The sequence below is a fragment of the Microcoleus sp. B4-D4 genome, from assembly GCF_036705185.1.
In the GTDB taxonomy this organism is placed as follows: domain Bacteria; phylum Cyanobacteriota; class Cyanobacteriia; order Cyanobacteriales; family Microcoleaceae; genus Microcoleus.
The window spans coordinates 1-57,671 of the sequence record NZ_JAUBTX010000039.1; the positions used below are offsets into that span (position 1 = coordinate 1).

Below are 57,671 nucleotides of genomic sequence, written 5' to 3' on the forward strand. Positions count from 1 at the left end.
AGTGGTCAAGATAGTGCAATTGTATCACTGATTCGCTATCGCTCAACTTGTTTCTGGTTCGTTTTCATCCCGTCACCTGAGTACAGGTAGGGTGCGGGACTTCCCACTCACATTCAGTTAAATTATTTAATTTTTAATCTAAAGTCTTAAATCTCAGACGGTATTAATCCGGCATTCTTGCCAGTGTCTGTTCCCAATGCACAAATATGGGCAGAAGTCAAACGCTTGTGGGTGACGGGAAATTAGTATTGGGCCGGGAAAACTCCTCCCGGCGCGCGGGAGTTGCTGTGCCGTTGGTTTTGGGTGAGGCAGGGTCTACTTGGTAAACTTGGATGCGATCGCGCCCAAGTCGTTTAGCTTCATATAGCGCTCGATCGGCTGCGGCAATCAGAATCGAGGCCCCCGATTCAAAGGCAGGAACCATACTCGCTACACCCAGACTGACGGTGACGTATTGGCTCACCTGAGAACCAGCATGAGGAAGCTGCAAAGCTGCGATTGTGAGCTGTATGTGTTCCGCTACTCGCACGGCTCCTTGAATCTCGGTATTTGGCAAAATTACGGCAAATTCTTCGCCTCCGTAGCGAGCTACTAAATCGGCGGGACGATCGACTGAACGGCCGATCGCGCTGGCGACTTGCCGCAAACATTCGTCTCCCCCTGGATGTCCGTAGGTATCGTTGTAACTTTTAAAAGAATCAATATCGCACAGAATCAGCGACAGAGGCGTTTGTTCCCTGGCTTGTCTGCGCCACTCAATGTCTAAATACTGATCGAACCGGCGGCGGTTTGCTAGCTGAGTGAGTGCGTCCAAAGTAGCCAAACGCTCTAACTTGAGGTTGGCTGCTTGCAATTGCTGGTAGAGTTCTGCTTGCTTGATCGCGATCGCCAACTGGGCGGCCAGATTCGACAGCAACTCCACCTCTAACTGCATCCACTGTCGGGGACGAGACTGGTGCGCCATCAGCAGCCCCCACAACTCCTCTCCTTGTACTAGCGGCACTACCAAATAAGCTTTCACGGCGAATTGTGCGAGCCAGTCAATTTGATATGGCGGCAAATCGGCCGCCGAGACATCGGCCACGGGTCGGATTGCTCGATGTTGGTACGCTTCGATATAGAACTCGTCAAAAGAGAAATTGTCTAGGGTTTCCCCCAGCATCGGCTTGCAGTTGGGAGCTACAGATTCTACTGTTACTGACCCCGTGGGTGCAGCGCAGAGATTGCCACTACAGGGGTGGAAGCGGACGATCATCACTCGATCGGCTTGAAGGAACTGGCGTACTTCGTTGACAGTCGTGCTGAGCACTTCGCCCAAATCCAGAGACTGGCGGATGTGCTGAGTAATTGTCGCCATCAGCAGTTCCCGTTCGTTTTGCTGCCGCAGCGCTTCTTCTGCCCGCTTGTACTCGGTAATATCTTGAGCGGTGCCGAAAATTTGTTCGGGTTCACCTGATGCTGTGCGGGCGAACACTTGATCGCGACAGCGGAACCAGCGCCATTCGCCCGATCGATGTTTCAGTCGGTACTCCAACTCAACAATGCTGCCGTCTTGAGCCTGGGGAAATTTTTGCAGGTGGGCCGCAACCTTCTCCAAATCTTCGGGGTACACCAAACTGGAAAACAAAGCCGTTTCCATCTGTAAAATTTCTTGGGGATGGTAGCCGAGCAATTTAAAAGCCTGACCGTTAACGTAGACGTTGCGCTGTTCGGTCAAATCGTAGATGTAGAGCAAATAAGGTGCCGCGTCTGCAATCTGCTGGATGAAATGTTGGCTCTCGCGCAATTCTTCCTCGATCCGCTGGCGCACTTGCACTTCTTCCAAAGCTTGATCCCGCATGGTGCGGTAAGCTTGGATGCGGTGAGTGAGGTCGGTCACGTCTTGAATCACCAACAGGGCGTAAAACGATTGGCCGTTCGATCCCAAAAAGTCGTAAGGCCAAATTGAACTCCCACTCTTTGAGGGCGCTGGAGAACCAACTGCTTCTGCTGGTGGTGCGATACCTTCTGGTTCCAACTCCACAGTCGATCGAACCAAGCCGATGACATCCAGTTCGGCAACGCCCGGTGGGAGTGCAGGGACAGCCGTCACAGTAGTTTGCTGGATGCGCTGCTGGCCGTCTTGCCAAGTTGCTGGAATCAGGTGCTTGTGAATTTGAGAAGAAAAAATTGTTGGCGGGCCTCCTGCAAAGATTTGCTCGAAGCGAGTTGCGTACTTTAGCTGGCTTAGGTGAGGAAAATGAGTTTTGATATTTGTTCCCAAGATTTGGTCGCGGGGAATTTTCGTCCAGTCTTCGAGACAGACATTCCAAAACAGCACCACAAAATCGTCTCGCAGCAAACACGCGCCGACTGGTACGCTGTCGAGAACTCCAAACTTTTCCTCAATAGTTTTGCTCTCTTGGATCATAGACCCCCGGCAAGTTGATTGATTGCAGTCAATAAGGTGTCAAAGGAATTGACATTGAAAATGAGGATGATATCTCCTTCAACGTGGAGTCTTTCAATAATGAAACGGGTCTGGGCTAATAAAACGACTGTATCAGTAGCCACACCGCCAGATGTCAACAAAGTAGCGATCGTCCCTTCCATGTAATTGGGAATTGAGTAATTCAGGCGTTGTTGAAGTACGTTGCTGATTGCACCCATTACCCCGTTAATGACAATATTTCCTACTTCACTCAGCGTACCAATTTTGACTGCATCTAGGTCGTGAGTTCCGGCTTCTTCCCCGGTCAGCATGGTGACTAGACTGGCTGCGCTGTTGGTAGGAAAGACTAGCTGAGCAATGCCTCCAAAGGAGCCTGTAAATTTGAGCTGGACGGCGGCGATTTGTTCGCCATTGAGGTGTCCCTCTAATTGTGCTTGTACATCGGCGGGACAAAGGATTTGGAGGGAGGGGATTTGCAAGCGAATGGGAGATTCGATCATATCGTTCAAAATCCCCGCAGCTTGACCGATACCGATGTTGACAAGTTCTTGCAAAGCATCGATCTGTCGATCGGTTAATTTCATTGGGTACTCTCCTCGCTGGGACTGAGAGCTTTTTTGATCCACCCGAGCAGTTCGTCTGAGTTGGGCATTTTGTGTATGACTGCTAGGGCTCCGAGATCGATACACTCGCAACGGGTGGTGGATTGAATGTCTGCGGTAATTACGATGACTGGAATTTTATATCCTCGATCGCGCATGGCTTGCAGGACTTCCCTACCTTCCATTTCCGGCATCAACAGATCCAAGAGCATACAGTTTGGGGTTTTAGTGGCCAGCAGTTCTAGAGCTTCCGGGCCGCTCGATGCTTCCCAAGTCTCGTATCCTTCTGCTCGCAGGATTTTGCAGATTACCCTGCGAGTCAACCACGAATCTTCGACAACGAGAATTGATGTCACTACGTTCTCCTCCTTCAATTGTTTAGGACTGACCGGCGTTGCAGGTACTGTTTTTATCTTGACAGTAGTTTAAACTGCACCGAGGGCGCGCGATCGAGCGATCGGTCGAATTGCTGTTCTTAAAAATTAACGCATTAATGTATTGAATAGTTGAGTATCTTTTTCTCTGAAAATAAAAAACCCGGTTTCTGAGAGAAACCAGGTTTGCGGGAACTGTATTGCTCCGTGCGAACCGGCGCTCAGTTATAGATTACCAAACGCTTTTTGAGGGACTCTACTCGTCCTTTAGCAGTGGCATTATCTGGATCGCAGGCGAGAGCTTGTTCGTACATTTCCAAGGCTTGAGATATTAATTTTTTGCGCTCGTAAGCGTGACCCAGATTATTGAGAGATGTAACGTATTCGGGATCCAACTTCAGGGCTTCTTTGTAATTGCGGATCGCGATGTCGTACTGTTCTTGGCCGAAGTGTGCAAAACCCAGAGCGTTGTAAATAAACGCTGGATTTTCATCGCCTTCTAATTCTTGGGCTTTCAGAGCTTTTTGAAACAGTACGGTAGCCTGCGAATAAAGCTTCTTATCTACATAGATACTTCCTAGTTGGTAGTATTCCTGTGCTGTGCCTTTTTCGGTGGTCAGCTTATTTTCTAAGCGTTCCAGAGACATTTCCAGCTTCCGAGTTTTGAGAATTTGGCGGACAATAAACCAGGAACTGCTGCCAAGTATAGCCAGCAGAACTGACAGGTAAACAATCAGCAAATTACTATCCATGTTTTTTTTAAATTAGGTAGGTCTGTGGAGGGTTTTATTTATTTTAATGCGCGAGCAATCTTGAAAATTTGCTGCAACTGTATAAAAAACACGTAGCGATCGAATAGGGCGATCGCGATTGCGGAAAAAGCAAGAATTCAGAAGTAAGAACAAAGAAGGAAAAGTTAGTCTCAACCTCCTAAATTTATCAGGAGTTTTCCTTCTCTGGCAGATAGCTAAATCTTTCCTACTTCTGCTTTTTTCCTGCTCAAAACCGATCGAGCTTTCAAGCAGCAGCTCGGTTGGCCATTTCTACCACTTTACCGAAAGTTGCCGGGTCAATGATTGCCATTTGTGCCAGCATTTTGCGGTTGATTTCGATATTAGCCTTCCTCATGTTGCCGATCAGCTTGCTGTAACTCGTACCGTGTAGGCGAGATGCGGCATTGATCCGAGCAATCCACAGGCGGCGGAAATCGCGCTTGCGTTTTTTGCGATCGCGATAACTGTTACGCAGGGCCTGCATCACCCGCTGGTTAGCTGTGCGGAACTGTTTCGACTGTGCGCCTCGGAAACCCTTGGCCAATTTGAGAATTTTTTTGCGGCGCGCTCTGGCGACATTACCGCGTTTTACCCGTGTCATTTTTAATTTCCGTTAAACTTTACAAGTATGGAAGCATTAACCGGACGTTAGCGTCGTTGGTCTCATCAATGACGACCAGCTTAGATAGACGGCTTTTGCGAGCTGAACTTTTGTGTTGCAGCAAGTGGCTTTTGTAGGCTTTGCGGCGCACAATTTTACCGGTGCCGGTCGCTCTAAAGCGCTTTGCGGCTGCTTTGCGAGTTTTGAGTTTTGGCATGAGCTGGTGTTATTTGGACACAAGCCTCAAAGGTATCACGTTTTTGGTACTTTCTGCAAGGGAGATTTGCGGCGATATGTCAGGATGGGCGATCGGCTAATCTTGCAGTTGTTGGTGGCAGTTGACACCGCGCAAACGAATGTGAGACCGCAGTAGCGGTATAATTAAGGGTTATACCCCTGGGTTATCCGCAGGGTTAATATTTGAAAGCTGCTGGTGAGGCACGATAATTAAATTGAAGATGCAACATTAATTATTGATTATGGCGCTTAGAGAGTCCCTTGAAAAAATCATGTTTGAATATCCAGTGGTCAGTAACGACAACTTCAAGGGACATTCATTTGCTCGTTATGTCAGAAATGTAGTGCCGAAATCAATAAGTGATTCGTTAAAATTACCAGAAATCTATAGGGTAAAAGCTTCTGCAGGTAATGGCTCTTGGGCTAAAGTTCCTTGGATAGCAATATTTAACAAGCTTGTGACTGAGAGTGTCATGTCGGGGTTTTACTGTGTTTATTTATTTCGCGCTGACTTCTCTGGCGTTTATCTTTCTCTCAATCAAGGAATAGCAGATAAAAGAGATCAGTTCGGACTTGGGGTGTCGAGAGAAATTTTAAGGGGTCAAGCAAAACTATTTAAAGATAAGCTTGGTTCTGACAAGCTCAGGGAATTTTCAGATCCTCTCGACGATCTTAAGCTTGATTCGATTCCAAAGACAACTACTGCTCGAAGGCTTGGAGTTGCGTATGAAGCAGGAAACATAGCATCGAAGTTTTATTCAAGGGAATCACTTCCTGACGATAAGAAGTTGGTAGGCGATGTTATGAAAATGCTTGAAATTTACTTCTCCCTGTTTGAGGAGGTTTCTTTGAAGGAGGAGGCTGATTCTGATTTGTTCCAGGAGGTTTCGTTGAAGAAGGAGGCTAAGAACAATGAAGCAGAAAGAGAATGGTTTGAAGATCCGACAAAGTATAGACTTCATCGAGTAACAGAACGAAATCAGACGTTATCTAGAAAAGTTAAAGAGTTGCAAGGATATGAGTGCAAAGCTTGCGGTTTTGATTTTGAGTCTCGATACGGAGAAATAGGCAGAGGATACATAGAAGCTCATCATAATGTTCCAATTTCCAACTTGAGCGGGGCAAAGATTCAACTAGATCCGCTTAATGATTTTACTGTGCTATGCTCAAATTGCCATAGTATGATTCATCGAATTAAACCAACGCCAACCGTAGAGGAGTTTAGGCAAAACTTGAAGATGTAGTATGAGTAAAGGCGTTTATATCAAAAAAAATAGGCTAGCCGTATTTCACAGCGCCTATCTCAATCAAAATTATAATGGCTCCCCGCAACGCCGTCTTACCTCAGCTTTTGACCTGGTATTTTACCAGGTGGGCACCGTTGGCTCGGACTTAAAGTTTCTGGGTACAAGCCCAGTTTACTGCTGTCCAAACATCTTGATTCCCGAGAGTTAAGAGTTATAGATCAAAAAAACATTATTGGCAGTCACCAACGTCGCAGTAGAACCTTTATTTAATATACAGCAACTAACCAGATTTTGGCAAGCTTTGAGCAATTTAAGCTGCATACCAGATGGATTCTACGGTTTGAGCGATCGCACTCGCGGACGTTTCCCCATTTTGCACCGATTCTGCGTCGAGTACAACTGTAACGTGACCGAGTTTGCGACCGGGACGCGATAGTTTCTTACCATACCAATGTACAAAAGCGCCACTAATTTGTGCCAGTTGTTTTCGTTTTTCTACATAATCGGACTCGGCAGACTCGTACCCGAGCAAATTTACCATCACAGCACCTGCACATTTCAAATCGCAATTGCCTAAAGGGAGTTGACAAACTGCGCGCAAATGCTGTTCAAATTGTGAAGTTTCGCAAGCATCGATGGTGAAATGTCCCGAGTTGTGGGTGCGGGGGGCAATTTCATTGACTAACAGCTTATTGTCGGCGGTTAAAAATAATTCTATGCCGAATACGCCGACAGCTCCCAAACTATTGAGGAGAGTGCGGGCGATCGCACCAGCTTCGGCTTTCACATCTAAACTAATATCGGCGGGCGCGATTACCACCCGACAAACCTGATTTTGCTGTTGGGTTTCGACAATCGGATAGATCGCTATTTCTCCAGCGGGCGATCGAGCAGCAATCACGGCCAACTCGCGATCGAACGGCACATACTCTTCTACCAGTAAAGACTGACCTTTAAGTTTAGCACTAATCGACTCAAAGCTCTCCCGATCCTTGACAATAAAAGTACCTTGGCCGTCATAACCGTGGCGGCGAACTTTGACGACAAAGGGAAAATCTCTCGCCCAAAAATCCGAGTCTCCTTGCGTCTGTGCGCTGTCGGAAACAGAAATTGCCAAATTGTCGATCGCCACTTCACTCAGGATGCGATCGTCCCCCGCACCCGTTTGCATCTGCTTCCCCTGCGATTTCCGCCCCAAATCTAGGTGCAAAGAAGCCAGATTATTGATCGCCATAAACCTCGGAATTGGCAAACCTAAATCTTTTAAATAACAGCGCTGCACGTACTTATCCAACAACGGAGACAGTGACGACAAACCAGGCAAGAATAACACACCTTGCTGTTCCAAAACACGCAAACCATCCAAATCTACAAACTCATTTTCAAAAGTAACAACATCACAGTCATCCGCCAAATGAGCCGTAGCCAAAACATCATCAACAGCCGCCAAAACAGCACCCGCAGCCACAGCCACAGCCGGGTCAGTAGCCTCGGGAGTTTGCACTACCAATTCCACGCCAAGCGCCCTAGCAGCATTCCCCATCATCGCAGCTAGCTGGCCGCCACCGACAACGCCCACCCGCTTAAATTTGGCAGGCGAACTTGCAGCGGTTAGATTTGATTTCATCTGAATAAAATTCCTTGTATCAACCTGACTATTTTATCCCAATTTGTCCTCGAATGAATTACATTAATTGAACATTTGATAGCTAGAAAATACTTTTATCTACTAGCTGTTTTAGAAGTTCTACCTCTAAAATATCTGCGGTGAAACTCTTTAAATATTGCACGAACCCAGCCGTTGGGAAACAGCGGTTGAGTCGCAGCATTGCAGGAAAGTGCCACATCTAGCAATTGCCTAGCGCCAAGCATGGCATAATTGAGGGCGCTGCAAAAAGCAGATAGACAGGTGCAAACACTGAAAATCAAACATTCAGAGAACAAAATTTATAGGTGAGGATGCTGTGAAAGTTTTGGTTGTGGGGAATGGAGGTCGCGAACACGCGATCGTAAAAAAACTGCTAGAATCTACGCGGATTAAACAAGTCTTCTGCGTACCTGGCAACGGTGGCACAGCTACCACCAAAGGCTGTCAAAATCTGTCGCTCAACATCGACGACTTCCAAGGCATCGAACGCTTTGTGATGGTCAACAACATCGGATTAGTGATCGTCGGGCCCGAATTGCCCCTATCGCTAGGCATCGTTGACTACTTCCAACAAAAAAAAGTGATGATTTTTGGCCCCACTAAAGCCGGTGCCCAAATAGAATCGAGCAAATCCTGGGCCAAACAATTGATGCTCGACGAAGGCATCCCCACACCCAAAGCTGCGGTATTTACAAACGCAGAAGCCGCCAAAGCCTACGTTGTGGAGCAAGGAATTCCCATAGTCATCAAAGCAGACGGACTCGCATCAGGCAAAGGAGTCACCGTTGCTACTACCATCAAAATGGCTCACAGTGCCATCCACACCATTTTCCGCGGCGAATTCGGCAGCGATAACATCCGAGTCGTTGTCGAAGAATTTTTAACAGGTCAAGAAGTCTCGATTCTCGCCCTCACCGACGGAATCGTAGTAGAACCCCTGCTGCCGGCCCAAGACCACAAAGCCATCGGCGAAGGCGACAAGGGAGCCAACACAGGCGGTATGGGAGCCTACGCCCCAGCCCCAATTGTCACCCCGGAACTGATGGAAAGGATTCAAACAGAAATTCTTGAACCTACCGTCGCAGCGCTGCAAAAACGCAATATCGACTACCGGGGCGTTCTCTACGCAGGTTTAATGATTACAGCGGAAGGAGAACCGAAAGTCTTAGAATTTAACTGCCGTTTCGGAGATCCCGAAACTCAAGCGGTTTTGTCCCTCTTGGAAACTCCCCTGGAAGATTTGGTGCTGGCTTGCTGTCAGCAGCGTCTCGGCGAATATCCCAACATTCGCTGGAAGTCGGGGGCTGCTGTGTGCGTAGTTTTGGCTTCGGGGGGCTATCCTGGAAGTTACCAAAAAGGCAAAGTTATTACAGGTATTGAGGAAGCTGAAGCCAAAGGTGCAGAGGTGTTTCACGCCGGTACTCAGTTGAAGCAGCAGTTAGTTACCGAGGGCGGCCGCGTTTTGGGCGTGACTGCGACGGGGGAAACTTTGGAACAAGCTATAAACAAAGCTTACACAGCGGTAGATTGCATCCAATTTGAAGGTGTCTACTGTCGCCGCGACATCGGCCGTCGAGCGCTGGGCGATCACAGCAATTAGGCATTGCGCGATCGACCGCCATCGGAAAGCCAAGCATTCTCAAAGTAGAAGTGTAACAATGAAGTTTGGCATCTCTGCGGTGGCGGTAGCGGACAAGTCGCTGCAGAAAATTCGATCGACCAAAAACTCTATTAAGCAAATTTACCTAATTAAACGTGAAATATCGATCGCTAAAAAGATTGCTGTGTATATCTTCTTCCCTTTTACCTTGTTGCCCGATCGCTAATGACCCATGACCCATGACCCATGACGAAAAGCGAGCGGGGACACTCGCACTACTGTTAACTGATGACTAATGACTACTGACTAATGACTACTGACTAATGACTACTGACTACTGACTACTGACTAATGACTTAATCTTGTTTTTAATATTGAACTGGTGAACTGGTAAAATGCTGGCCATACTAAACAAAATCGGAGAAATTATTGCCCGCTGGTGGTCTGATTTTACCCTCCAGACTCGCCTGATGGCTGCTGCTACCCTCGTAGTTTCGTTAATTATGAGCGGCTTGACTTTCTGGGCCGTTAATACTATCCAGGAAGATGCCCGACTTAACGATACCCGCTACGGCCGCGACCTCGGCTTGCTGTTATCGGCAAATGTGGCGCCAATGATTGCGAAGAACGATCGCTCCGAAGTCGCCCGCTTTTCCCGACAATTTTACAGCAGCACCTCCAGCGTCCGCTATATGCTGTACGCCGACGAAGGAGGAGATATTTTTCTGGGGATACCTTTCTCCGAATCCGAGGTGCGTACTTCCCTGACACTGCGCCGCCAAATTAAACTCCCGGATAATTTTATCGCCGACATTGAGGCGAGAAATTTGACTTCTGTGCCTTTGGTGCGGCAGCATTTGACGCCCGATGGAGAAGTTACCGACGTATTTGTGCCGCTAATTCACGAAGACAAATATTTGGGAGTTTTGGCGATCGGCATTAACCCCAATCCCGCAGCAGTTATCTCTTCAAATCTGACTAGGGATGTCACATTAGCAGTATTTGTCACGATTTGGGTGATGGTAATTTTGGGCGCTGTATTTAATGCCCTGACCATAACTCACCCGATCAAACAATTAGTTTTCGGAGTCAAAAATATCGCGGGCGGGAATTTTAAGCAGCGAGTTGACCTGCCTTTAGGAGGAGAATTGGGTGAGTTAATCGGCAGTTTTAACGAGATGGCTGAAAAACTCGAAAGTTATGAAGAACAAAATATTGAAGAGTTGACAGCGGAAAAAGCGAAGTTAGAAACTTTGGTTTCAACTATTGCTGACGGGGCGCTGTTGTTAGATGCGAATTTGCAGGTAATTTTAGTCAACCCAACGGGCCGGCGGATTTTTGGATGGGAAGGTAAAAATGCGATGGGAATTAATGTGCTGCAGATTTTACCAGCAGAAGTGCAGCGCGATTTGGCAAGACCCCTGCAGGAAATAGCTGCGGGCGATCGCGAAGGCGGCGAATTTCGGATTTCTCTAAAAGAACCAGTCAACCGTACAATTCGGATTCTGCTAACCACCGTAATTCTCCACAAAGCCCCTGGTGCAGAACCGCTGTGCAAAAGCTGCGTCCGCGACGAAGAAAATACCTGTACCGAGTCGCAACGCCCGATCGCAGTAGAGTGTACTTTCTACGAAGAAGCCTCCAAACATCAAGGTTCTGGACAGTACCGAGAAAGTCTAAAAGGCATCGCCATGACAGTGCAGGATATCACCCGCGAAGTAGAATTAAATGAGGCTAAAAGCAATTTTATTAGCAATATTTCTCACGAATTGAGAACGCCTTTATTTAATATCAAATCTTTTATTGAAACTCTCTACGAGTACGGAGAAGACCTGCAAGAAAGCGAGCGCCGGGAATTTCTAGAAATTGCCAATCGAGAAACCGATCGCCTCACCCGTTTAGTCAACGACGTGTTAGACTTGTCGCGCCTGGAATCCTGCCGAATCTATGAATTAGAGGCGGTTGACCTCCCGCAAGCAGTTGAACAAACCCTGCGGACTTATCAGTTAAATGCCAAGGATAAAGGCATCGAATTAGAGCAACAAGTTGACCCGTGTTTGCCGCCCGCTTTAGGTCATTACGATTTGCTGCTGCAAGTATTTGCAAATTTAGTAGGAAATGCCTTAAAGTTTACCGAGGCTGGCGGCAAGGTGGCAATTCGAGCGTATTTGATAGAGTCGGAGGAGACAACCCACAAAGACGACACATCCGGGAACCACAACTTATTACCTAATTCCATAGATTTTCCGGTAGTGCGGATAGAAATTTCTGATACTGGTATTGGTATAGATACCGCCGACCAAAAAGCAATTTTCGAGCGCTTTTTCCGGGTAGAAAACCGAGTTCACACTCTAGAAGGAACGGGATTAGGTCTTTCGATTGTCCGCAACATTATTGACAAGCACCACACTAAAATTAATTTAGTGAGCGAAGTTAATGTGGGTACGACTTTCTGGTTTGACTTAGCAGTTTATCAGCCAAAACAATCACTAGATATGGAAAATGCTTGGCCGGTGCAAGCACAAGTTGAGACTGAAACAACTTCGACGAGTCATGTTATATAGATTCCGGTTGCACCGTCAGGTGATTGTTGACTGTTGACTGTTGACTGTTGATTAGGAATCAAGAAGAAAGCAAATTAGTTAGATTGGGATTTTTTAACTGCAGATATCAGCCGATGAACACAGATGAACGCCGATGGGATTTTATCTGTGTTTATCGGCGTTGATCTGCGGTTAAACCCACATTTCTATAGTTTCCGGTAGATGGGGTTCTAATTATATCAAGACCTAAGAAAGAGTCTTTCTAGCACGTTCCGATCGCTCTTCTGCGGTATCCATCACATCAGCCATTTTATCCACCATTTCCCCTGGATAATTTTCCAGTACCCGAGTGGAAAGGGAAATCCGCCCGCGACCTTCGTCGAGGTCAACTACCAGCGCCTTTATAGGTTGACCGGGAGCAAAAACCTGTGCCAGGTTATCAATATATTTTTGGCTGATTTGCTTGATGTGGAGTAAACCGCTAACTCCTTCCAAGTCCACAAACACGCCAAAAGGCTTGATGCTGCTAACTTTTCCTTCCACTAACTGACCGATTTGCAACTGACTGAAGGCGCTCGATTGAGCGGCCATCCGCTGGGAAAGTACGAGTTTGTCTCGATCGCGATCCACTTCCAAAAAATTCACCGTCAAAGATTGACCAATTAGCGATTCTATGTTATCGCGTTGGGCTAAGTGCGATCGGGGAATAAAACCGCGCATTCCCTCAACGTCCACCGTCACGCCACCCTTATTCGCGCCAGAAACCCGCACCTGAAGCACTTTACCAGTTTCCTGCAATGCAACTAAATCTTCCCAAGCTTGCTGAATTTGTAACTGTTTCAGAGACAGAGTAACTTGCCCGTCTGCGTCTTGTTCGCGGATAATTAAAAAGTCCTGTTCCTCGTTTAGCGGAACCACTTCCGACAAATCCGTTACCGTTCTCAAAGCAGCCTCTGCGATCGGCAAAAAAGCCGAAGACTTGCCGCCGATATCAACATACGCACCGTTTGAGTCGTACTCGAACACTTTGCCGCGCACGACTTGTCCCTTTTGGAACTCGTAATTGTGCTGTTCGAGGGCTTTAGCAAAATCATCCATTGAAAAAGATGCTTTTGCGCTTTGAGAACCTGTAGATTTGGAATTCATGTCAGTTTATTTATCAGTTGTCAGTTGTCAGTTGTCAGTTGTCAGTTGACAGTTGTCAGTTGTCAGTTGTCAGTTGACAGTTGTCAGTTGTCAGTTGTCAGTTGTCAGTTGTCAGTTGTCATATATTGAAGGAAGAAGGAAGATGTTCCCCCACTCTCCCACTCTCCCACTCTCCCACTCTCCCCATCTCCCCATCTTCCACTCTCTAAGCTAGTTGAAGTTCGTGATGAAATAACTGCTTCACCTGCACCCACGACTCTGCTGCGGCGGTAGCGTCGAAACTGCCGCGATGGTCGCAGAAAAAGCCATGATCCGCATTGTACTGGAAAATTTGGTGAGGAATTCTGTGTTTTTCCAATTCGGCAGCGATTTGGTCAACTTGTTCTTTGGGAATGCTGGGGTCTTGAGTGCCAAAAAAGGCGTAGAGAGTGCCTTTAATGTCGGCTGTGCGGGCGATCGTCCGAGTATCGCCACCGGGGGTATTCGTAGCGATACCAGCGCCGTAGAAAGACGCTGTAGCCTTGATTTCGGGCAAAGTAGCGGCAAGGTAGGCTACGTGTCCGCCGAAGCAGAAACCGATGCAGCCAAAACCTTGTTGTTTGACGAATGGTAAAGTTTTGAGGTAATCGATGGTGGCTTGAATGTCACTGAGGAGTTCGGATGCGGTAGTTTGTTCTTTGTATTCTCGGCCGATTTTGATATCTTCCGGCGCGTAACCGGTTTCAAAGTTGGGGGCTTGGCGCTGGTAGATGGCCGGGGCGATCGCCACATATCCTTCCTTTGCTATTCTGTCAGTAACTTCGCGGATGTGCGAGTTAACACCAAAGATTTCTTGAATCACAATAACTGCGGGAAATTCGCCGGAGGTGGCGGGTTGGGCTAGGTAAGCGGCAATTTGTAAATCTTTGTTAGGAATTGTGACGTTAGCTGTGCGAATTTCTGGGTTAGTCATAGTGAGTTTGAGTGCAATTATATTTCATTTGTGAATGAGATTTTTTTTAACGAACCGCGAAGGCGCTAAGAACACGAAGGAAGAAAGAGAAGTTTTTTTGGGCGAAAGTCTTTTTTTTATTCTATTCGCGTCCTTTGCGTCTTCGCGGTTCGTTTCAAAAATCTATTTTACAACATCACATTCCCAGGAAATCTCTGTTTCAAAACTGGCATCACCGGACAAGGTTTTTGAGTTTGCAAATTCTCTGGTTTGTTCCAAGTAAAAGGCCCTTTATTCTCCGCCGCCATCCACAGCAAACTTTTGGCTCTGGTCATCGCTACGTAAAGCAATCTAAACTCTTCTGCTGTTTTCAAATAACCTGCTTGTTCCCACGCTTCACCGAGATTTGGTAAAGGATATTTTTCGTGCAAACTCGCTCTAATTTTTGCTCTCGCTACCTCTGCTAAAGTGAAATCTCCTAAAAATTTAGTTTGTGGCAAAACTCGCAAACTTCCGGGGATGGTTTGTTCGTGCAGAAACGGCAAAAATACGCAATCCCAATCTAAGCCTTTAGCTTTGTGCATGGTAATAATTGTGAGTTGACCTTTGCTGGTATAACGTTCTTCTATTTTGTCGTCTGCATCTACAGGTTCAAATCTTTCGGAACTGACAATTTCGCTCAGTACGTCTAAAATATTGTGCATTGAATTGTTGCCGGCGGTTTGGATTGCTACTCGTTCTGCTAATTTGTCGGCTGTGGCTAATTCTGTTTGGTCGTATTGCAGCGCTAAGGCTAAAAATGAGATAATTTGGTATGGTGGTAATTCTAAGCGTGCTTGCAGTAAACTGCAGCAAAAATAGCGACATTTCTGCACGGGATCTGACTGCTGCGGGTCTAGGGGGCCTGGGTAGAGGAATTGTTCGGGGCTGGTTGTAAAGGCATTGTAGTCTTGTTTGGGGATGAGTTGCCGATCGCTCAAAATCTTTAAGGCTGCTTTCAGGTAATCTGGTGAGTGCGGGCGATCGAGAAATTGCAGCAATGTTAAGATTTCCCAAGGTACTTGAGAATGTCTGTCGCGTTCTCCCACATCCTCAATTTTAATTCCGTATTTACGCAAATCAAAGGTTAATCCGTGTTTTTGCGGATTTTCTAGAACTTCTTTGATAAACTTGCCTTGTTTGTTTTCCCGCACCAAAACTGCCATTGATTTGAGATATTCTAAGGGCAATTTTTGGCTATTTTCTGCATCCCTTGCTTCACCGCCTGATTCGATATTTTGGTCAGGGTTTACCCATTCAAAATCCGCAGGCAAAAATTTCTCAACTAACTCAATTACCCGCTTACCAATTAACTCAACACTATGGTAAATATCCCTGGGATTACACAATTCTAAACCGCGCCCAATGGGATCGGGATTGGCATTTTGTTGGGGGTCATCGCTGGGAACTGTTTGAATAATTTGGTTGCGAAAGGGCTGTTCTGTTCCGGCTAATTCCGAGCGATTTACCCATTGCAACATAAAATTAGCTGCATCGATAATTACCTGGCTGCTGCGACCTGCGCCGTCCATTGTCGCTAACTTATTTTCAACTTCGCACTCGTCACAAAATTTGTTAAAATAAATCGGATCTGCGGGAGTGAATGTAGAATTTATCGCTTGATTTGGATCGCCAACTCTGATAAAATTTGGAGGTGAGTTACGATTGTCTGGATCTTGAGCTAATGTTTGCAAAAGTTCAGTTTGCAAAGGTGTTGAATCCTGGGCTTCGTCCTCGAAAACGGCAAATACTTGCTTTTGCTCGATCGCCTTTGCTCCCGGATTGTCCAACACCCGCAAAGCTGCTAAAATCATTTCGTCGTAATCGATAAATTCTCGACTCCTCAACAAAACCTGATATTTTTGATATAAACCGCCAGCTACGGCTAAAATTTCATAAGCGTCGTCTGAATCTAAAGCGCTCATTTCTAACAACTCTTGGGGAGACAAACCAGAAGATTTTGCCTCGTGAATCACAGTTTTAGCTAACTGCGGCAAAATCTCCGTTCGCAAAACCGATTGTCGCCGCAGCCTCTCCGTTTCCTCTCCATCAAATTGCTGTCCTTCTAGCAAAATTTGATATCGGCGGGGATTTTCTGCGATCCAAAGTTCTACACAAGTGCGAATTAAGCGGTGACTTTGAGTCGGAGTCACTAAGGTAGAATTTTCTAAATTTAAACCCGATAAATCGGGATGGCGCATGGCAATGTTTAAAGCTAAACCGTGCAATGTGTGTACTGCAAAACCGCCTTGAGATAAAGACAATTCTCCTAATCTTTGGCGAATTTTAGCTTTAATATTAGCAGCAGCCGATCGCGTAAATGTCACCACAATTAACTGGCGGCGGTTGTGAAGCCGATGGCGGGCGATCGCAATTGCGGACGCAGCGGCCATTCCCGTAGACTTCCCGGCCCCTGGAACGGCGGAAACGGCAAGGGGGCCGCCTGTCCAATCTGCCATCTCGTGCTGCCCCTTACGCAGGCTGTCACGAATTTTACCGCAAGCTGCAGCCAAAAAAGCCGCCGGCTCTAACTCGGAGAAAGCGCTGTCAGGGCGATCGAGCTCAGTAGTCGATCGGCTAAAATCAGAATCAAATTCATCAGTCATTATTACATCCGCGTTTATCTGCGTTCATCTGCGGTTAAAAATCTAAAAATCTTCAACCCCAACCGTTTCCATTTTTGTATCGGCTAAACTAACACCATCTATCCGAGCTTAAATTAAAACCAGCATAAAATTCAATACCGAAACCTGTTTACAGGAAAAACCCTAATGAAAACTCAACTCAAAACCAATTCCCGGCCGCACCAGCCCCACCCAAACCAACCCAACAACAGCACAACTCGTTTTGCTGTGGCGGCATTTTTAACTTTATCTTCAGCTATTGCTTTACCGAGTTGTGCCGCAAATTCGCCCTCCAGCGCTGGAGGTAGCGCGGATTCATCCAGCAGTCGCGAAAACCAAATTGTCGCATCTGCACCCCAACAGGCGCCCGCCCCAGTCACAAGACAAGGCGCACAGCCAAAAACTTCTGCTGTATCCAAAACAGCACCTCCAGAAACTCCAGCAACTACTCCCCAACTGATTAAAAAAGCCGAGCTCAGTGTCGTTGTCAAATCAATTGACACTAGCACTAAATCTGTTACCGAGATTGTGAAAAAGCAGCAAGGCGATATCTTGGGTTTCCAAAACCAAAAGCCACCGGATTCTAGTATCCGCCAAACCGCAACGTTGGAGATTCGAGTACCTCAAGCAAAGTTAGAAACTACTTTAGATGCTTTAGCAAAACTCGGAAGCGTACAGAATCGAGGGCTTACGGCTGAGGATGTTACTACTCAATTAGTTGATAATGACGCTAGGCTGCGGAATCTTCGCAAATCGGAAGAAGTTGTGTTAAAAATTATGGAGCGATCGGGTTCTGTGGGGGATGTGTTGAAAGCTGCTCAAGAGTTGAGCAATATTCGGGAGTCAATCGAGCGGATTGATGCTGAGTTAAAAAGTTTGCGGAATCAAGTAGCTTATTCGACAATTAGTTTAACTTTAGAAGCCGCAGTCTCGGCTCAGCAAGATCCCGAACCTTCTCTCGGTTTGCGGGCGCAGGAAACTTGGGGGAAAGCGACTCATTCTGTGGGTGAATTGACGCTCGGTTTGTTTGGTTTGGGTATTTGGATGTTGGCTTACAGTCCTTATTTTCTGCTAATTGCTGCTGCGGTTTACGGTGTTGTTCGATTTAAGAAACAGCATTCGGCTGCGAAGATTTCTGAAGGGAAACCGCCTACTGTAAATTAGTTATTTGTTATTTGTTATTTGTTATTTGTTAGTTGTTAGTTGTTATTTGTTAGTTGTCATTAGTCATTAGTGCTGTCGCCTCCGAGCTTTCCGTACAATGTCATCAGGAAGATGGAAGAAGTTTGTAGGGTGTGTCGTTTGCAGACCAGATTTGGAACAAATCGACAATCGGGTAGCGACGCACCAAACGCCGAAATATTGCGATAGATCGGACTTGATATCCTTCCTAATTTAAAATCGCCAATGGTAGAAGGTGCGTCGCGCGGAGATTGCCGATTGGCTCCAAATATCGTCTGCAAGCGACACACCCTACTGCTACTAATGACAACTAACAACTGAGGGCGGGCACGGGGCACCGCCCCTACCAACTAACAACTACCAACTACCAACTACCAACTAACAACTAACAACTAACAACTGACAACTAACAACTGACAACTGACAACTAACAACTGACTAATCGTCTATTTGCCATCCATCTTTGGTATAATCTTCATCCAGAATCTTCTTCGGTCTCATCACGAGCACGACTCGTCCCAAAATCGACAACTGCGGGGATGTTTCAAACCATTGCAATTCTAAATTGCCTGCGTTGTCGGTGAGGAAATAACTCTCAGCATCCCACTGTCTTTGGGCCCGATCGGCAATAATCAAAACTTCTTCAACTTTACCTTGCAGCGGTACCGGCAATCGATCGCTCATTTCCAAAATCGCCACTGGATCTTCGGCTTTCAAAATTACCTGCCATCCGGGAATCGCCACCCAAGCTCCGGCTCCGGCAAATTTTACCATTCGGAACGGCTCGATTTCCTCCGGTAAAGGCACTGCTATCAAATCTGACGCAGTAAGCGGCAATTTGCCGGCAACCGGGACAATCCGGGGTAGTTGTTCCTCAGAATCGACTCTGTAGGTGGGTAAGCGGGGCGCTTCGCGTCTCGGAACTACGGTAAAATCTACGAGCAATTGCTCGATTTGCCCCCTAGCTGTTTGGCTGCTAGCTAATTTTAAGCCGCGAGCAATTAAGCGCGATCGCTCTTGCAAATCGCTTTTCTGTCTCGCCAACTGCCAGCACTGGTAGGCTACAGCATCCCCTGGAGTGTCTGTGAACCCCTGCGGGAGACTCCCGAAGTGCGAAAACTCCTTCATGGCTTTGGCAACTTGACGAGCATCGTCAACATCCAAATTGTGGGCTAGGATCAAAGCTGCTGCTCCGGCTCGCTCTGTCTGAGACAAAATCCGAAATTCGTATAAAATATCACTTCCTTTGCGTAGAAAGTGTGATCGAACTTCTTCCGAACCGCCAGCGTTGACCATGCTGGTGTAAACTTGGGCTGCGACGCTGACTTGATTTTGCTGAATTGGCTCAAAACCAGTTGCTTCAAAAACCTTCTGAGAGCTCCAGCCTGCTTGCTGCAAGGCGGTGCAGGCTTGTCCCCACTCTACCCAAGTGCCTTCCTTGCGGCGGAGCGATCGAATTAACTTTTCGACATCCACAGCATTAGTGGAGGGTGCAGGTGCAGAAGGCAAGGAATCTTGAGGTGTATCAGTCATAATTTAATCAAAAACCAGTGCTAATTTATGTGTGATTCGATATCAGCAAGCATCGTGTCGCGGCAGAGCGATCGATTGATAGTAAGGGAAGTATGAGACTATTGTTACAGAATAGTTGCTCGCCTAAATTTACCAAGGGGAGTTTATCGTATTGTTATGGATAATGCCATTCCAGAGCTCGATCAAATTAAACGCCAGCTCATGACCCTACACCGACCGAAAAAACCCAAAATGTTGGTAGTAGACGATGAACCAGACAATCTGGATTTACTCTACCGCACTTTCCGACGAGATTTTAACGTACTCAAAGCTGATAGCGGGATTCGCGCCTTGGAAGTCCTCGGTATCGAGGGCGAGGTCGCCGTCATCATTTCCGACCAGCGGATGCCTGAAATGAAGGGAACAGAGTTTCTCAGCAAGACCGTACCCCAGTTTCCGAATACCGTCAGAATTATCTTGACGGGTTTTACGGACATTGAAGACTTAGTGGATGCAATTAACTCTGGACAGGTTTACAAGTATATCACCAAGCCTTGGGACCCTAACGAATTGAAAATGGTGGTGCAAAAAGCTGCCGAGACTTATGAAGTTCTCAAGCAGCGGACTGAGGAATTGCACCGCGCCCAAAATCAAATACAACTGTTAGCAACAATCATGCAGGCGGCTGTGGATTATCCGAATTTGGAACTTAGTTTAGAACCAATGGCTACTGCTGTTAGCGATAATTTTTTGGCGGATGTTTGCATTTTGCAAATGTTGGAAGAAAATGTTTTAATGCCAGTCCAAGGCACTCACACCAGTGGACAAACTGTGGAAAATTGGCTGGCTGATGACCCTCTGGTTGGAGAGGCAATTTCCTCTCAAACTATTCAGGGTGCTGTGAATATTGCCAGCGACGCAGCCCTAGCTAGTCTGCCGCACTATCAAAAATCTGGCGTTCAAGCTCACTTGATCGTGCCGGTGATTCACAAAGGTCGATCGCTCGCCCTGATGTCCCTCCAGTGGAAGCAACCTTGTTCCCTGCGTCCCGACGAACTCACAACAGTTCACCTCGCCGCTCAAGAAGTTGCTTTGGTACTGACGAGTTTTCAAGGTGGTTAGTCATTGGTCATTGGTTATTGGTTATTGGTTATTGGTTATTGGTTATTAGTCATTGAGTCATTAGTCATTAGTCATTAGTCATTAGTCATTAGTCATTGGAAATTGGGAATTGGTCATTAGTCATCAGTCATTAGTCATTGGTTATTGGTTAGTTGCTACCAATTACCACTTACTAATCACCAATTCCCAATTCCCAATTCCCAATTTCCAATTCCCAATTCCCAATTCCCAAGTAACAAACAACCAATAACAAACAACCAATAACAAACAACCAATAACAAACAACCAATAACAAACAAAAAATAACCAATGACTAATAACCAATGACTAATAACCAATGACTAATAACGCCGAACAAATTAAAAATATCTTTAACCGAATTGCACCAGTTTACAACCAAATGAACGACTGGTTGAGCTTGGGGCAGCACCGGATTTGGAAGCAAATGGCGGTGAATTGGAGCAGTGCGGGCCCGGGAAATACTTGTTTGGACTTGTGCTGCGGTAGCGGGGATTTAGCTTTGCTGCTGGCCAAACAAGCAGGGCCTACCGGCTGTGTGTTTGGAGTAGATTTTTCCGCCGAACAATTGGCTGTTGCGGCTTTGCGCGATCGACCTTTGCTTACCCAGACAAGTCCCATTACCTGGATAGAAGCTGACGCCCTAGACTTGCCTTTTACCGACAATTACTTTGACTGCGCCACAATGGGTTACGGCTTGCGTAACGTGACGGACATCCCCCGCAGCCTTCAAGAATTGCACCGCGTGCTCAAACCGGGCGCAAAAGCGGCGATTCTTGACCTCCACCGCCCCAGTAATTCCCTCATGCGGAGCTTTCAGCAGTTTTATCTCGACAGTCTCGTGGTGCCAATTGCTCAGCAATTTGGGATGACTCAAGAATATGCCTACATTAATCCTAGTTTAGAAAAATTCCCGATCGGTCAGCAGCAAGTCGCGATCGCCCGCGAAGCCGGATTTGCCCGGGCCACCCACTATCCCATTGCTGGAGCTATGATGGGAGTATTGGTATTAGTCAGTTGACTGTTGACTGTTAACTGTTAACTGTTAACTGTTGACTGTTGACTGTTGACTGTTGACTAATAACTAATAACTACTGACTACTGACTACCGACTACTGACTACTGACTAATAACTACTGACTAATTCCCAATTCCCAATTATTGATGAACCAGTCTGACATTTGGCTGTTGTTTGCTCCGCCTGTAGTGGGAGGCATTATTGGCTATTTTACTAACGACATAGCCATCAAAATGCTGTTTCGCCCCTATCGAGCTATTTATATCAAAGGGCGGCAATTGCCTTTCACTCCCGGCTTGATCCCGCGCAACCAAGAACGCTTGGCCAAGCGGATTTCTGACACAATTATGGGTTCGCTGCTGACACCACAAGAATTGCAAAATTTGGCGCGCCGCCTTTTGCAAACCGAGCGGATGCAGTCGATAATTCTCTGGCTGCTGCAGTTGGCGCTGGATCAGGTAAAAGCAGATGCAGAACAAAAAACATCTAAAATTCTCGCTAACATTCTGCGAGATTTGCTGGGAGAATCTGTGCCGCGAATTCTCAAAGTTTTGGCGCGCCGGGAAGATTTTTTAGAAGCTCAGCTAAATCAAATTTTTGACCAAGTTTTGCTAGAAATTCAGCTAACAGAAGCTCAGGCGGCTCAGTTGGCTGATTGGCTGTTGCAGGTAGTAATACCGCCGGAAGTGCTGCGGCAGGCTTTAATTGACTTTTTGACCGATCGCAATATTTCGATTATCGATGAAGGGTTTCGAGAAAAAACCAGCGGCACTTATTGGGTTGTCGCCAATTTGTTTGGTTTGCGGAACACTTTAACTCGGCTGCGGACTTTTTGTCTCGACGACAGAGAAGCAACAAATAAGCGGTTAGCAGAGTTAACAGTTTCTTTGGGAATTCGCGGGCGACTTCAGGAATGGCTGCAAAATTTGTCAATGCAAAACTTACCGGTTTCCACTGTAAGACAGTTGCGAAAAACAATGCGCGACAGCGTTCGTACCTACGTTCAACAGCGGGGTACAGAGGTACTTGATGGGTTGAGCAAATCTATTGACTGGGAAAATATTGCGCGGTTGATTCTGAATCGATTGCAAACTTCAGCGGTAATGAGCGCTTCGCTTGAAATTGTCAGCAAAGAACTAGCTTTGGTTTTAGATCGTTATTTAGAGCGGGATTTAGAAAAAATTGTAGCTCAGGCTATCCCAATTTTAAATATCGACCAGGTGATTGTCGATCGAGTAAAAGGTACTTCTCCCGAAGAATTAGAGCTAGCAATTCAGGGAATTGTCAAAAGCGAGTTGCAGGGAATTGTAAATTTAGGAGGCATTTTAGGTGTTTTTGTGGGCTGTTTGCAGACAGTCATACTTTTGCTGCAGCGATGATTTCTCTCGGCAGTTGTGAGATATTTAGTTGTAATATGATATCGAGTGCAGAATTGGCACGCACAGTAGAATTGCATTGAATTCCTACGCTTTCCTCAGCATCCAATTATCTGCGTTTGTCTGTGTTGCATCTGCCTTTCATCTGCGGTTGCTCGATCGGTTATTTTTGACCCAATCCCTAATTTACTTATTTCCTAAATCTATGCCACTTCCCAATTCGGACGATCGCCCCTATACCCCAAAAAACCCCCGCAACCTCAGCCGCCAACAATACGAGCGTTTAACCGCAGAAATAGCCACTCCCTACCGGCCTCTGCGACAGTTGGTCTACGTAGCTTGTGGCGCTTCGGGCTTTATCGGCGGTCTGGTTTTCCTCGCTCAAATTGCCTCTGGCCGGGAAATAGGCTCTGCTTTGCCAAATTTTGCCCTCCAAGTCGGAGTCGTGGCTCTGATGGTGTTTTTGTTTCGCCTGGAGCAGCGCGCCGAAGCCCGATCCCCGAAGTCAAAGTAACAAAAATTTACCAATCGACACAAAAATATATTTGAGGTAAAGAAAAGTTAGAATAATAAAGAAATTATTACGAAATCCTGGTTTGCGATCGATCCCTGTCATGATTAAAGGGTGGGTTCAATTGGGATCAGCACATTTAAAGATCCTAATCATAAGCCGCTTTTACTTCATTCAATTGGGGTCAGCTTTGATAAAGACCCTAAACATATAAAACAAATTTCAGCCCAGCGCCAGCCTTCATTTATAGAAGAGCTGGCGTTTGGCATTTGGGGCAGTAGGGCGCGCGCACAGCCAAGCACAGTTCCCAAAAAATAATGCAATAGCAGGAAAGCTGCAAATCCTGCTTATCGTCAGTCATCCCCAATCCCCAATCCCCAAATCTAAAATCTAAAATCTAATCAGATGTGTGTCAAACTTTTGATTAGAAAAAGTTGTTGGGAGATTTTACTATGAGCAGGTCATTTTGCAAAGTGCGGTGGACGCTATTTTTAGCTGCCGGTGCGGGAGTTGTATTTTACAGCAGTGCGGCGGCGGCGGCCGAAAAGGTAGTGCTCAAATACAGTGTGATCCGAATGACTTTACCAGTCAGCGAATTAGAAGTTTTTGCAGGAACTGGGAAAATGTCGCCCGGGTTAGAAATGCTGTTGTCCCAGGCAAAACAAGACCCGGAAGCGGTTCGCAGAAATCTTACCAGACCGGTTAAAGTCAATCAAAGGTTTTTGGATGGGACGCTTCACAGCAAGGTTGGGGAAATTATTCTCGATGAAGTGGGTCAGGTAATTCGGACTCCTTCTGGGAATGCAAATCGAGAAGCTTTGAGATCGGCTTTGGTGCTGTCTGCAACTAATGATAACGAGATTACGCTGCTGGAAGCAATGAGGAATTATCCGGCTGCTGAAGTTTATGTTGAGGGCGATCGTTTAGTTGAAGCTTACGGCAAACTTGTGGCTTTGTCAGAACAATTGGGCGGCGTTTCGGAACGGCTGCAAGACATTTTGAACAAGATTCGTCTGCCTAGATTGTAGGGGATTGTGTCAAGGAGCGTTGATTTGTGCGATCGTACAATTTTTCGGAACCTGCATAAATTACACCAGACTCACATTTTATTTTTGCAAAATTTCCTGATTTTAACACCAGTCTAAAACAAGAATGCAGCGGTAGACAAGCTCCCAACCCAACGGGAATCAGTTAGTCCCAAATCTCATATCGAAAAGCAGCAAATCTCACATGGTATAATTTTGCTCTTAAATCTATCCCTGGATAGATGTTATACAGTTAATAAAAGTTGAGAATGATGTTTCTTTTTGGGGTGTTTTGAGCAAAAAATGCGGCTGAGAGCTTCTGTATCTTCCATAAATAGAAATACGATCTGCTGGACATTACAGATTATGTGTTTTAAGATATGGAAATGCTGTCAGAATCAGGCGCTTGCAAAAAAAATGACCAGTCATTAGTAAGCTAGTGCTATCACAGATAACATTACGCAACGCATTCCCCAAAACTTTTGACAAAAAAAAGTTAAAAACGCAAAGGGTGAGAGACTGGATTAATTAACAGCACCTCACATCCAAATAAAATCGTAATTTCAGGGTAGTACACTTTCATTCCATCGACTCTATATACTGGCTAAAACTAGCAACATGAAAAACAATCCTATTCGTCCAAAAGACCGTTTCTTGGTTTTCGGCGCTCCGGCGATCGAAGATGCTGAAATTCAAGAAGTGGTGGCAACCATGAAAACAGGTTGGTTGGGTACCGGCCCGAAAGTCAGGCTTTTTCAAGACGAATTCAATGCTTACAAGGGTTCCCAGTACGCGGTTGCGGTTAATTCCTGTACGGCGGGACTGCACTTGAGCGTCCTCGCTGCTGGCTTGAAACCAGGGGATGAAGTGATTACTACTCCAATGACTTTTTGCGCTACAGTTAATGCGATTATTCACGCCGGAGCAACACCGGTACTGGCGGATGTAGATCCGGTGACAATGAATATTGACCCGGCTCAAGTCAAAGCTAAAATAACTCCCAAAACTAAGGCAATTTTACCAGTTCACTTCGCCGGTCGTCCCTGCGATATGGATGCGCTTTGTTCCATTGCTAGCCGTCACAATTTGAAGTTGATTGAAGACTGCGCTCACGCGATCGAAACACAGTACAAGGGACGGAAAGCAGGCACTTTTGGCGACTTCGGATGTTTCAGCTTTTATGTCACCAAAAACATCACGACGGGCGAAGGAGGTATGATTGTGGCTCGCGCTCAAGCAGACTCTGACAGGCTCAACATTTTAGCGCTGCACGGTATGAGCAAAGATGCTTGGAAGCGCTTCAGCGACTCGGGTTACAAGCACTACGAAGTGGTGGAAGTCGGCTTTAAATACAATATGATGGATCTGCAAGCTGCGATCGGCATTCATCAATTAAAACGAGTCACCCCTTATTGGCAGCGGCGGGAGCAGATTTGGCAGCGCTACAATGAAGCATTTGCGGATTTGCCGATTACTGTACCGGCGAACCCAGAACCGGATACGATTCACGCTTATCACCTGTACACAATTCTGGTAGATGAAGCGAAAACAGGAATCAGCCGCGACGAGTTTCTCAACGCTATTAATGCTGAAAATATTGGTGTCGGCGTACATTACATGAGTATGCCAGAACATCCTATCTATCAAAAAATGTTTGGATGGCAGACTGCAGACTATCCGAATGCTAGCTACATTGGGCGGCATACAGTTAGCTTGCCGATTTCAGCTAAATTAACAGATGCAGATGTGGAAGATGTAATTGCTGGTGTTAAAAAATGTTTAGCCCTGGGCAAAGCTAAAAATCCTGTTTTAGCAACTGTCGGCTAAAGTCCTGAGATAGGATGATTGATTCTCTCCTTAAGAATTGAACATCCTACTCCTGACTCTTGACTCCCGCTCTCAAATCAGGCTGCATTTACATGATTAGCTTTCTTTGTAATTCGTAATTGGTCTGTAAACCTACCGAAAAAACAGAATACCCAGATCCCGGCGGTAGTTAAAAACATCGGGTATCTGGGAGGGAGATCGCTTTTTAGCTTGAATTGGTTGAACTATAGGCTTTCGAGTTAAAAATGAGGTAGTTTGTTGGGTTTGATCCATCTTTAGAGTTGTTGTATAGCAATGGGCAGCGTCTAATAACTTTATTTACAGTCATTTGTGAATCTAAGCTGTTATACATTTAAATTGTGCATCAAAAATCCATCAATATATTGTATGATGGGTACGCGAAACCGTTCCGAATATCCAATTTAAATACAAAATAGCTTATGTGAGAATAGCTATACTTCATTATCCTGATTCGTTGAGTAATATTGCTGATTAATATGTTAAAATTGAGTGCTTTATTCCCAATACATTCCCGAAACCGAGGAATTAGCGACGTATTTTTTTCAGTGTGCAAAGAATGGCAAGGCCCTGAATTGAAGGCTCGCATGGTTGTCCCGAGTTGCGATCGCGAATGTCGCGGCCCCAATGTAGTGGAAGCAATTCCGTCATTTCTGAAAAAACTATATTACAGCAGCCCTAGTCTTCCCATAATCAAGACAGAGAAGCGTTTTCTCAAAGATTTCAAAGATTTTGATCTGGCATACTTGTGGCCTGGTATATCATTAGATTTTGTAAAGAGGGTTAACAACCAGAACAAGCCAATTGTTTTGGAGCGAGTTAATAGTTATCAAGGCGAATCTAAGAGAATCCTTGACGATGCTTACTCTCGCTTGGGATTGGAACCTCAACACAACGTTACTCCAGAAAATATTCAGGATGAAAAGGAAAAACTCAAGCTAATTGATTTTCTGTTTTGTCCTAGTCCGATAGTAGCAAAATCGTTTCAAGAAGTCGGGGTTCCTGAAGAGAAACTACTTTTAACGACAGAAGGTTGGTGGCCCGATCGTTTCCCCAATTATCAATCTCAAAAACCGCCGCAGGATGAAGTTAACGTCCTTTTCCTAGGTTTTGCCTGCGTCCGCAAAGGGGTTCATTTGCTTTTGAAGGCTTGGGAGCTAGCTGGGATTAAGGGAACGCTGACAATTTTTGGAGCGATGGAGCCTGCGATCGCTCAAACTTGCAGTCATTGGCTGAAACGTCCTGATGTAGTTCAATTTGATTATGCTGTTGACTACAGTTTTGCCTATCGCAAAGCTGACTTTTTTGCCTTTCCCAGTCTTGAGGAAGGTAGCGCACTCGTCATCTATGAAGCAATGGGTCATGGTTTGCCCATTCTTACTTCGCCGATGGGAGGAGGCGGTGTGGTGCGTGATGGTATTGACGGCATAATTCTCGATCCCTACGATACGGATGCCTGGGTGGAGGGACTGCGAAAATTATCTAATTCTCCTGATTTGCGCGCTCAGATGGGAGCCTCCGCCCGCAAGCGAGCTTTGGATTTGACTTGGCCCCAAGTTGCTGCTAGGCGCAAAGAGCAGATTCTGCAAAAAATGAAAATCAAATAACTCTTTACCTGGGTTCCCTTTAGATAAATCTGATGTAACAGAAATACTGTCCCCTGCAATTACTCCGAATTTGAAAGTGGCACTAACCTAGCTTTTTGGCGTTGCTGAATCAAGGTATGAATGCCCCGGTCATGGGAATATCGTCAAATTTCAAGTAATGTATTAATAACTTAATAGAATGCTTGAGCATTTGCTCACATTTAGAATAACAAAGAGTCTGGGGATGTAGCCTAGCTAAATAATGTCTTAGTATTGTATTTTACCCTTCTAAGGAGTGTCAGATAAGTCTTGCTAACAATCCGATCTCCATCAGGAATAAACATGGGATATATAGACCATCCATCAGTTACATAAAAATAGCATTTCCATGCACTTACTTTGTCCCATAATGCTTCAAATGTCTTAGTGCTACGATCCCCTAATACCAATCCTAAAATTCCTGGACTAAAGTGGTCAACCGCTGTCCAAAGCCAGATTTTGTCTGTTTTTTACATAATTTTGTAATTCATCGAGTTCACCAACTTCTGGAATTACTTCCGGGTCATAAACATCTGGTAACAGTTTCCCGACTTGTTTTACCCAATTTATTACCGTGGTATTATGAACTTTCTTAACTCGTTCTATCGCCCGTAAACCTATACCATTAACGTACATTTTTAGGCAATCACGTTTGATGGTTTAGCGCTTGACCTCGCTGGGCATACTCATTGATGAATTGACGACAACATTGGACACAAATGTGGTTCTGTTTTCCTTTTTTCTTGCCATTTTTACGGATATGAGTTGATGTACATTCGCTGGCGTTGCATAAATTATGCCTCCTATTCATACTCTAATATCAATTCCGGTTGCACTCCTCATGATGTTAACAGTCAACAGTCAACAGTCAACAGTGAATTTACTATTTTGATGAAGAGAGGATTTGATATAACTCAGCAACGCCCCCTAAGTTTGAGGATAATGTTGTGCTAAAAAAACGATCGCACTAGCCCGATCGCCCAAATGGCCATCCAACAAAGCCGCCAACAAGTCATCTAACATCCGTTTAAATGCTGGCCCGGGCTTGTAACCCAAAGCCTTCAAGTCGTTACCGTTTAAAGGCGGCTCGACATTCGCCCATTTGGTGAGATATTCCAAAATCTGACGGCGGATACTGCGAGAACTTTGGAGGGCGATCGCAATTAACACCGGCAACTCATAATTCCTCAGCAGCAGCACCAATTGACTCGGTAACTTGCACTTCGGCAAATTTTCTGCTAATTCCTGATTTGTAGCTTCTAAAAGTTCCAGCCGTTTGATACTGTCTGCAGGTAACAGAAGATTTGCAGCTACTTTACCCCGATATTCTGGTGCTAAATAAGCGATCGACACTTCGAGCCGCATCAGCCAATCAGGAATATTGATAATGGGGAATGGGGAATGGGGAATGGGGAATGGGGAATTGTCTCTTCCCTCTTCTTCCTTCTTCCCTCTTCCCTCTTCCTTCTTCCCTCTTCCCTCTTCCTTCTTCCTTCTTCCCTCTTCCTTCTTCCTTCCATTCAAACATCGATCGAGCAAACGCAGCCGCCGCCACAAATTTCGATCCAACTCCAAAGTAGGATGAATACAGCGCAAAGCCTGCAAATCTCCCAACATTTGCAGAGCAAGCTTCCAGTAAGGAGCTTGCAGAATGTACCTCAATTCACTTTTGAGGCGAGTTTCCAAAGCCGGAGTTCGGCCGCTTTCCCCTTGAATGCGGTAATAAATCCCGCTTTCGGTAGCGTGGCGGATGTATTCTTCAGTTTGCGGCTCGATCGCAAATCCCAACCGCACCGCAAACCTCACAGCCCGATAAATTCGCGTCGGATCTTCAATAAAACTGTTAGCGTGCAAAACTCGAATTTGGCGCGCTTTTAAGTCTACTAAACCGCCAAAAAAATCTAACAATTCGCCACTACGAGGCTCTCCCAACCGCACAGCCAGCGCATTAATTGTAAAATCCCTGCGGTACAAATCTTGACGGATCGAACTAGCTTCAACTTCAGGATTTGCAGCCGGATAAGGATAAAATTCAGTACGAGCCGTAGCGATATCCAGCCACAGGGAGCCGAAAACAGAGTCTTTGTGCCACAATAGCGCGGCGGTTTTAAAATCACCGTGAACGTCCAAACGCGAGTCTGGGTATAGTTTTTGCAGGGATGAAGCTAACTCGACACCGGCACCGGAATCGTCGGCGCTGCGGTTTCCATCGACTACCAAATCAATGTCTGTTAGCGCCAATTTATCGTCCGTTGCTAAGAGTAAATCCCGCACTGCTCCGCCGACAATATAAAGTTGCCACCCGCGCTCTCTGGCAATATTGGCTGCGATCGACAATAACTGCCATAATTCTGGACTAATGCCCGATCGCAACAACTGTTCAACGGACTCGGGCAAGGGACAATAGGATAATTCAATATTATTCCCCCTGTCTCGCGTTTTTTGTTGGTGCAATTCCCGCAATACGTCGGTGCGAGTCACAATTCCCAGGAGTTCGCCGTTTTCCAATACTGGCAAACGCCCGATATCGTATGTCACCATTAAAGCTTCAATTTCTGGCAGCAAGGTATCAGGGGCGATGGTTTTTAGCTGCGGAGTCATGTAACCCTTAGCCGGGGCGTGGCTGAAACCGTGGTGCAGGGCAATATCAATGTCACGGCGGGAAATAATGCCCGTCAGCCGATCGCCCGCATCGACCACAGGCAGCCCAGAATGCCCGTAACGTAGGAGGATGCGGTGAGCTTCTCCCACGGAGGTTTCCGGGCGAATGCTCCGCACTGGAGAGGACATTAACTCGCGGGCGGTGGGAGGGTGGGGAATTTGAGCTTTTAATTCATCAGCTAACTGATTTAAAATCAGCATGGGGTCAACATCGCGGGTGGCGAGGGATGCGGCGCTGGCGTGGCCTCCGCCGCCGAAAGGTTTGAACAGTTCGCTGAGGTTTGTGCCTTCGATGCGCGATCGACCGATAATAGCTAAGCGGTTGGAAACTGTCGGTTCAGCGATGTTGCGGTTGCTGTCGTTTTCGCTAAGGTTATAAACATTGCCTAAAAGTAGAGCATCGGTTTCAGTCAAATCGAGCAAGCGGGAAGCTAGGGAAGAAAGTCCGGGAACATAGTTGTCAGTAGATAGCAGCACCCAAGCTACTGTACAACCGTGCAAGGTTTCCGATCGCAAATTCTTGAGCGATTCTTGCAGCAAATCCTGCAATTGAGGAGACAAACCGGGTTCTACATACTCAGCGATGACCCCCAAACTCGCTCCCTGTTCCATCAACCACGCCAAAGCCATTGCATCTCGCGCCGTTGCGCCCTCAAAGGTTAGGGAACCCGTATCGACGTGGATACCCAGGGCCATGACTGTGGCTTCTGAAGGTAGCAGGCGGGATGCTGTGTCCCCGTTTTCTGTTGAATTATTGAGCTTTTCCCGCAGTTGTTCGACAATTAATGTAGTGGTTGCTCCGACTGCTTCTATCTGGGTGAGTGTGGCGGGTATGTCTAAATCGGCTTGCAGGTGGTGGTCGAAAACGGCTATTTGCTTGATATGTGGCAAGTCTAGCCATTCGGCGGCTTTTCCCAAACGATCGCGCTGGGAGGAGTCTACTATACTAATCGATCGAATTTGTGACGGATTGACCGATCGGCGTTCGATCAGCGGATACTCGTCGCGGTGTAGCGCCAAAAAATCCCGCACTGTCGGGTGACACCCCCCCGTCAGCACAATTCTGGTACCTGGGTGCAGCACGCAAAGTCCCACCGCCGCGCCCAAGCTGTCAAAATCTGCCGTTGTGTGGCACAAAACTAAGTCCATAGCCGAAAATCCCCCTTCTCTCACTCCCAGAGTAGCAATTTCTCGCGCTCTGATACGCGATCGGGCGATCGGGCTTTCACTCTTGGTTTCAGCTTAGCCCGAAAAGCCGCCAGGAATTGAAGTCCCCCTCTTATAGCGAAAGTCCTCGACCGAGGACTTCAGCTTTGAGACAGGGACTTCAGTCCCTCTCCGAATGCGGGTTTGGCCTAGTTGTTGACACCGCCTGGGACTGTAACTTAACCTTTCCAGTTTTCTGTGGAGTAGCGAACAATGATAAAATTAGTCAAAATCTCAAGAGTCGCTGACTCAACCGACAATTTCTCGATCGACCATCAGGATACTGTCATTCGATTTTAGATTTTAGATTTTAGATTTTAGATTTACTCCACGGATAAATCTGCGAGCTTAAATTTTTATCTGAAATCTTGAGATATCCACTCAAAAGTGTCGGGGTACGATACCCGTTTTGGGCGGAATCAGAAACTATAATCTGGAATGTTTATCCAGATTATGGGCAACTATTTGTCAACAACGCACGGCTATATCGACAGGAGAAAAAATGTTATCAATTCTGTTTCAATTGGTTTTACTGGCTTTGGTACTGCTATCTTTTGTGATGGTAGTTGGCGTGCCGGTTGCCTATGCAACTCCCCAAAACTGGAATCAGTCTAAAACTCTGATTTATGCAGGTTCTGGTCTGTGGTTTTTGCTGGTTATTGCAGTGGGCGTTTTGAACTTTTTGGTGGTTTAATATCGTCCGAAGCGATCGAAAAAAGAAGGTAAAAGGTATAAGATAGAAGGCATTTATCAGAATCTTGAAGGTATCCGGCGTTCGGAAAAATCTAAAACAATGACCGAACGCTGGATTATGTATGTTTTTAAACTTGAGATTAAGATGAGATGTTTCTGTTGTATAACTTTTGCCTTCAGGTCTAAAAAAATCTAAAATCTAAAATCTAAAATCTACAAATATGACAGTTTTCGAGGGAACTTTTACTCAAACAGAATCTTTGCGCTTTGCTATTGTCATCGGTCGTTTTAACGATTTGGTTGTCGGCAAACTTTTGGAAGGATGTCAAGATTGTTTGAAGCGCCACGGGGTTAATATTGATCCTCATGGGGATCAAGTAGATTTTTATTGGGTTCCGGGATGTTTTGAAATTCCTTTGGTGGCCCGCCAAGCTGCTCTTTCTCGTCGCTACGATGCCGTAATCTGTCTGGGTGCGGTGATTCGCGGCCAAACTCCGCATTTCGATTTTGTAGCTGGTGAGGTTTCTAAGGGAATTGCTGCGGCTGCTTTTCAAACAGGTGTGCCGGTGATTTTTGGGGTGGTGACGACAGACACGATGCAGCAAGCTTTGGAAAGGGCGGGAATTAAGAGCAATTTGGGCTGGAATTATGGGATGAGTGCTCTGGAAATGGGCAGTTTGATGCGTCAAGTTAATGGTTTGGGCGCAAATTCTTACGGCCAATTGGCTGCTGCGTCTGCTTCAGTGATTTCGGGTGAGGCTAATCGGGCGATCGCCCCTGATGTATCCTCGAATCAAACGGTGTAGTTTCGCCGCAGAAACCGGGTTTCTTGGAGTTTTGTCGCCAGTTACGAGAAATTAAGGCAGAAACCCGGTTTCTTCAGACTACCGCCGCGCCTAGAAACCGGGTTTCTTGGAGTTTAATCGCCAGTTACGAGAAATCTACAGAAACCCGGTTTCTCCAGACAATAAAACCGACACCTGGCAAAAAAAATCGCCTTGTGTGGCCCGATAAAAGGTTGTTGAAAATAGCGCAACACTAACAATTACTTCATCGCCTAGATACTGATTTCTGATTCGGTCGATCGGCGCGATCGGTATTTTGATATTATGGACGCGAGATCATACCAAACTTCACTTCCTATGTCAAGGATTACGAACAACGTTGTCCTAAGTCCTTGTGTAATATTTGAGCTTTCCGCATACTAATCACCAGACAGAGGAAACCACAACATGATCCAAACCATATCCAAAACAATCACGTTTGATGAGTTCGTTGCTTGGTATCCAGAGAACTCTGTCCATAAGTACGAATTACACAATGGAGTAATTGTTGAAATGCCTTTAGGAACCGGCGACCATTCGGAAGTTACGGGTTTTATAACCTCAAAACTAGCGGTTGAAATTGACCGTCGTGAATTACCCTACTCAATTCCAGGTGACTGCTTACTCAAGCTTTCCCGTGACGAAGCAGGTTATCAGCCAGACGTAATAGTCCTAGACAGAACCGCACTTGCAAACGAGCCGCGCTGGAAAAAAGAATCTATCATCACGATGGGGTCTTCGGTGCGACTGGCTGTAGAAGTAGTCAGTACGAACTGGCAAGATGATTACCTGGTTAAAGTAGCTGATTATGAAAGACTGGGTATCCCGGAATATTGGGTTGTAGATTATGCTGCTTTGGGCGGCAGACGCTTCATTGGCAATCCGAAACAACCTACTATCTCGGTTTACCAGTTGGTTGACGGGGAATATCAAATCAACCAGTTTGGGGGAGATGACATAGTTGAGTCGCTGGCTTTTCCAGAGTTGAGGTTGACGGCCGACCAGATTTTTGTCGCTGGCTTGCCGAACTAGCGAGTCGAAATTATGCTTGCGGGCGATCGATCTTCTATGTGACGATCGCATACGGACACGACAACAGTCGATAGCTTTCACTTACACATTGCAGATTATCAAATTGTGTGGTACGATAAAACGTTCTTGAAAATAGCGCAACACTAACAATTACTTCATGGCAACGAAGCCAACGATCGCATTTACTCACCTCGGCTGCGAAAAAAATCGCATCGATACCGAACACATGATTGGCTTGCTGGCTCAAGCGGGCTATCAAGTGGATTCTAATGAAGAATTAGCCGATTATGTTGTAGTCAATACTTGCAGTTTTATCCAAGCCGCGCGAGAAGAGTCAGTCCGCACTTTGGTAGAATTGGCAGAAGCTAATAAAAAAGTAGTCATCACTGGCTGCATGGCACAGCATTTTCAGCAGCAATTGCTCGACGAATTGCCGGAAGCCGTCGCCATAGTCGGCACGGGCGACTATCATAAAATAGTCGGCGTGATGGAGCAGGTCGAAAAGGGCGATCGAGTTTCCCTCGTCTCTAGCGAACCTACTTACATCGCTGACGAAACAACTCCCCGCTACCGCACGACATCGGAAGGTGTCGCCTACCTGCGAATAGCAGAAGGCTGTGACTACCGCTGTGCATTTTGCATTATCCCGCACTTGCGCGGAAATCAACGATCGCGCACGATCGAATCAATTGTCGCCGAAGCTAAGCAATTAGCATCCGAAGGTGTCAAAGAAATTATCTTAATTTCTCAAATTACCACCAATTACGGCAAAGATATCTACGGCGAACCGAAGCTAGCCGAACTGCTGCGCGCTTTGGGCCAAGTAGATGTACCCTGGATTCGGATGCACTACGCCTATCCTACAGGTTTGACTCAGCAAGTTGTCGCGGCAATCCGCGAAACGCCGAACGTTCTACCCTATTTGGATTTACCCCTGCAACACTCGCACCCGGAAATTCTGCGGGCGATGAACAGACCTTTTCAAGCTGGGATTAATGATGCTATAGTCGATCGGCTCAAAGCAGAAATTCCCAACGCCGTGATGCGGACAACTTTTATTGTCGGCTTCCCCGGCGAAACAGACGAACACGCAGCACACTTGCTGGAATTTGTCAAGCGCCACGAATTCGATCACGTCGGAGTATTCACATTTTCCGCCGAAGAAGGTACCCCAGCCTTCAGCTTGCCAAATCAACTGCCATCCGTAAAAATGGAAGTTTGGCGCGATTCGGTAATGGCGGCACAACAACCTATATCATTGAAAAAGAATCAAGAGTCTGTCGGTCAGGTAGTTGATGTCCTGATAGAACAAGAACAGCCAGAGACAGGCGAGTTGATTGGTAGATCCGCCAGATTTTCCCCAGAAGTAGATGGACTCGTCTATGTGACAGGAGAAGCACGGCTGGGATCGATCGTATCTGTGAAAATTGCGAGTGCCGATGTCTATGACCTCTACGGTCAAGTAGAAGTATAGCTCGAACTGTCCCGCCCGCCAAAGCAGCATCAGCCCCGCGCTAAGAGTGTAGCCTCGCGTCGGGATGAGTGCCAGTGAGTTGACGATTCCACTCCCGCGAGTCGAATTCCAAGCCGTGCTGTGGAACAGCGACGGGGTGGATGAGGAAACGAGCAATTCTTCTGATAAAATTGGTACATCTTGACCACCAATGCCGTAAGCGAAAACCAAGCTCAAAGGTACGTGTTGCCAGAAAAAGTATGGGTCTTGGGAACCAGGACTCCTGCCCTTGGAGGCAATGTAAGACCAATAGAATTACGGAGTTCTGGCGGCTGTTGCCAATGAATTGGGAAGCCCGTGGTGTACCGCAGGTCACCGTCGGGTAGTTCACTGTTTTGTTTCTGAATGTAAAGAGTTATGCTAATATAAAGTCAGAAACCAGCGGGGAGAATTTGAGATTGCTTCGCCGTCCGCCCTACACGACAACGGTATCCCGAAAGAGTGTTGAGATGGATAGGCAGTAACGGTCGCTGCATACCCTGTTGAATCCCGCAGACGACGGATTGCGGGATAGCGCCTGAACTAACAAACCTGTAACTACTACTATGTAGTGCAGTTCAGTGGGGCTGGTCATCATCCTCACTATAAAACGCCCTAGAGAGAAAGCTTGCAAGTACCTCAAAGGAAGTCCAATGTACTATTTTAAGAATGTTGGAAGTCGATAACCCGATCGCTGGCGGTTGGTATCGGTGATGTCACAAAATCAAAGACGGCTGTCGAATTGGTAAATTAGTCACCATCGACGGAGCTGCCCTATACTCGATTGCTATTTAAAAAGGTGCGCGCAGGCGCAGCACCACACAGAACTCATAATGAGTTCCTGCCGCCGAGCAGAAATCCGCATCCGAGTTGGGCGACTTAGAAGGCTAAGACTCGTTATTAGGAGCATTAATGAATTTATTGTTTGAAGGCTTAGGTCTTTCGGAAGAACTCGTTCTCCATCTGGAAACACTAGGCTTTACAGAACCTACTCCCATCCAAGTACAAGCAATTCCGCACTTGCTAGCAGGTCGCGACGTTGTGGGTCAAGCCCAAACAGGAACGGGCAAAACGGCAGCATTCTCGTTGCCAATCTTGGAGCGGATCGATCTAGATTTAATTGCGGTGCAAGCACTGGTGCTGACACCGACCCGCGAATTGGCGATGCAGGTAACAGAAGCTATCCGCGATTTGAGCGGTATCAGCAAGGAAGGCCCGGTAAAAGTAGGTCGCTCTCTGCAAGTTCTGACAGTGTACGGCGGTCAATCGATCGATCGCCAAATGCAGCGTTTGAAGCGCGGCGTTCACATAGTTGTCGGGACACCCGGACGCATATTAGATATGCTCAGCCGTGGCAGCCTGAAACTAGACAAAATACAATGGCTGGTTTTGGACGAAGCTGACGAAATGCTCAGCATGGGCTTTATCCAAGATGTGGAAAAAATCTTGGATGCTGCACCAAAAGATCGTCAAACGGCATTTTTCTCGGCGACGATGGAAGCTTCCATTCGGAAATTGGTAGCGCGCCATTTGCGTAACCCAGTCAACGTCACCGTCGAACAGCCAAAAGCAACGCCGAAGCGCATCAGCCAAGGCGTGTACATGATTCCGCGCGGCTGGTCTAAAGCAAGAGCTTTGCAGCCAATTCTAGAAATGGAAGACCCGGAATCGGCGCTGATTTTTGTGCGGACGCGGCAGTCGGCGGCGGAACTTACCAGCCAACTGCAAGCAGCAGGCCACAGTGTGGACGAGTATCACGGTAATTTGAACCAGGCACAGCGGGAACGCTTGCTGCATCGGTTCCGCCAATGTCAAGTCCGCTGGGTAGTAGCGACGGATATTGCGGCGCGGGGCTTGGACGTGGATCACTTGACTCACGTAATTAACTACGATTTACCCGATAGCGTAGAAAGCTACGTTCACCGGATCGGACGCACGGGTCGGGCCGGTCGCGAAGGAACAGCGATTACGCTGATTCAACCGGTAGATCGCCGCAAATTGCGTTTGATTGAACGCCACGTTCGATCGAGCTTGACAGTGCGGAACATTCCGACACGGGCACAAATTGAAGCACGTCAGTTGGAAAAAATGCAGGGTAAAGTTCGCGAAGCTTTGGCTGGCGAACGGATGGCATCTTTCTTACCTCTGGTGTCTGAGTTGTCCGAGGAATACGACTCCCACGCGATCGCCGCTGCAGCATTGCAAATGGCCTTCGATCAAAGCCGTCCGGCTTGGATGGGCGCGGATTACGCTCAACAAGAAGATCCCCCGATTGGTGGAGAAAACAGCGTCAAGCCAATCTTGATCAAGAAGCGGGCTAAGGTGGGTGCGCCCAGCGTTGGTTCTCCTGTTCCTCAGAACAGCTAATTAGTAGGGTGCGCCTCGGCGCGCCTTATTTTCTAATTGAAAAGGTACGCAGTGCGTACCTTTTTTTTATCAGAAAATTGGGTTGAATGAAAACCCTGCGACTTTAGTCCAGGGATGAAATGGCATTTCTAATCGCAAAGATGCAAGTCCTGACTGCAAACCTGTACGCGGGAATTCTTGGACTGTTGTGTAATATCGTTTCCCGTTGCATCGGAATAATAAAATCGAGTCAACAGTTAACACTCAACCATGCAGTTTTTTGACCCGCCCGTCAACAGTCAACAATCAACAGTCAACAGTCAACAGTCAACAATCAACAATCATTGTATGAGTGCAACCAGAATTGATATAATATTTTAGTCTAGCTGCATCCCGACAAGAATCTTTTGCACGCGATCGCCCTTAAGTTCCAAAACCAAATTAGAAGCCTTTTGGTCATTCCTGTAAGTCAACCGAGTGGCTTCACCATGCACAGATTGCCACCCGTAACCGTAAGTTTTAACAACTTTTTGCCTGCCATCTCCTACCTTGATACCATCAATTGTCGCCAACTTGGGATTAGTAGTAGAAATTAAATAAACTTTGCCTTCCCATGCTGCTACCGTCAATTTTGAGTAGGTTAACGTGCGAATATTGCCACTAATTACTGAACCAGCAGATTTAGTTTCGTCTCGCTGCGGTTTTCCCAACTTGCGTTTAGCTTCTTCTACAGACATCCCCAATTTCATGCCGCTAATCTCCAAGCGCGAATAGTCGATCGCTGTGGGCTTTTGTGTCGCGCTCAGCATTGTTTCTAGGGCGATCGCAGTTTTATTCATACCCGCCACAGGGCGAACTAAAGCAGCAAATCCTAAGCTCGAAATTGCGATATTGAGTATGATGCTAGCGACGGCTGTTGTCAGGAACAATTTTACCATTTTTTTTATAGCTTTATTTAGAAAATTCTTCGCCCGATCGCCCGATCGATCCGGAGCAATACTAATAATTTCGAGCCGAGAGAATTCGCACAACAGGTAAAGCCCGCTTGCTGCTGGCTGTTGTTTGCAGGGCGATCGGGCGTTGATGATAATTAATCACCGGAATTGGTGTGATATCCTAACAAAAGCCGTTGCTCCATAAAATCCGCAATTTAGATGACCGCCATAGATTCCACTAAACACCAAAAATCTAAAGCCCTCAAACCCGGAAGCCGCCGCCCCGCTAAAGAGCTTTGCAGCGAATGCGGTTTGTGCGATACATATTATATCCATTATGTCAAGGAAGCTTGCGCTTTCTTAACACAGCATATCGCAGAACTAGAAGCAGAGATTCACGGGCGATCGCGCAATCTCGACAATCCCGACGATTGGTACTTCGGAGTCAGTCAAAATATGATGGCGGCTAAGAAAAAAGAACCAATTGAAGGCGCTCAGTGGACGGGAATTGTCAGCTCAATTGCGATCGAAATGCTAGAAAAAGGCATTGTTGAAGGCGTTGTCTGCGTCCAAAACACCAAAGAAGACCGCTTTCAACCGATGCCAATAATTGCTAGAAATCGCGAAGAAATTCTCGCAGCCAAAGTCAACAAACCAACTCTATCTCCCAACCTTTCAGTATTAGAACAAATCGAAAAATCGGGAATGAAACGACTGTTAGTAATTGGCGTAGGCTGTCAAATTCAAGCATTGCGAACAGTCGAAAAACAACTCGGTTTAGAAAAGCTTTACGTTCTCGGAACTCCCTGTGTGGATAATGTCAGCCGTGCAGGCTTGCAGAAATTCCTAGATACAACTAGCCGCTCTCCTGAAACGGTTGTTGCTTACGAATTTATGCAAGACTTTAACGTTCACTTCAAACACGAAGATGGTTCCGAAGAAAAAGTGCCGTTTTTTGGTTTGAATACTAAAGAATTGAAAGATGTTTTTGCTCCTTCTTGTTTGAGCTGTTTTGATTACGTCAATTCTTTAGCAGATTTAGTTGTCGGCTACATGGGCGCACCTTTTGGTTGGCAGTGGATTGTAGTAAGAAATGACACCGGGCAAGAAATGTTAGACTTGGTAACGGATCAGCTAAACACTCAGCCGGTGATGTCTCAAGGAAACCGCAAAGAAGCCGTTCAGCAAAGTATTCCCGCTTACGAAAAAGGTGTGACTTTACCGATGTGGGCGGCGAAGTTAATGGGAGTTTTTATTGAGAAAATTGGGCCGAAGGGTTTGGAATATGCGCGCTTTTCAATTGATTCTCATTTCACTCGCAATTATCTGTACGTGAAGCGAAATTATCCTGAGAAATTGGAGGCTCATGTGCCGGAATATGCTAAGCGGATTGTCGCGCAGTATAAGTTGCCAGAGGTCTAAACTTGTTGTAGGGCGCATCATATCGTGTCCTGTTAATTACCATTAATAAAAAATGTTTGTAGTGAGGAATTTAGTCCTCGGAATGGATGCGGACTAAATTTCTCACTACAAACCAGTTTTTTTGTGGTAGCTAACGGACGCGCACTAATTCTTGGGTGATTGAAATTATGCAACTCCAAACCCTGTATATTCGCGGGCATAAGTTGGCTGAAGTCCTAGCACAATATCCTCTTTTGGTACTCCCATTTCTACCAATTCATCAGCAATCTGCCTGTCAGTTTGATTTCGCTGAATCCAGATTTTGCCATTTTTAATATCCAAATGAAACACACAGTTGTACACGCGGCGGTGTCCGTCCCATCCTAAATCGACGGCTAGATAGCGGTCTTTTTCTAGATCGAAAATTGTTTCTACCTCGATTTCTCCGTTAATGGGTGCTATCTTGCTATCTTCAATTAGGAGTTTTTGAATGCACTGACGGTAATGCTCTAGTCGATCCATTTGACTATTGCCTCCTGAACAGGGTTGTACACAATAAGCTTGACTTGGTGTTGTCTAACCGATGCTTGAGGTAACTCCCGACTGAAAAAAGATTCGCGGCGTTGCGAGCGGAACTGCCAAATATAGAATGCGAGCTGGTTCGATCTTTTCTAAGACTAAACGATAATTTAAAAATTGTCCGAGGGCGGTATGAAAATCAGAGAGAGCTGAAGCACTTAAAAAGCTCTTGACTTCTACTGCAATTTTATTTCCTGATTTTTCCGCAGCGAGGAGTTTTTATGCTCCAAAATCGATTTCGACTCTCTCATTCTCAGCAAATTCTAGCCTGAGAGGATCGTGAGTAATGACCCACCCAGATTTTTCAAGACCTCGCTTCACAGCATTATGAAATCTATCCTTAGCTGACACTGGTTATACCTCACCTCTAAACCTATCTTAAATGATTGGAGTAAACTTGTAGGGTGCCCAGCGTCAGAAGCTGTTGGATTATTGAAACCATAATGCTAGTGACGCACCCTACGAGTCTAAGCCTGAGTGTCGATCGCCTTGCGGTAAACTATCTTGTCATCGCCTGCTTTGCAGAAGTCGCGAATCCGCGCTTTTTCGTCGTAACCGCACTTGCGGTAGAACGATCGCACGCGATCGAATTCCGGGAGCCCCGACGTTTCCACCAGCAGCACGCGCCCGCCCCGCGCCGTCAACGTTTGTTCAATGTCGCACCGCGTCCTTGTCCCTGGCGATCGGGTAAGATAGCGATTAATTGCAGGTTCCAGGTGCGATCGGTCATCGGTTCGAGTTCGCAGTAGGCGACACCCACGGGCCCGCCGTCGTCATCGGTGATCCAGAAGCGATCGCTATCGTTGTTACCGCTGAAGTAATCAGCCAGCATTTCTTCTACTTCATTGAGTTGGTTCGCCTCGAACAAGCCAGTCGCTTCGGCTAGGGCGATTAGGGCGATCGTATCATCGGGCGCAGTCGATCGAATCATCGCGAACTCCAGTTGAAATCTTGCACCGTGCGTAGCGTCATATTGCATAAAAATGGCGATCGCACATTCCTACAAATCAGCAGCGTGTTCCTTCAATTCGTCCAAAGAAACGTATTCCAAAGTTAAAACGTGAGTCGCCGACAAAACCACGCGCGGCGCACATCCAGCATCCATTGCTTCCTTCCACCGAGAAGCGCACAAACACCAACAATCCCCTGGTTTCAATCCAGGAAATTTAAACTCAGGAACCGGCGTACTCAAATCGTTTCCCATTCTTTTGGTGAATTGCAAAAAATCTTCTGTCAGTTGGGCGCAAACAGTGTGAGCCCCCAAATCCCCGCCGCCCGTATTGCATTTTCCGTCTCGATAATATCCCGTCATGGGCGACGTACAGCAAGTCTCTAATTTTCCGCCCAGCACATTTGTAGCTTCCGTCACCATCACAACTCCTCCGCAAAACTCTTCGATCTAATTTTACACAAAAGCTAGTTGTTTATAGATATTTTTCCATGACAAAGTTGATTAATTTTTGACCCCTCCGTTCTACTTCTTGCTTTTTAATCACCATAAATCCCTGGGTTTCAAAAAAAACTCTAGCTGTAATGCTGGCTTCGGCAAATAACTTTTTAAGTCCTAATTCTTGGGCTTTTGACTCAATTTGTGTTAAAATAAGCTTGCCAACTCCTTGTCTTTGAAAGTCTTTGTGACAGTAAAAGCGATCGATATGGCCGCTTACTTCTAATTCCCCAAAACCTGCAATTTTATCACCTTCTTCTGCTACGAAAGTAAATTTACTGCTTAAACTTTTAGTCCAACTTTTAATATCGATATCGGCTGGAGCCCAAGCATCTACTTGGGCTTTTGTGTAATCGCGGATATTGACTTCGTGCACGGTGTCGTAGAACAGTTTTATAATTTTTTGGGTGTCGCCGATTTCGTAGGTTCGGATTTTCATAATCATTCAGGTGCAGATTCGCACGATTGGCGGGTTTTGGACGGAGATTGATTGCGGGTGTTTGGGATTTTGGGCTAAACCCGCCCCGACAAATCGACTCTAAAAATAATTTTACTGCACCCTTGACAAGCTCCGCTAGTCTGTGCAAGATTAATTATAACAACTGTTCGATATACCTTATTTTTCCAAGCTCAGCCACCAAAAGCCTGTTTTGTATTCGGTTATACTATATCGGATGTTCGATATAGGAATATTTAGTCGATCGCCCTTAAATCTCCGATCACCTAGGATCTGGAATAAAAAATCAGAAGATAGATCGACCTATGCCAAAGATAGTTGACCGCGAATTGTACCGCAAAGAACTGCTGAACAAAAGTTTTGAGCTCTTTGCCGAAAAAGGCTATTCCTCCGTCACAATGCGAGAAATTGCATCAGGAATTGGAGTTTCTACAGGCACGCTGTACCACTATTTCCCAAGCAAAGAAAGCTTGTTCGAGCAGTTAATTGAATACTTGAGTTATGAAGATACCAAAGAAGAAGAACTAGCAGAGTTGGGAAATCCACCCACCCTGGGAGAAAGGATTCAAGAAATGATGAATTATCTGGCAAAGAATGAAGATTATATTATGAAGAGCTTGTTGATAATGTTTGATTTTTGTCAGAACAAAAATCGCCAAGATATTGACAACAACCATGCTCTTCAGCAAGCAGGAAAGCGTTACGAAGAGGCAGTATGTTGCTACTTGGGTGTTTCCGATCCGGCCATTGCTATATTTATCATCAACTCTGTTGACGGCTTGCTGGTAAGAAGGTTTTATCAGGGGGAAAGGATATCTTTTTCTGAACAAGCGAATTTATTAAAAGAAATGCTGCTGGCTTATTTAGAAAAAAAACAACCGTAAATATAGGAGGAATATGAATTTTCAATATTTCATCAAGCCTAAAAATAAATTGGTAATGGGATTAGTAATTGCTGGCGCTGCTATTAGTGTTGGTACAACTTTTTACGGGATTTCTCAGTTTGGATCTTTAGCTAAAAATGCTGAACCTTTGTCGGTAGAAACGCCGCCGCCCAGGAAAATCACGGCATTAGGAAGATTGGAACCGCTGGGGGAAGTGATTCGCTTGGGAGTGTCGCAGACGTTGGATGGCGATCGCATTGCGAAGCTTTTAGTCAAAGAGGGCGATCGCGTGAAAGCAGGGCAGTTGATCGCGATTTTGGATGCGGGCGATCGGCTAAAATCTGCTTTAGACGAAGCCAAAGAAAAAGTCAAAGTTGCTGAAGCCAATTTAGCAAAGGTAAAAGCCGGTGCCAAGTCGGGAGAAATTGCAGCACAATCTGCCACAATTGGCAAGCTAGAAGCGGAATTGCAAGGAAATCAGGCGGCGCAACAAGCAACAGTCGATCGCATCCAAGCGCAATCGCGAGGTGAAAGAACCGCACAACAAGCAACTATCAGCAGAATCACCGCACAATGGCAAGGAGAAAGGAAAGCACAAACAGCAACAATTAGCAGAATAACTGCACAGTGGCAAGGAGAAAAAACAGCACAAACAGCCGCAATTAACAAATTAAAAGCCGAGTCTAATAATGCAGAAACCGAATATCTGCGGCACAAACAACTCGTTGACGAAGGCGCAATTTCTAAATCCGTAATGGACACCAAACGGCTGACGTTAGAAACAAGTCGCCAGCAAGTTAAAGAAGCCGAAGCAAATCTCAGCCGCATCAACAATACGGCAAAACAACAGCTTGAAGAAGCCGAAGCAAATCTTGCCCGAATTAACAGTACAGGAATTCAGCAACTTAATGAAGCCGAAGCAAATCTTGCCCGAATTAACAGTACAGGAATTCAGCAACTTAATGAAGCCGAAGCAAATCTCGATCGCATTAAAAATAGTGGTAGCGAACAAGGGAAAGAAGCCCAAGCAACTCTCGAAAGAATAGGCGAAGTTCGGCCCGTAGATATCCAAGTAGCGCAAACCGAAATCAACAGCGCCATCGCCCAAGTCAAGCGCGCCCAAACCGAATTAAATCAAGCTTATATCCGCACTCCTAACTCCGGAAAAATCCTGAAAATTCACACTCGCCCAGGGGAAAAAATCAGCGATGACGGGATTGCAGACGTGGGAGAAACTGAGCAAATGGTAGTCGTCGCCGAAGTTTACCAAACGGACATCGGCAAAATTAAGGTTGGACAAAAAGTAGCCGTTACTAGCCAAGCATTTTCAGGAGAATTAGCAGGAACAGTTAAAGAAATTGGGTTGAAAGTTAGTAAGCAAAACGTGTTTAGTAACCAGCCGGGAGAAAACTTGGACAGCCGAGTTGTGGAAGTTAAAATTCACTTAAATCCTGAAGCTAGCAAACAAGTTGCAGAATTGACCAATTTGCAGGTACAAGTAGCAATTCAAAATTAGGGAGATTCTGAAAATGGCAGAATTTGGGCCTGATCCAAACCGACCTTATCCGATGGTAGACCAGCGCCGGGTTTGCTTTATCAAAAACTTTGTTAAATCGCCCAATATTATTGTCGGTGATTACTCATACTACGACGATCCGATCGACCCGGAAAACTTCGAGAAAAACGTACTTTACCATTACGGGAGTGAGAAATTAATTATTGGTAAATTTTGTGCGATCGCCACCAACGTCAAATTTATCATGAACGGTGCAAATCACAAACTCGACGGCATTTCTACCTATCCATTTCCTGTTTTTGGCAACGGCTGGGAAACGGCGATGAATCTATTAATCGAACTACCAAGTAAAGGCGATACTGTCATCGGCAATGATGTTTGGATCGGTTATGAGTCGGTGATTATGCCGGGAGTCAAAATCGGCGATGGTGCAATTATTGCTGCTAAATCTGTTGTGGTAAAAGATATTCCCGCTTACACGGTTGTTGGTGGAAATCCCGCAGGTTCAATCAAGCAGCGTTTTAGCGATGATGAGGTTGCACAACTGTTACAAATTCGCTGGTGGGATTGGGAGATTGATAAGATTTCACGCAATATTAATTTAATTATGCAATCTGATATTCCAGCGCTGATTAAGGCTGATCAGACTTAGGCACTCGCCCACAAAGAAACCGGGTTTTTCACCGATATTAAAGGCTGCGATGCAATATTTTCGTAAAAAACCGGGTTTCTGCCGACCGGATTATCCCAATTACTAATTCCCAAAATTTATGTTTCGCAAAACACCCCTTGCTTGGTTGCAAGTAACCAGAGAAAAAACTCGTCTTGCGGTTGCTATCGCCGGAATTGCCTTTGCAGATATTCTGATTTTTGTGCAATTAGGATTTCAAGATGCACTCTTCGATTCTGCTGTTAAGCCGCACGAAAGTTTACAGACAGATTTAGTTTTAATTAATCCTCAATTTGAAACTTTTGCTGCGGTAAAACAGTTCAACAGAGAACGAATTTATCAAGCACAAGGAGTTGCAGGAGTCAAGTCCGTAAGTTCATTATATATTGGGATGGGACAGTGGCGAAATCCCACAAACCGCACTACGCGAGGGATTTTGATTTTTGGGATTGATCCGGGAAGCACAACATTTAATTTGCCGGATGTCAATCAAAAGCTAGCTAAAATTCAAATGTTCAATCATGTGTTGTTTGACCAAGCTTCTCGACCTGAATATGGCGAGATTGCCAATATTTTCAACAAACAATCTAGCCTCGAAACTGAACTAAATAAACGCAATATTCAAGTAGGAGGAGTCTTCACTCTGGGTACTTCCTTTGTGGCTGACGGTAATGTGATTGCTAGCGATTCTACGTTCATGAATTTATTTCCCGATCGCAAACCGGATGAAATTGATGTGGGTTTGATTCAGTTGCAGCCTGGGGCTGATATTGTCAAAGTTCAATCTATGTTGAAAGCTATATTGCCGGATGATGTCAAAGTTTTAACTTTAGCGGAATTTGCTGAAATAGAAAAGGCTTATTGGGGAAATGCTACTCCGATTGGTTTTATTTTCGGATTCGGTACAATTATCGGGTTCGTTGTTGGTCTGATTATTGTTTACCAAATTCTTTATTCGGATGTTTCGGATCACTTGGCTGAGTACGCGACTTTAAAAGCAATGGGATATAGCGATCGCTATTTAGTCGGAGTTTTAGTTCAGGAAGCTTTGTTATTAGCTGTTTTGGGCTTTATACCGGGAATTGTTTTGGCTAACGGGTTGTATTCTTTGGCTCAATCTGCTACATTGCTACCGATTTCGATGACTGCAAATCGAGCGACTGTTGTGTTGGGTTTGACGATTGTGATGTGTACTGGTTCTGGGGCGCTGGCTTTGCGGAAATTGCAATCAGCCGATCCGGCAGATATTTTCTAAAACAAAACTCGGCGGTTGAAACCGATCCTACACAAACAAAGTCTGCCTCCGCCGACTGAAGAATAAGCGGTAAAATAAATCACCAAAAATCACTATGCAAACCCTAAATTCTCCCGCAAATTTCGATAAAAATATCATAAATAAACCAGTAATTTCAGTCAAAAATCTCAACCATTATTTCGGTCAAAGTTCCCTCAAAAAACAAGCTTTATTTGACATTAATCTCGATATTAACCCCGGTGAAATAGTAATTATGACGGGGCCCTCTGGTTCGGGGAAAACGACTTTATTGACGATGCTAGGTGGTCTGCGATCGGCTCAAGAAGGGAGTCTCAATATTCTGGGGGAAGAAATACGCGGCGCTAGTAAGAATCAGTTAACTAAGTTGAGAAAGCAAATTGGTTATATTTTTCAAGCGCATAACTTGATGACGTTTTTGACGGCTAAGCAAAATGTGCGGATGTCTTTGGAATTGCACAAGGAAATGCTAAATCAGAATATGGATGCTTTGTCAATATCCATGTTGGAATCTGTGGGTTTGACCGATCGCGTTAATTATTACCCTGAAAATTTGTCGGGAGGACAAAAACAAAGGGTGGCGATCGCCCGCGCGTTAGTCAGTCGCCCTAAAATAGTTTTAGCGGACGAACCTACGGCGGCTTTAGATAAACAATCCGGGCGAGATGTGGTGGAAATCATGCAGAAACTAGCAAAGGAACAAGGCTGCACGATTTTGCTAGTGACGCACGACAACCGTATTCTCGATATTGCCGATCGCATTATCTACATGGAAGACGGGCGTTTAGTCACAAATTTAGCCGATCGACCTTAATCACATCTTCACTTGGCAGGGCCTACAGCCTCGATCGCAGCTTCGAGGGCGATAGATACATGAGTCCAATGAGTTCCCCCCTGACAAAAAGCCACATAGGGCTCGCGCAGAGGCCCGTCAGCCGAAAACTCGGAGGTACTCCCATCAATAAAAGTACCTCCAGCCATCACCAATTGACTCTCGTACCCCGGCATCGGCGCCGGCACCGGATCTAAATAGGAACCCACCGGAGAATTTTGCTGAACCGCCCTACAAAAAGCAATTAACTTATCAGCAGAACCGAATTCGATCGCCTGAATCACATCCCTGCGCCTCGCCAAGGGAATCGGATTCACCCGATAACCCAACTTATAAAAAACGTAAGCCGTCAAATGATTACCCTTCATCGCCTCCCCCACAAACCCAGGGGCCAAAAATAAACCCTGAAACAGCAAGCGATTCAAATCAAAAGTTGCGCCCCCGCTGCTGCCAATTCCCGGTGCCGTCAAGCGACAAGTTGCCGCTTCTACCAGATCGGCCCTCCCGGCGACGTAACCTCCTGTGGGGACGATCGTACCCCCCGGATTTTTGATCAAAGAACCAGCCATGAGATCCGCACCCACAGCAGTAGGTTCGCAATCCTCAACAAACTCCCCGTAACAATTATCAACAAAGCAAATTGTGCTAGGATTCTGATGTTTGACTAGATCGATGATTTTTTTAATCTCAGAAATAGACAAACTCGGTCGCCAAGAATAACCGCAAGAGCGCTGGATCAAAACCAGGCGAGTCTTTGCTGAAATAGTAGAGCTCAGTGTCTGCCAATCCACACTTCCTTCGCGAGTTAGAGGCAACTCACGGTAACTAATGCCAAACTCAATCAGTGAACCTTGACCTTGCCCCCGCAAGCCGATCACTTCTTCTAAAGTATCGTAGGGAGAACCAGCCACTGCCAACATTTCGTCACCAGGACGTAGGATGCCAAAAAGAGCACAGGCGATCGCGTGAGTACCCGAAACAAACTGTACCCGCACAGCCGCCGCCTCTGCCCCTACTACCGCGGCAAACACCGCGTCTAAAGTTTCCCGACCCAAATCGTCGTGGCCGTAACCCGTAACCCCTGCAAAATGCTGGACTCCAACCCGGTGGCTGCGAAAAGCTTTTAAGACTCGTTGAAGATTTTGCTTGACTGTTGCGTCAATACCAGAAAAAATCTGAAAGAGTGCCTGTTCTGCTTCCTGTAGCCGTGAAACGCTATTCATCTATAACCTCGCTCACCATTTGCGTGCGCGCCGTCGATTATCGCGTAAATACGGCCTCTAGTTTGTAAACATAATATATTCATGACGATTGCAACTTCCAAAAAAACTTCTCCTGATTGGCCTGTCATAGGCTTTATGGCCTTTCTGCACATCGGCGCTTTATTTGCTTTACTGCCGGGTAATTTTAGCTGGTCTGCTGTCGGCTTAGCAGTATTCCTGCACTGGGTAACAGGTGGTTTAGGGATTACTCTAGGATTTCACCGTCTCGTTACGCACCGCAGTTTTCAAACACCCAAATGGCTAGAGTATTTTCTAGTTATTTGTGGCACCCTGTCCTGTGAAGGCGGCCCGATCGACTGGGTAGGAATGCACCGATTACACCACATACATTCTGACACCGAAACAGACCCCCACGATTCTAATCAAGGCTTCTGGTGGAGCCACATGGGCTGGATGCTCTCGGATCTACCGATCAGAGTTGAAATTCCTCGCTTTACCAAAGACATCGGCGACGACCCAGTATACAAGTTTCTCCAAGCATATTTTATACCCATCCAAGTCGTGTTCGGTGTGTTGCTTTATTTATTAGGCGGCTGGTCTTTCGTGGTTTGGGGCGTATTTATGCGGATCGTGGTGGTGTTCCACTGCACTTGGCTGGTTAACAGCGCTACCCACAAATTTGGCTACCGCACCTACGAGTCGGGCGATGGCTCGACCAACTGCTGGTGGGTTGCTGTCCTCACCTACGGTGAAGGCTGGCACAACAACCACCACGCCTTTCAATACTCCGCTCGCCACGGTCTCCAATGGTGGGAAATCGACATCACTTGGATGACTATTCAACTGCTACAATCGCTGGGTTTGGCAACCAAAGTGAAATTAGCAGAAAAATAGTCAGTTGATAATTGGTAATTGGTAATTGGTAATTGGGCATTGTTGACTGCCAACTGCCAACTGCCAACTGCCAACTGCCAACTGACTAATTAGCCAGTTTTGGCGATCGGGTCAGGTTGCGTTGAACACAGATTGAATCATCTGGCGCGATCGACCCAACCAACACCACAATCAGTTATAATAGAACCAGAAACAAAAAATTTTGTTTTGCCGCCAAAATTTTTAATTTCACAATTAAATCGTAAATCTTTTTCGATCCTCATCCAAAATCTAGGGGAGCATCTGATTTTTTAAAAAAAGCATTTTTTACAAAGCGTGCTGTCGGGAACTCCCGATAGCACTATTAAATGCAAAACACAGACACTCCCAAATCTATCATTCATTCTCGCTCAGTTTGGGCAAGCGTGCACCAAAACAGTTCGCGACTCAATCCAAACTCTTATACGTGAATTCCAGTCTGCATCTCATCAGAAATCAAAAAAAAGAATGACAATAGCAACACAAGAAAAACTCCAATACAATTGGAAGCACGTTATTAGTTTAGCAGGACTGCATATCGGAGCTTTGTTCGCATTTTTACCGAGTAACTTCAACTGGACAGCAGTTGGTTTAACAGTATTCATGCACTGGATCACCGGCGGTTTAGGAATAACTCTCGGATGGCACCGCCTACTCACCCACCGCAGCTTTCAGACACCAAAATTCGTAGAATACTTTCTAGCATTTTGCGGAGCCCTGGCCTGTCAAGGAGGAATAATTGATTGGGTTGGGCTGCACCGCTTGCACCACACCCACTCCGACCAAAATGCGCTCGACCCTCACAATGCCCAGAATGGTTTTTGGTGGAGTCACCTCGGCTGGATGCTTTATAAAGGCCCCGCCCACGCTGAAATTGCTCGCTGCACAAAAGACATTTCCAGCGATCCGTTTTACCAATTTTTGCAAAACTACTTTCTCCCCATACAAATCGTCTTTGGCGTGTTGCTTTACTTCGCCGCAGGCTGGCCCTTTGTAGTTTGGGTAATTTTTGTCCGCTTAATTTTGGTGTATCACTGCACTTGGTTTGTAAACAGTGCAACTCACAAGTTTGGCTACCGCACCTACGAAACTAAAGATAGTTCTACTAATTGTTGGTGGGTTGCGGTTTTGACTTACGGCGAAGGCTGGCACAACAATCACCACGCTTTTCAATACTCTGCCCGTCACGGTATGAAATGGTGGGAAATTGACTTTACTTGGATGACAATTCAAGTCTTGGAAGCGCTAGGTTTGGCTAGTAAGGTTAAATTACCAGCAAAATAGCAGTAATTCAGTCCTAGAGGCAGAACCTCTTTAGGGTGTGCCGAACCGCGCACCTTACCGCTTCAGAAACCGGGTTTCTTTGAGAAACCCGGTTTTTTTGTGACTAATAACCAGTGACTAATAACCAGTGATATCAATTCCCGTTGCACTCCTGGGGAATTGTTGACTGTTGACTGTTGACTGTTGACTGTTGACTGCGGGTCGAAAAACTGAATTGTTGAGTATTAACTGTTGACTCGATTTTATTATTCCGATGCAACCGGAAACGATATGACTAATGACTACTGACTAATGACTACTGACTAAGGATCGAAAACTTAATAACTTAAACACCTCCTACAGTCCTCTCTCCTGTAAGTTGCCACATCAAAGGAGGCAGAGCCTCCGCACCTGCATTACCAGGCAGAGCCTGGTAACGAGCAATGACTAATGACTACTGACTACTGACTAATGACTAATGACTACTGACTAATGACTACTGACTACTGACTAATGAGACCGTTTTTGGTCGCTGCGGCCGCGCAAATATTCTGCTAAAAATGCCAATCCTCCCGAACCTACTATTAACAGCACGCTGAGAGCATTAATATCAGGTTTCACTCCAGTCCGAATCCGGCTAAAAATTTCCATCGGCAGAGTTGTAGTCCCGCTACCTGCGGTGAAACTCGCAATCAAAAAATCGTCCATGCTGAGGACAAAAGACAGCAGACAACCAGAAACAATACCAGGTAATAATTGAGGTAATAAAACCTGCATAAAAGCCTCAACAGGTGTTGCACCCAAATCTAAGGCAGCTTCTTCTAAATATGGGTTTAAATCCGCCAATCTAGTAGAAACAGCTAGAGCGATGTAAGCCAGACAAAACACAACGTGGGCGGCGACAATTGTCCACAAACTTAGAGGAATAGCGAGGGCTGCTAAAAATACCAGAGTAGCAACCGCGCTGGCAATATCTGGAATAATAATCGGCAAGTAGGAAACTCCCTGATATAAACTTTTCCCAGGAAAGCGGTAGCGGGCTAAACCAACGGCCATTAAAGTTCCGAGTACAGCCGAGATTGCAACTGCACAAATAGCGACTGTTAAACTATTTCTGAGGGCAATTAATATTCGCGTATCGCTAAATAATTGAACGTACCAATTTAAGGTAAATCCTTCCCAGCCGGCACTAAAACGCGATTTGTTAAAGCTGTAAAATGTGAGTACCAATATGGGTAGGTACATATAAAAAAACATGGAGATGGCAAATATGACTTGCCAAGAAATTTTAAATTTAGGTTTTAAGTACATATCGGGTGGTATTTCCTCCTGTGGATTGTTGGTGGGATTTTCCATGTCTCGTTAATCGCGAATTGGTAATTTGGGAATTGGGAATTGGGAATTGGGAATTGGGAATTGGGAATTGGGGATTGGGAATTGGGAATTGGGAATTGGGAATTGGGAATTGGGAATTGGGAATTGGGAATTGGGAATTGGGGATTGGGAATTGGGGATTGGGAATTGGTAATTGGGAATTGGGAATTGGAATTGGGAATTGGTAATTGGGAATTGGTAATTGGGAATTGGGAATTGGTAATTGGTAATTGGGAATTGGGAATTGGGAATTGGAATTAACAAATAACCAATAACAAATAACAAATAACAAATAACCAATAACCAATAACCAATAACCAATAACCAATAACTACTGACTACTGACTACTGACTAAACTGCATTACGATCGCCATATTTGAGCAAAAGGGCAATTCCGATACTCACTGCAAAAATTAATACCATACTCAGAGCCGAACCCAGCCCCCAATTTTGTGTTGCTCCCAAAAACTGATTGTAAATCAAACGAGCGGCTGTCATGCTGGAAGCTCCACCGAGCAATTCGGGATCGACAAAATCGCCCAGACAGCTAATAAATACTAGCAAAGAGCCTGCTGCAATTCCCGGCATTGTTTGAGGTACTGTCACTTTCCAGAAAGTTTCTACCGGATTCGCGCCCAAATCTTGAGATGCTTCTAACAATCTGCGATCGAGCTTTTCCAAAGAAGCGTAGAGAATTGTGACGATATAAGGCAAATAGCTGTAAGCCATGCCGATGAGAACGGCGGAACTTTGATTTAACAATTCTAGAGGAGGGATGCCTACAAGGGCTAAGACCGAGTTGAGAACGCCCGTAGGACGCAGTATTGTAATCCAAGCATACGATCGCAACAGCGAAGAAGTCCACAGCGGCAACACAAAGCCCAATAATGTTAAATTCCGCCACTTCGGCGAGACATTGAGGGCTATCCAGTAAGCGACGGGAAATCCCAGCACCAAACAGAGTATGGTAGTTCCAGTTGCGAAAAAGAGCGATCGACCCATCACCTGCAAATTCAGCGGTTCAAACACTCGCAGGTAGTTGCCGATTCCCGAAGGATTCACCAAATCTCCCGGCTTAATATTTGGTACCAAACTAAGCTGAAAAATCACCAGAGTTGGTATTACTAATAATAAAACTAGGAACAAGCCAGAAGGGCCGAGCAATGCTAGCGGCCCAGCCCACGACGACCACGGGGAGGCGGTTTCAGCTTTTACGGGATCTGTGGGAGGAATCGGAGGGGGAGCTTTGGTGGAAACAGCCATAAATAATAGTTTTGATTTTTTAACCGCTGATGAACGCGGATTAACGCGGATATAATACGGATGTATGCAGTGGGCGATCGACTGTGGGGGCGGATTGATGTAAAATTTGGATAAAAGTCAGAGATTGCGTGTAAAGTCCGCCCTACAGGTGAGGATCAGCCGCTGGTTAATTTAGTCCAATAGCGATCGTACACTTCCATAAATTTCCCTACCGGAGCAACACCTTCGCAATTTCTTAAAACAGCTTCCGAGGGGAAAAGAATTTCGTTTTCGCGGACTTCCGGCGTTAACAAACTAAAAGCATCTTCCGAAGGAGTTGAAAAACTGAGCCGTTCTACTAAAGAAGCAGCGATATCGGCTTGCAGCATAAAGTTAATCCATTTATAAGCTGCTTCGGGATTGGGAGCACCTTTGGGAATTACTAAAGTGTCTGTCCACAAAGAAGAACCACTTTTTGGCACGATATATTTCAATTTATCGTTATCTGGAATTACTTCATTAGCATCAGAAGAATAACACATGGCTATCTTCAAATCGCCAGTCAGCATTTGCGGCCGCCAAGCATCTGTGGTAAAAGATGCGATCGCAGGTTTGAGCTCCACCAACTTTTCGTAAGCTTTTTTGACTTGCTCTGGGTTCGTAGAATTGAGGGAATAGCCAAGCATCCGCAACGCAGCACCCATAACTTCTCGAACATCGCTTGCTAGCGTCATTCGTCTTGCTAACTCCTGTTTGTGTTGCCACAAATAGTTCCAATCGACCGGAGCTTCTTTGAGTTGTTCGCTGTTGTAAATCAAGCCTGTGGTTCCCCAACTCAAAGGGACGCTGTAGCGGTTTCCTGGGTCGTAGACAGGGTTTTGGAACTGTTTTTTGAGCCGATCGAGTCCGCCCAAAATCGAGTGGTCTAATTTAGTCAACAGCTCCAGTTCGGTCATCTGAACCACCATGTAGTCAGACGGGTAAATGATGCTGTAGGCGCGGCCTCCGCCGGCTTGAACTCTAGCCAGCATTTCTTCGTTGGAACTAAACACGTCGGCTACTACGCGAATGCCTGTTTTTTCGGCAAAGCGATCGAGCAAAGCTTTATCGGTATAGCCAGCCCAAGTATAGATGAAAAGTTGGTCGGCAGCACCTGTGACGGGAGGAGCAGATTGTACGTCTGCCAGTCGCCAGCCGCAACTCGAAAGGGCTAAGCCGGAAATTGTCGCCGCCGAATTTTTTAGGAACTGACGGCGTGTCGAATTAGCCGGGAAAATCCTGGAAATTGGTAGATTTGTCGGAGGCACAGTTTGATTTTAGATTTTAGATTTTAGATTTTAGATTGGGGAATTGGGGATTGGGAATTGGGAATTGGGCATTGGGAATTGGGAATTGGGAATTGGGAATTGGGCATTGGGAATTGGGCATTGGGAATTGGGCATTGAGAATTGGGCATTGAGAATTGGGCATTGAGAATTGGGAATTGAGAATTGGGAATTGGGCATTGGGCATTGGGAATTCTCCTATTTTCCCATTTTCCCCCTCTCCCTCTCTCCCTCTCTCCCCCTCTCCCATTCTCCCCCTCTCCCCCTCTCCCATTCTCACCCTCTCCCTCTCTCCCCCTCTCCCATTCTCACCCTCTCCCTCTCTCCCCCTCTCCCATTCTCCCCCTCTTCCTCATTAGGATCGATCGCCCAAAGCAAGGCAATCAGTAGTTCCCCAGTAGGCATAAATCGGCGTGTTTTGGTCTGGGAAAGAGCCGCCGGTATTTGGCTGGCGCACCGTAATTTTATCGCCAGAGGTCAACTCAACCACGTAATGAACGTGAGTGCCCATGTACATAGTATTTTTGAGCCGCCCTTCAAAACAGTTGACCGACACTTCCGGCTGGTATAGATTCAAATATACTTTTTCCGGTCGGACGCTGACCACCACAGAGTCGCCTGTGACACCATTCCACATATCTGACTGCTGAACGATTATTTTCAGATTGGCCGAGGTGCGAACTGTGAGAGTCGATCGGTCGATCGACTCCACCGTACCAGAAAACAAATTCGTATCCCCAATAAAATCCGCCACAAAAGCCGTCTGCGGACACTCATAAATTTCTTCGGGAGAACCGATTTGCTCAATTCGGCCCTCGTGCATCACCGCAATCCTGTCTGACAGACTCATCGCCTCTTCTTGGTCGTGAGTCACCATCACAAAAGTCAAGCCTAATTCTTGATGCAAATTCGACAGTTCCAACTGCATCTGCTTCCGCAATTTCAAATCTAGAGCCCCCAGCGGTTCATCTAGCAGTAGTACCGCCGGTCGATTTACCAGAGCTCTCGCCAAAGCCACCCGCTGCTGCTGGCCGCCCGACATTTGACCGGGAAACCGGTTGGCGAAAGATTCCATTTTCACCAATTGCAAAACTTCTTTTACCCGTTCTTCAATTTCCGTTTTCCCCAATTTTTTAATCCGCAGTCCAAAAGCGATATTGTCCCAGACATTCATGTGTCCGAACAAAGCGTAGCTTTGAAACACGGTATTTACCGGACGGCGGTAAGCTGGAGTGTTAGTCATCGACTGGCCGCGAATCATCAATTCGCCCGCCGAGGGAGTCTCGAAGCCAGCGATTAAACGCAGCGTCGTAGTCTTACCGCAGCCGGAGGGGCCGAGAATGCTAAAAAATTCTCCTTGTCGAATGCTGATGTCAACTCCGCGAACCGCGGTTTCGCCGTTAAATACTTTAAAGACCTTGCGGAGTTCAACGTCAAGCGCTGTATCCGTTGCTGTCGTACCTTGGTTGAGTGCTGTCTGAAACATATTCGCCCTTTCCTGGGGTTAATGCACGCCGCTTGAATACAGTTTAACTTTAGATTTTTCTGTATTTTAGGCGAGGAATGTTCGATGTAACAGGTTTTGGGATTTGTTCTTTCAATTCTATCTCAGAGTGTTCCTGGGTAAGTCTGAATGTTTTGTGTCGCGCGATCGAGTTCGATCGACTCCCCAACTATTGATTCTCAGGAATTGGAGTAGGAGATGGTGTTGGTGATTTCTCTGGTTTGGGTGCTTCTGCTTTTTGCCATTCTGACAAAGGTCGATTGACAGCATTTTTAAAGTCAAAAGGCACTAGCAGCACGGGCAAATTTTCGGCTGAATTTGGAGGGGGCGCTTCCCCCGGATTGGCTAGAGCGTACAAGAAGCGGCCGCTAAAGTCTGTTTTCCCTAAAACTAGGCGGTGAGTTTCCTGGTTGTCCAGCTTGACTGTGACTGTAGCTTGGGGTTTGTCTAGACCGTATTCTGGGAGTTTAGCCGCGGTAGTATTAATCGTGCGATCGCTCTTTCCTGTCGCCAGCCTGTCTAGCAAAAAATCCACCGAAGCCTCACTCG

Annotated in this window: 52 protein-coding genes, 1 other RNA gene and 2 pseudogenes (1 of these 55 running past the window's edge); 27 read left to right on the plus strand and 28 right to left on the minus strand. The window is 46.0% G+C overall.

Annotated elements, in window-relative coordinates; all coding sequences use genetic code 11:
* Window positions 1-217 precede the first annotated feature (217 nt).
* The 6 genes from QUB13_RS23110 to rpmI all read right to left on the minus strand — a co-directional run bounded on the left by QUB13_RS23110 (window position 218) and on the right by rpmI (window position 4,998).
* Window positions 218-2,410 carry a sensor domain-containing diguanylate cyclase gene (locus QUB13_RS23110; protein ID WP_333385326.1) on the minus strand — a complete coding sequence of 731 codons (2,193 nt, stop codon included), beginning with the start codon at window positions 2,408-2,410 and terminating at the stop codon, window positions 218-220.
* Window positions 2,407-3,015: a chemotaxis protein CheC gene (locus QUB13_RS23115; protein ID WP_333091225.1), complete on the minus strand. Its 609-nt coding sequence runs from the start codon at window positions 3,013-3,015 to the stop codon at window positions 2,407-2,409. Before QUB13_RS23115 ends, QUB13_RS23110 begins: the two co-directional genes overlap by 4 nt.
* Window positions 3,012-3,389, minus strand: a complete 378-nt coding sequence (locus QUB13_RS23120; protein ID WP_194009996.1) for a response regulator — start codon at window positions 3,387-3,389, stop codon at window positions 3,012-3,014. Before QUB13_RS23120 ends, QUB13_RS23115 begins: the two co-directional genes overlap by 4 nt.
* 239 nt (window positions 3,390-3,628) lie before the next feature.
* The gene (locus tag QUB13_RS23125; protein ID WP_194009997.1) at window positions 3,629-4,159 is read right to left on the minus strand and encodes a tetratricopeptide repeat protein; all 531 of its coding nucleotides are present in this window, start codon (window positions 4,157-4,159) and stop codon (window positions 3,629-3,631) included.
* Between the two features lie 265 nt (window positions 4,160-4,424).
* Window positions 4,425-4,781, minus strand: a complete 357-nt coding sequence (gene rplT, locus QUB13_RS23130) for a 50S ribosomal protein L20 (protein ID WP_194009998.1) — start codon at window positions 4,779-4,781, stop codon at window positions 4,425-4,427.
* Between the two features lie 19 nt (window positions 4,782-4,800).
* Window positions 4,801-4,998, minus strand: a complete 198-nt coding sequence (gene rpmI, locus QUB13_RS23135) for a 50S ribosomal protein L35 (protein ID WP_194009999.1) — start codon at window positions 4,996-4,998, stop codon at window positions 4,801-4,803.
* A 262-nt stretch (window positions 4,999-5,260) separates the two neighbouring features.
* Here rpmI and QUB13_RS23140 point away from each other — a divergent pair, with 262 nt between their 5' ends.
* On the plus strand, window positions 5,261-6,262 hold the full coding sequence (locus QUB13_RS23140) for an MrcB family domain-containing protein (RefSeq protein ID WP_333385330.1): 1,002 nt from the start codon (window positions 5,261-5,263) through the stop codon (window positions 6,260-6,262).
* A gap of 75 nt (window positions 6,263-6,337) precedes the next feature.
* Here QUB13_RS23140 and ssrS read toward each other — a convergent pair.
* The 3 genes from ssrS to QUB13_RS23155 form a co-directional block, all read right to left on the minus strand.
* Window positions 6,338-6,525, minus strand: a non-coding RNA gene (ssrS, locus tag QUB13_RS23145) — 6S RNA.
* 50 nt (window positions 6,526-6,575) lie between these two features.
* Entirely contained in the window at window positions 6,576-7,892 is a 1,317-nt protein-coding gene (locus tag QUB13_RS23150) for a 5-(carboxyamino)imidazole ribonucleotide synthase (protein ID WP_333385333.1), read from the minus strand.
* A gap of 82 nt (window positions 7,893-7,974) precedes the next feature.
* The gene (locus tag QUB13_RS23155; RefSeq protein ID WP_333385336.1) at window positions 7,975-8,112 is read right to left on the minus strand and encodes a hypothetical protein; all 138 of its coding nucleotides are present in this window, start codon (window positions 8,110-8,112) and stop codon (window positions 7,975-7,977) included.
* 117 nt (window positions 8,113-8,229) lie between these two features.
* Here QUB13_RS23155 and purD point away from each other — a divergent pair, with 117 nt between their 5' ends.
* From purD to QUB13_RS23170, 3 genes are all read left to right on the plus strand, one after another.
* On the plus strand, window positions 8,230-9,513 hold the full coding sequence (gene purD, locus QUB13_RS23160; RefSeq protein ID WP_333385339.1) for a phosphoribosylamine--glycine ligase: 1,284 nt from the start codon (window positions 8,230-8,232) through the stop codon (window positions 9,511-9,513).
* Between the two features lie 58 nt (window positions 9,514-9,571).
* Window positions 9,572-9,739 carry a hypothetical protein gene (locus QUB13_RS23165; protein ID WP_194066192.1) on the plus strand — a complete coding sequence of 56 codons (168 nt, stop codon included), beginning with the start codon at window positions 9,572-9,574 and terminating at the stop codon, window positions 9,737-9,739.
* Between the two features lie 169 nt (window positions 9,740-9,908).
* Window positions 9,909-12,077: an ATP-binding protein gene (locus tag QUB13_RS23170; protein ID WP_333385344.1), complete on the plus strand. Its 2,169-nt coding sequence runs from the start codon at window positions 9,909-9,911 to the stop codon at window positions 12,075-12,077.
* Window positions 12,078-12,302: 225 nt separating this feature from the next.
* Here QUB13_RS23170 and QUB13_RS23175 read toward each other — a convergent pair whose 3' ends face one another.
* From QUB13_RS23175 to QUB13_RS23185, 3 genes are all read right to left on the minus strand, one after another.
* Window positions 12,303-13,202 (minus strand): S1 RNA-binding domain-containing protein, encoded by a 900-nt coding sequence (locus tag QUB13_RS23175; RefSeq protein WP_194010007.1) that lies wholly within the window; start codon window positions 13,200-13,202, stop codon window positions 12,303-12,305.
* Window positions 13,203-13,407: 205 nt separating this feature from the next.
* Window positions 13,408-14,154: a dienelactone hydrolase family protein gene (locus QUB13_RS23180; protein ID WP_333385349.1), complete on the minus strand. Its 747-nt coding sequence runs from the start codon at window positions 14,152-14,154 to the stop codon at window positions 13,408-13,410.
* Between the two features lie 167 nt (window positions 14,155-14,321).
* Complete coding sequence (locus QUB13_RS23185) at window positions 14,322-16,778, minus strand: ATP-dependent helicase (RefSeq protein WP_333385352.1); 2,457 nt, start codon at window positions 16,776-16,778, stop codon at window positions 14,322-14,324.
* Window positions 16,779-16,943: 165 nt separating this feature from the next.
* Here QUB13_RS23185 and QUB13_RS23190 point away from each other — a divergent pair, with 165 nt between their 5' ends.
* Window positions 16,944-17,960, plus strand: coding sequence for a DUF4349 domain-containing protein (locus QUB13_RS23190; RefSeq protein ID WP_333385355.1), 1,017 nt, complete (start codon window positions 16,944-16,946; stop codon window positions 17,958-17,960).
* A gap of 456 nt (window positions 17,961-18,416) precedes the next feature.
* On the opposite strand, the gene QUB13_RS23195 is transcribed toward QUB13_RS23190, so the two are convergent.
* Window positions 18,417-19,511: a RuBisCO accumulation factor 1 gene (locus QUB13_RS23195; RefSeq protein WP_333385358.1), complete on the minus strand. Its 1,095-nt coding sequence runs from the start codon at window positions 19,509-19,511 to the stop codon at window positions 18,417-18,419.
* A 156-nt stretch (window positions 19,512-19,667) separates the two neighbouring features.
* On the opposite strand from QUB13_RS23195, the gene QUB13_RS23200 reads away from it, so the two are divergent.
* From QUB13_RS23200 to QUB13_RS23230, 7 genes are all read left to right on the plus strand, one after another.
* Window positions 19,668-20,612: a response regulator gene (locus QUB13_RS23200; RefSeq protein ID WP_194066203.1), complete on the plus strand. Its 945-nt coding sequence runs from the start codon at window positions 19,668-19,670 to the stop codon at window positions 20,610-20,612.
* Window positions 20,613-20,949: 337 nt separating this feature from the next.
* Entirely contained in the window at window positions 20,950-21,651 is a 702-nt protein-coding gene (gene ubiE / locus QUB13_RS23205; RefSeq protein WP_194066205.1) for a bifunctional demethylmenaquinone methyltransferase/2-methoxy-6-polyprenyl-1,4-benzoquinol methylase UbiE, read from the plus strand.
* Between the two features lie 143 nt (window positions 21,652-21,794).
* The gene (locus tag QUB13_RS23210; RefSeq protein WP_333385361.1) at window positions 21,795-23,027 is read left to right on the plus strand and encodes a DUF445 domain-containing protein; all 1,233 of its coding nucleotides are present in this window, start codon (window positions 21,795-21,797) and stop codon (window positions 23,025-23,027) included.
* 202 nt (window positions 23,028-23,229) lie between these two features.
* Window positions 23,230-23,538 (plus strand): DUF3493 domain-containing protein, encoded by a 309-nt coding sequence (locus QUB13_RS23215; protein WP_194010016.1) that lies wholly within the window; start codon window positions 23,230-23,232, stop codon window positions 23,536-23,538.
* A gap of 449 nt (window positions 23,539-23,987) precedes the next feature.
* A complete protein-coding gene (locus QUB13_RS23220; RefSeq protein WP_333385364.1) occupies window positions 23,988-24,563 on the plus strand; it encodes an alpha/beta hydrolase in 576 nt (191 codons plus the stop codon).
* A gap of 615 nt (window positions 24,564-25,178) precedes the next feature.
* Window positions 25,179-26,387 (plus strand): DegT/DnrJ/EryC1/StrS family aminotransferase, encoded by a 1,209-nt coding sequence (locus QUB13_RS23225; protein ID WP_333385367.1) that lies wholly within the window; start codon window positions 25,179-25,181, stop codon window positions 26,385-26,387.
* 497 nt (window positions 26,388-26,884) lie between these two features.
* The gene (locus QUB13_RS23230) at window positions 26,885-28,012 is read left to right on the plus strand and encodes a glycosyltransferase family 4 protein (RefSeq protein WP_333385370.1); all 1,128 of its coding nucleotides are present in this window, start codon (window positions 26,885-26,887) and stop codon (window positions 28,010-28,012) included.
* A gap of 109 nt (window positions 28,013-28,121) precedes the next feature.
* Here QUB13_RS23230 and QUB13_RS23235 read toward each other — a convergent pair.
* Window positions 28,122-28,841 (minus strand): annotated as a pseudogene (locus QUB13_RS23235) (IS1 family transposase).
* Window positions 28,842-28,957: 116 nt separating this feature from the next.
* A complete protein-coding gene (locus QUB13_RS23240; RefSeq protein ID WP_333385374.1) occupies window positions 28,958-31,840 on the minus strand; it encodes a CBS domain-containing protein in 2,883 nt (960 codons plus the stop codon).
* Between the two features lie 559 nt (window positions 31,841-32,399).
* Between QUB13_RS23240 and psbZ the strand changes: the two genes are divergently transcribed.
* The 5 genes from psbZ to QUB13_RS23265 all read left to right on the plus strand — a co-directional run bounded on the left by psbZ (window position 32,400) and on the right by QUB13_RS23265 (window position 38,305).
* Window positions 32,400-32,591, plus strand: a complete 192-nt coding sequence (psbZ, locus tag QUB13_RS23245) for a photosystem II reaction center protein PsbZ (RefSeq protein ID WP_333091190.1) — start codon at window positions 32,400-32,402, stop codon at window positions 32,589-32,591.
* A 220-nt stretch (window positions 32,592-32,811) separates the two neighbouring features.
* Window positions 32,812-33,396, plus strand: coding sequence for a 6,7-dimethyl-8-ribityllumazine synthase (gene ribH / locus QUB13_RS23250; RefSeq protein WP_333385377.1), 585 nt, complete (start codon window positions 32,812-32,814; stop codon window positions 33,394-33,396).
* Between the two features lie 426 nt (window positions 33,397-33,822).
* Complete coding sequence (locus tag QUB13_RS23255) at window positions 33,823-34,446, plus strand: Uma2 family endonuclease (RefSeq protein ID WP_333385381.1); 624 nt, start codon at window positions 33,823-33,825, stop codon at window positions 34,444-34,446.
* A gap of 157 nt (window positions 34,447-34,603) precedes the next feature.
* Complete coding sequence (gene rimO, locus QUB13_RS23260) at window positions 34,604-35,920, plus strand: 30S ribosomal protein S12 methylthiotransferase RimO (protein ID WP_333385384.1); 1,317 nt, start codon at window positions 34,604-34,606, stop codon at window positions 35,918-35,920.
* 930 nt (window positions 35,921-36,850) lie between these two features.
* On the plus strand, window positions 36,851-38,305 hold the full coding sequence (locus QUB13_RS23265) for a DEAD/DEAH box helicase (RefSeq protein WP_333091184.1): 1,455 nt from the start codon (window positions 36,851-36,853) through the stop codon (window positions 38,303-38,305).
* Window positions 38,306-38,661: 356 nt separating this feature from the next.
* Here the strand turns inward: QUB13_RS23265 and QUB13_RS23270 are convergent, their stop codons facing one another.
* Window positions 38,662-39,222, minus strand: coding sequence for a hypothetical protein (locus tag QUB13_RS23270; protein WP_333385387.1), 561 nt, complete (start codon window positions 39,220-39,222; stop codon window positions 38,662-38,664).
* Window positions 39,223-39,438: 216 nt separating this feature from the next.
* Between QUB13_RS23270 and QUB13_RS23275 the strand changes: the two genes are divergently transcribed.
* Complete coding sequence (locus QUB13_RS23275) at window positions 39,439-40,641, plus strand: Coenzyme F420 hydrogenase/dehydrogenase, beta subunit C-terminal domain (RefSeq protein ID WP_333385392.1); 1,203 nt, start codon at window positions 39,439-39,441, stop codon at window positions 40,639-40,641.
* Between the two features lie 165 nt (window positions 40,642-40,806).
* Here QUB13_RS23275 and QUB13_RS23280 read toward each other — a convergent pair whose 3' ends face one another.
* The 6 genes and pseudogenes from QUB13_RS23280 to QUB13_RS23305 form a co-directional block, all read right to left on the minus strand.
* Window positions 40,807-41,142, minus strand: coding sequence for a XisI protein (locus tag QUB13_RS23280; RefSeq protein WP_194011158.1), 336 nt, complete (start codon window positions 41,140-41,142; stop codon window positions 40,807-40,809).
* Window positions 41,130-41,550: pseudogene (locus QUB13_RS23285) on the minus strand (XisH family protein). Before QUB13_RS23285 ends, QUB13_RS23280 begins: the two are co-directional and overlap by 13 nt.
* A 116-nt stretch (window positions 41,551-41,666) precedes the next feature.
* A complete protein-coding gene (locus tag QUB13_RS23290; RefSeq protein ID WP_333385396.1) occupies window positions 41,667-41,843 on the minus strand; it encodes a hypothetical protein in 177 nt (58 codons plus the stop codon).
* Window positions 41,840-42,178 (minus strand): GNAT family N-acetyltransferase, encoded by a 339-nt coding sequence (locus tag QUB13_RS23295; protein ID WP_333385400.1) that lies wholly within the window; start codon window positions 42,176-42,178, stop codon window positions 41,840-41,842. Before QUB13_RS23295 ends, QUB13_RS23290 begins: the two co-directional genes overlap by 4 nt.
* Before the next feature lie 21 nt (window positions 42,179-42,199).
* Complete coding sequence (locus QUB13_RS23300; protein ID WP_333385403.1) at window positions 42,200-42,571, minus strand: DUF2237 family protein; 372 nt, start codon at window positions 42,569-42,571, stop codon at window positions 42,200-42,202.
* A 52-nt stretch (window positions 42,572-42,623) separates the two neighbouring features.
* On the minus strand, window positions 42,624-43,085 hold the full coding sequence (locus tag QUB13_RS23305) for a GNAT family N-acetyltransferase (RefSeq protein WP_333385406.1): 462 nt from the start codon (window positions 43,083-43,085) through the stop codon (window positions 42,624-42,626).
* Window positions 43,086-43,408: 323 nt separating this feature from the next.
* Here QUB13_RS23305 and QUB13_RS23310 point away from each other — a divergent pair, with 323 nt between their 5' ends.
* The 5 genes from QUB13_RS23310 to QUB13_RS23330 all read left to right on the plus strand — a co-directional run bounded on the left by QUB13_RS23310 (window position 43,409) and on the right by QUB13_RS23330 (window position 48,260).
* A complete protein-coding gene (locus QUB13_RS23310; RefSeq protein WP_333385409.1) occupies window positions 43,409-43,987 on the plus strand; it encodes a TetR/AcrR family transcriptional regulator in 579 nt (192 codons plus the stop codon).
* A gap of 13 nt (window positions 43,988-44,000) precedes the next feature.
* Window positions 44,001-45,503 (plus strand): efflux RND transporter periplasmic adaptor subunit, encoded by a 1,503-nt coding sequence (locus QUB13_RS23315; RefSeq protein WP_333385412.1) that lies wholly within the window; start codon window positions 44,001-44,003, stop codon window positions 45,501-45,503.
* 13 nt (window positions 45,504-45,516) lie between these two features.
* Window positions 45,517-46,155 carry a Vat family streptogramin A O-acetyltransferase gene (locus tag QUB13_RS23320; protein ID WP_333385414.1) on the plus strand — a complete coding sequence of 213 codons (639 nt, stop codon included), beginning with the start codon at window positions 45,517-45,519 and terminating at the stop codon, window positions 46,153-46,155.
* Between the two features lie 118 nt (window positions 46,156-46,273).
* Window positions 46,274-47,428, plus strand: a complete 1,155-nt coding sequence (gene devC / locus QUB13_RS23325) for an ABC transporter permease DevC (RefSeq protein WP_333385417.1) — start codon at window positions 46,274-46,276, stop codon at window positions 47,426-47,428.
* Between the two features lie 94 nt (window positions 47,429-47,522).
* Window positions 47,523-48,260 carry a DevA family ABC transporter ATP-binding protein gene (locus QUB13_RS23330; RefSeq protein ID WP_333385418.1) on the plus strand — a complete coding sequence of 246 codons (738 nt, stop codon included), beginning with the start codon at window positions 47,523-47,525 and terminating at the stop codon, window positions 48,258-48,260.
* Window positions 48,261-48,268: 8 nt separating this feature from the next.
* Here the strand turns inward: QUB13_RS23330 and QUB13_RS23335 are convergent, their stop codons facing one another.
* Window positions 48,269-49,501: a methionine gamma-lyase family protein gene (locus tag QUB13_RS23335; protein ID WP_333385421.1), complete on the minus strand. Its 1,233-nt coding sequence runs from the start codon at window positions 49,499-49,501 to the stop codon at window positions 48,269-48,271.
* Between the two features lie 81 nt (window positions 49,502-49,582).
* Between QUB13_RS23335 and QUB13_RS23340 the strand changes: the two genes are divergently transcribed.
* Both QUB13_RS23340 and QUB13_RS23345 read left to right on the plus strand, forming a co-directional pair.
* Window positions 49,583-50,395 carry an acyl-CoA desaturase gene (locus QUB13_RS23340; RefSeq protein ID WP_194011153.1) on the plus strand — a complete coding sequence of 271 codons (813 nt, stop codon included), beginning with the start codon at window positions 49,583-49,585 and terminating at the stop codon, window positions 50,393-50,395.
* Between the two features lie 486 nt (window positions 50,396-50,881).
* Window positions 50,882-51,697, plus strand: coding sequence for an acyl-CoA desaturase (locus QUB13_RS23345; RefSeq protein WP_333385424.1), 816 nt, complete (start codon window positions 50,882-50,884; stop codon window positions 51,695-51,697).
* 489 nt (window positions 51,698-52,186) lie between these two features.
* On the opposite strand, the gene QUB13_RS23350 is transcribed toward QUB13_RS23345, so the two are convergent.
* Window positions 52,187-53,032, minus strand: a complete 846-nt coding sequence (locus QUB13_RS23350; protein ID WP_333385427.1) for an ABC transporter permease — start codon at window positions 53,030-53,032, stop codon at window positions 52,187-52,189.
* Window positions 53,033-53,071: 39 nt separating this feature from the next.
* On the opposite strand from QUB13_RS23350, the gene QUB13_RS23355 reads away from it, so the two are divergent.
* Entirely contained in the window at window positions 53,072-53,311 is a 240-nt protein-coding gene (locus tag QUB13_RS23355; protein WP_333385430.1) for a hypothetical protein, read from the plus strand.
* Window positions 53,312-53,402: 91 nt separating this feature from the next.
* Here QUB13_RS23355 and QUB13_RS23360 read toward each other — a convergent pair whose 3' ends face one another.
* Window positions 53,403-54,314: an ABC transporter permease gene (locus QUB13_RS23360; protein ID WP_333385434.1), complete on the minus strand. Its 912-nt coding sequence runs from the start codon at window positions 54,312-54,314 to the stop codon at window positions 53,403-53,405.
* 155 nt (window positions 54,315-54,469) lie between these two features.
* Entirely contained in the window at window positions 54,470-55,600 is a 1,131-nt protein-coding gene (locus QUB13_RS23365) for an ABC transporter substrate-binding protein (protein ID WP_333093573.1), read from the minus strand.
* A gap of 43 nt (window positions 55,601-55,643) precedes the next feature.
* Between QUB13_RS23365 and QUB13_RS23370 the strand changes: the two genes are divergently transcribed.
* Window positions 55,644-55,766, plus strand: a complete 123-nt coding sequence (locus QUB13_RS23370; RefSeq protein WP_333385438.1) for a hypothetical protein — start codon at window positions 55,644-55,646, stop codon at window positions 55,764-55,766.
* A 207-nt stretch (window positions 55,767-55,973) separates the two neighbouring features.
* On the opposite strand, the gene QUB13_RS23375 is transcribed toward QUB13_RS23370, so the two are convergent.
* Both QUB13_RS23375 and QUB13_RS23380 read right to left on the minus strand, forming a co-directional pair.
* Window positions 55,974-57,104, minus strand: coding sequence for an ABC transporter ATP-binding protein (locus tag QUB13_RS23375; protein WP_194071218.1), 1,131 nt, complete (start codon window positions 57,102-57,104; stop codon window positions 55,974-55,976).
* A gap of 187 nt (window positions 57,105-57,291) precedes the next feature.
* On the minus strand, window positions 57,292-57,671 hold the 3' portion of the coding sequence (locus QUB13_RS23380) for a DUF4340 domain-containing protein (RefSeq protein ID WP_333385441.1). It continues 328 nt past the right edge of the window; 380 of the gene's 708 nt are visible here — the last part of the coding sequence; its start codon lies beyond the right edge, outside the window; the stop codon is at window positions 57,292-57,294.

What these genes read in the sequence shown, in the direction of transcription:
- rplT (WP_194009998.1), bottom strand. Translation starts at nt 4,781, where the DNA reads ATGACACGGGTAAAACGCGGTAATGTCGCCAGAGCGCGCCGCAAAAAA.
- QUB13_RS23330 (WP_333385418.1), top strand. Translation starts at nt 47,523, where the DNA reads ATGCAAACCCTAAATTCTCCCGCAAATTTCGATAAAAATATCATAAAT.
- QUB13_RS23305 (WP_333385406.1), bottom strand. Translation starts at nt 43,085, where the DNA reads ATGAAAATCCGAACCTACGAAATCGGCGACACCCAAAAAATTATAAAA.
- QUB13_RS23190 (WP_333385355.1), top strand. Translation starts at nt 16,944, where the DNA reads ATGAAAACTCAACTCAAAACCAATTCCCGGCCGCACCAGCCCCACCCA.
- QUB13_RS23225 (WP_333385367.1), top strand. Translation starts at nt 25,179, where the DNA reads ATGAAAAACAATCCTATTCGTCCAAAAGACCGTTTCTTGGTTTTCGGC.
- QUB13_RS23335 (WP_333385421.1), bottom strand. Translation starts at nt 49,501, where the DNA reads ATGAATAGCGTTTCACGGCTACAGGAAGCAGAACAGGCACTCTTTCAG.
- devC (WP_333385417.1), top strand. Translation starts at nt 46,274, where the DNA reads ATGTTTCGCAAAACACCCCTTGCTTGGTTGCAAGTAACCAGAGAAAAA.
- QUB13_RS23240 (WP_333385374.1), bottom strand. Translation starts at nt 31,840, where the DNA reads ATGGACTTAGTTTTGTGCCACACAACGGCAGATTTTGACAGCTTGGGC.
- QUB13_RS23185 (WP_333385352.1), bottom strand. Translation starts at nt 16,778, where the DNA reads ATGACTGATGAATTTGATTCTGATTTTAGCCGATCGACTACTGAGCTC.
- QUB13_RS23230 (WP_333385370.1), top strand. Translation starts at nt 26,885, where the DNA reads ATGTTAAAATTGAGTGCTTTATTCCCAATACATTCCCGAAACCGAGGA.
- QUB13_RS23255 (WP_333385381.1), top strand. Translation starts at nt 33,823, where the DNA reads ATGATCCAAACCATATCCAAAACAATCACGTTTGATGAGTTCGTTGCT.
- QUB13_RS23340 (WP_194011153.1), top strand. Translation starts at nt 49,583, where the DNA reads ATGACGATTGCAACTTCCAAAAAAACTTCTCCTGATTGGCCTGTCATA.
- QUB13_RS23215 (WP_194010016.1), top strand. Translation starts at nt 23,230, where the DNA reads ATGCCACTTCCCAATTCGGACGATCGCCCCTATACCCCAAAAAACCCC.
- psbZ (WP_333091190.1), top strand. Translation starts at nt 32,400, where the DNA reads ATGTTATCAATTCTGTTTCAATTGGTTTTACTGGCTTTGGTACTGCTA.
- QUB13_RS23195 (WP_333385358.1), bottom strand. Translation starts at nt 19,511, where the DNA reads ATGACTGATACACCTCAAGATTCCTTGCCTTCTGCACCTGCACCCTCC.
- QUB13_RS23310 (WP_333385409.1), top strand. Translation starts at nt 43,409, where the DNA reads ATGCCAAAGATAGTTGACCGCGAATTGTACCGCAAAGAACTGCTGAAC.
- QUB13_RS23170 (WP_333385344.1), top strand. Translation starts at nt 9,909, where the DNA reads ATGCTGGCCATACTAAACAAAATCGGAGAAATTATTGCCCGCTGGTGG.
- QUB13_RS23345 (WP_333385424.1), top strand. Translation starts at nt 50,882, where the DNA reads ATGACAATAGCAACACAAGAAAAACTCCAATACAATTGGAAGCACGTT.
- QUB13_RS23275 (WP_333385392.1), top strand. Translation starts at nt 39,439, where the DNA reads ATGACCGCCATAGATTCCACTAAACACCAAAAATCTAAAGCCCTCAAA.
- QUB13_RS23315 (WP_333385412.1), top strand. Translation starts at nt 44,001, where the DNA reads ATGAATTTTCAATATTTCATCAAGCCTAAAAATAAATTGGTAATGGGA.
- QUB13_RS23320 (WP_333385414.1), top strand. Translation starts at nt 45,517, where the DNA reads ATGGCAGAATTTGGGCCTGATCCAAACCGACCTTATCCGATGGTAGAC.
- QUB13_RS23220 (WP_333385364.1), top strand. Translation starts at nt 23,988, where the DNA reads ATGAGCAGGTCATTTTGCAAAGTGCGGTGGACGCTATTTTTAGCTGCC.
- QUB13_RS23265 (WP_333091184.1), top strand. Translation starts at nt 36,851, where the DNA reads ATGAATTTATTGTTTGAAGGCTTAGGTCTTTCGGAAGAACTCGTTCTC.
- QUB13_RS23125 (WP_194009997.1), bottom strand. Translation starts at nt 4,159, where the DNA reads ATGGATAGTAATTTGCTGATTGTTTACCTGTCAGTTCTGCTGGCTATA.
- QUB13_RS23350 (WP_333385427.1), bottom strand. Translation starts at nt 53,032, where the DNA reads ATGGAAAATCCCACCAACAATCCACAGGAGGAAATACCACCCGATATG.
- QUB13_RS23155 (WP_333385336.1), bottom strand. Translation starts at nt 8,112, where the DNA reads ATGTGGCACTTTCCTGCAATGCTGCGACTCAACCGCTGTTTCCCAACG.
- ubiE (WP_194066205.1), top strand. Translation starts at nt 20,950, where the DNA reads ATGACTAATAACGCCGAACAAATTAAAAATATCTTTAACCGAATTGCA.
- QUB13_RS23270 (WP_333385387.1), bottom strand. Translation starts at nt 39,222, where the DNA reads ATGGTAAAATTGTTCCTGACAACAGCCGTCGCTAGCATCATACTCAAT.
- rpmI (WP_194009999.1), bottom strand. Translation starts at nt 4,998, where the DNA reads ATGCCAAAACTCAAAACTCGCAAAGCAGCCGCAAAGCGCTTTAGAGCG.
- QUB13_RS23115 (WP_333091225.1), bottom strand. Translation starts at nt 3,015, where the DNA reads ATGAAATTAACCGATCGACAGATCGATGCTTTGCAAGAACTTGTCAAC.
- QUB13_RS23175 (WP_194010007.1), bottom strand. Translation starts at nt 13,202, where the DNA reads ATGAATTCCAAATCTACAGGTTCTCAAAGCGCAAAAGCATCTTTTTCA.
- QUB13_RS23280 (WP_194011158.1), bottom strand. Translation starts at nt 41,142, where the DNA reads ATGGATCGACTAGAGCATTACCGTCAGTGCATTCAAAAACTCCTAATT.
- ribH (WP_333385377.1), top strand. Translation starts at nt 32,812, where the DNA reads ATGACAGTTTTCGAGGGAACTTTTACTCAAACAGAATCTTTGCGCTTT.
- QUB13_RS23110 (WP_333385326.1), bottom strand. Translation starts at nt 2,410, where the DNA reads ATGATCCAAGAGAGCAAAACTATTGAGGAAAAGTTTGGAGTTCTCGAC.
- QUB13_RS23180 (WP_333385349.1), bottom strand. Translation starts at nt 14,154, where the DNA reads ATGACTAACCCAGAAATTCGCACAGCTAACGTCACAATTCCTAACAAA.
- QUB13_RS23295 (WP_333385400.1), bottom strand. Translation starts at nt 42,178, where the DNA reads ATGCAATATGACGCTACGCACGGTGCAAGATTTCAACTGGAGTTCGCG.
- rimO (WP_333385384.1), top strand. Translation starts at nt 34,604, where the DNA reads ATGGCAACGAAGCCAACGATCGCATTTACTCACCTCGGCTGCGAAAAA.
- QUB13_RS23150 (WP_333385333.1), bottom strand. Translation starts at nt 7,892, where the DNA reads ATGAAATCAAATCTAACCGCTGCAAGTTCGCCTGCCAAATTTAAGCGG.
- QUB13_RS23200 (WP_194066203.1), top strand. Translation starts at nt 19,668, where the DNA reads ATGGATAATGCCATTCCAGAGCTCGATCAAATTAAACGCCAGCTCATG.
- QUB13_RS23140 (WP_333385330.1), top strand. Translation starts at nt 5,261, where the DNA reads ATGGCGCTTAGAGAGTCCCTTGAAAAAATCATGTTTGAATATCCAGTG.
- QUB13_RS23375 (WP_194071218.1), bottom strand. Translation starts at nt 57,104, where the DNA reads ATGTTTCAGACAGCACTCAACCAAGGTACGACAGCAACGGATACAGCG.
- QUB13_RS23210 (WP_333385361.1), top strand. Translation starts at nt 21,795, where the DNA reads ATGAACCAGTCTGACATTTGGCTGTTGTTTGCTCCGCCTGTAGTGGGA.
- QUB13_RS23165 (WP_194066192.1), top strand. Translation starts at nt 9,572, where the DNA reads ATGAAGTTTGGCATCTCTGCGGTGGCGGTAGCGGACAAGTCGCTGCAG.
- QUB13_RS23360 (WP_333385434.1), bottom strand. Translation starts at nt 54,314, where the DNA reads ATGGCTGTTTCCACCAAAGCTCCCCCTCCGATTCCTCCCACAGATCCC.
- QUB13_RS23300 (WP_333385403.1), bottom strand. Translation starts at nt 42,571, where the DNA reads ATGGTGACGGAAGCTACAAATGTGCTGGGCGGAAAATTAGAGACTTGC.